The 47,476-nt window shown below is 69.4% G+C and carries 40 protein-coding genes; 24 read left to right on the top strand and 16 right to left on the bottom strand.

What is annotated here, in order from left to right:
• Positions 1 to 57: 57 nt before the first annotated feature.
• Positions 58 to 2,703, bottom strand: a complete 2,646-nt coding sequence (gene valS, locus ACRDPS_RS06680) for a valine--tRNA ligase (protein WP_431500841.1) — start codon at positions 2,701 to 2,703, stop codon at positions 58 to 60.
• A gap of 79 nt (positions 2,704 to 2,782) precedes the next feature.
• Between valS and ACRDPS_RS06675 the strand changes: the two genes are divergently transcribed.
• Entirely contained in the window at positions 2,783 to 3,655 is an 873-nt protein-coding gene (locus tag ACRDPS_RS06675; protein ID WP_431500840.1) for a GNAT family N-acetyltransferase, read from the top strand.
• Between the two features lie 317 nt (positions 3,656 to 3,972).
• On the opposite strand, the gene ACRDPS_RS06670 is transcribed toward ACRDPS_RS06675, so the two are convergent.
• On the bottom strand, positions 3,973 to 5,880 hold the full coding sequence (locus tag ACRDPS_RS06670; protein WP_431500839.1) for a M48 family metallopeptidase: 1,908 nt from the start codon (positions 5,878 to 5,880) through the stop codon (positions 3,973 to 3,975).
• Positions 5,881 to 6,059: 179 nt separating this feature from the next.
• Between ACRDPS_RS06670 and ACRDPS_RS06665 the strand changes: the two genes are divergently transcribed.
• Genes ACRDPS_RS06665 through ACRDPS_RS06655 form a run of 3 tightly spaced genes read left to right on the top strand, consistent with a single transcriptional unit; the run spans position 6,060 to position 8,292 of the window.
• Entirely contained in the window at positions 6,060 to 7,526 is a 1,467-nt protein-coding gene (locus tag ACRDPS_RS06665) for a bifunctional folylpolyglutamate synthase/dihydrofolate synthase (RefSeq protein WP_431500838.1), read from the top strand.
• The gene (locus tag ACRDPS_RS06660) at positions 7,519 to 8,007 is read left to right on the top strand and encodes a DUF4233 domain-containing protein (protein ID WP_431500837.1); all 489 of its coding nucleotides are present in this window, start codon (positions 7,519 to 7,521) and stop codon (positions 8,005 to 8,007) included. Before ACRDPS_RS06665 ends, ACRDPS_RS06660 begins: the two co-directional genes overlap by 8 nt.
• Before the next feature lie 27 nt (positions 8,008 to 8,034).
• Positions 8,035 to 8,292, top strand: a complete 258-nt coding sequence (locus ACRDPS_RS06655) for a competence protein CoiA family protein (protein WP_431500836.1) — start codon at positions 8,035 to 8,037, stop codon at positions 8,290 to 8,292.
• Between the two features lies 1 nt (position 8,293).
• Here ACRDPS_RS06655 and ACRDPS_RS06650 read toward each other — a convergent pair whose 3' ends face one another.
• Positions 8,294 to 9,664 (bottom strand): PLP-dependent aminotransferase family protein, encoded by a 1,371-nt coding sequence (locus tag ACRDPS_RS06650; RefSeq protein WP_431500835.1) that lies wholly within the window; start codon positions 9,662 to 9,664, stop codon positions 8,294 to 8,296.
• Between the two features lie 73 nt (positions 9,665 to 9,737).
• Between ACRDPS_RS06650 and ACRDPS_RS06645 the strand changes: the two genes are divergently transcribed.
• Entirely contained in the window at positions 9,738 to 10,433 is a 696-nt protein-coding gene (locus ACRDPS_RS06645) for a pyridoxamine 5'-phosphate oxidase family protein (protein ID WP_431500834.1), read from the top strand.
• A 31-nt stretch (positions 10,434 to 10,464) separates the two neighbouring features.
• Here ACRDPS_RS06645 and ACRDPS_RS06640 read toward each other — a convergent pair whose 3' ends face one another.
• Positions 10,465 to 12,909 carry a Tex family protein gene (locus ACRDPS_RS06640; protein WP_431500833.1) on the bottom strand — a complete coding sequence of 815 codons (2,445 nt, stop codon included), beginning with the start codon at positions 12,907 to 12,909 and terminating at the stop codon, positions 10,465 to 10,467.
• Positions 12,910 to 13,021: 112 nt separating this feature from the next.
• Here ACRDPS_RS06640 and ndk point away from each other — a divergent pair, with 112 nt between their 5' ends.
• The 8 genes from ndk (at position 13,022) to ACRDPS_RS06600 (ending at position 23,025) form a co-directional block, all read left to right on the top strand.
• Positions 13,022 to 13,426 (top strand): nucleoside-diphosphate kinase, encoded by a 405-nt coding sequence (gene ndk / locus ACRDPS_RS06635; protein WP_431500832.1) that lies wholly within the window; start codon positions 13,022 to 13,024, stop codon positions 13,424 to 13,426.
• Positions 13,427 to 13,682: 256 nt separating this feature from the next.
• Positions 13,683 to 14,708, top strand: a complete 1,026-nt coding sequence (locus ACRDPS_RS06630; RefSeq protein ID WP_431500831.1) for a rod shape-determining protein — start codon at positions 13,683 to 13,685, stop codon at positions 14,706 to 14,708.
• A gap of 1 nt (position 14,709) precedes the next feature.
• Positions 14,710 to 15,732: a rod shape-determining protein MreC gene (gene mreC / locus ACRDPS_RS06625; RefSeq protein WP_431500830.1), complete on the top strand. Its 1,023-nt coding sequence runs from the start codon at positions 14,710 to 14,712 to the stop codon at positions 15,730 to 15,732.
• 88 nt (positions 15,733 to 15,820) lie between these two features.
• Positions 15,821 to 16,354, top strand: a complete 534-nt coding sequence (mreD, locus tag ACRDPS_RS06620) for a rod shape-determining protein MreD (protein WP_431500844.1) — start codon at positions 15,821 to 15,823, stop codon at positions 16,352 to 16,354.
• Positions 16,354 to 18,441, top strand: coding sequence for a penicillin-binding protein 2 (mrdA, locus tag ACRDPS_RS06615; RefSeq protein WP_431500829.1), 2,088 nt, complete (start codon positions 16,354 to 16,356; stop codon positions 18,439 to 18,441). Before mreD ends, mrdA begins: the two co-directional genes overlap by 1 nt.
• 11 nt (positions 18,442 to 18,452) lie before the next feature.
• Positions 18,453 to 19,676, top strand: a complete 1,224-nt coding sequence (gene rodA / locus ACRDPS_RS06610; protein WP_431500828.1) for a rod shape-determining protein RodA — start codon at positions 18,453 to 18,455, stop codon at positions 19,674 to 19,676.
• A 92-nt stretch (positions 19,677 to 19,768) separates the two neighbouring features.
• Positions 19,769 to 21,457, top strand: coding sequence for a S8 family peptidase (locus tag ACRDPS_RS06605; protein WP_431500827.1), 1,689 nt, complete (start codon positions 19,769 to 19,771; stop codon positions 21,455 to 21,457).
• A 347-nt stretch (positions 21,458 to 21,804) separates the two neighbouring features.
• Entirely contained in the window at positions 21,805 to 23,025 is a 1,221-nt protein-coding gene (locus ACRDPS_RS06600; RefSeq protein ID WP_431500826.1) for a S8 family peptidase, read from the top strand.
• A 66-nt stretch (positions 23,026 to 23,091) separates the two neighbouring features.
• On the opposite strand, the gene ACRDPS_RS06595 is transcribed toward ACRDPS_RS06600, so the two are convergent.
• Entirely contained in the window at positions 23,092 to 23,766 is a 675-nt protein-coding gene (locus ACRDPS_RS06595; RefSeq protein WP_431500825.1) for a class I SAM-dependent methyltransferase, read from the bottom strand.
• A 98-nt stretch (positions 23,767 to 23,864) separates the two neighbouring features.
• Here ACRDPS_RS06595 and ACRDPS_RS06590 point away from each other — a divergent pair, with 98 nt between their 5' ends.
• Positions 23,865 to 25,835: a TIGR03960 family B12-binding radical SAM protein gene (locus ACRDPS_RS06590; RefSeq protein WP_431500824.1), complete on the top strand. Its 1,971-nt coding sequence runs from the start codon at positions 23,865 to 23,867 to the stop codon at positions 25,833 to 25,835.
• A gap of 110 nt (positions 25,836 to 25,945) precedes the next feature.
• Here ACRDPS_RS06590 and ACRDPS_RS06585 read toward each other — a convergent pair whose 3' ends face one another.
• Positions 25,946 to 26,332 (bottom strand): RidA family protein, encoded by a 387-nt coding sequence (locus ACRDPS_RS06585; protein WP_431500823.1) that lies wholly within the window; start codon positions 26,330 to 26,332, stop codon positions 25,946 to 25,948.
• 75 nt (positions 26,333 to 26,407) lie between these two features.
• On the opposite strand from ACRDPS_RS06585, the gene ACRDPS_RS06580 reads away from it, so the two are divergent.
• On the top strand, positions 26,408 to 26,872 hold the full coding sequence (locus ACRDPS_RS06580; protein WP_431500822.1) for a GNAT family N-acetyltransferase: 465 nt from the start codon (positions 26,408 to 26,410) through the stop codon (positions 26,870 to 26,872).
• Positions 26,873 to 26,975: 103 nt separating this feature from the next.
• On the opposite strand, the gene ACRDPS_RS06575 is transcribed toward ACRDPS_RS06580, so the two are convergent.
• Complete coding sequence (locus ACRDPS_RS06575; protein ID WP_431500821.1) at positions 26,976 to 27,398, bottom strand: GNAT family N-acetyltransferase; 423 nt, start codon at positions 27,396 to 27,398, stop codon at positions 26,976 to 26,978.
• Between the two features lie 192 nt (positions 27,399 to 27,590).
• Positions 27,591 to 28,580, bottom strand: a complete 990-nt coding sequence (locus ACRDPS_RS06570) for an endonuclease/exonuclease/phosphatase family protein (RefSeq protein WP_431500820.1) — start codon at positions 28,578 to 28,580, stop codon at positions 27,591 to 27,593.
• Between the two features lie 87 nt (positions 28,581 to 28,667).
• On the opposite strand from ACRDPS_RS06570, the gene ACRDPS_RS06565 reads away from it, so the two are divergent.
• From ACRDPS_RS06565 to ACRDPS_RS06555, 3 genes are all read left to right on the top strand, one after another.
• Positions 28,668 to 29,411 (top strand): TIGR03936 family radical SAM-associated protein, encoded by a 744-nt coding sequence (locus ACRDPS_RS06565; RefSeq protein WP_431500843.1) that lies wholly within the window; start codon positions 28,668 to 28,670, stop codon positions 29,409 to 29,411.
• A 10-nt stretch (positions 29,412 to 29,421) separates the two neighbouring features.
• Positions 29,422 to 30,618, top strand: a complete 1,197-nt coding sequence (locus tag ACRDPS_RS06560) for a winged helix DNA-binding domain-containing protein (RefSeq protein WP_431500819.1) — start codon at positions 29,422 to 29,424, stop codon at positions 30,616 to 30,618.
• 433 nt (positions 30,619 to 31,051) lie between these two features.
• Positions 31,052 to 34,582, top strand: a complete 3,531-nt coding sequence (locus ACRDPS_RS06555) for an Rne/Rng family ribonuclease (RefSeq protein ID WP_431500818.1) — start codon at positions 31,052 to 31,054, stop codon at positions 34,580 to 34,582.
• Between the two features lie 97 nt (positions 34,583 to 34,679).
• Here the strand turns inward: ACRDPS_RS06555 and ACRDPS_RS06550 are convergent, their stop codons facing one another.
• From ACRDPS_RS06550 to ACRDPS_RS06530, 5 genes are all read right to left on the bottom strand, one after another.
• A complete protein-coding gene (locus ACRDPS_RS06550) occupies positions 34,680 to 36,173 on the bottom strand; it encodes a mannitol dehydrogenase family protein (protein ID WP_431500817.1) in 1,494 nt (497 codons plus the stop codon).
• Complete coding sequence (locus ACRDPS_RS06545; protein ID WP_431500816.1) at positions 36,170 to 37,006, bottom strand: carbohydrate ABC transporter permease; 837 nt, start codon at positions 37,004 to 37,006, stop codon at positions 36,170 to 36,172. The genes ACRDPS_RS06550 and ACRDPS_RS06545 overlap by 4 nt, the downstream gene beginning before the upstream one ends.
• Entirely contained in the window at positions 37,006 to 37,956 is a 951-nt protein-coding gene (locus tag ACRDPS_RS06540; protein ID WP_431500815.1) for a carbohydrate ABC transporter permease, read from the bottom strand. Before ACRDPS_RS06540 ends, ACRDPS_RS06545 begins: the two co-directional genes overlap by 1 nt.
• Positions 37,956 to 39,200, bottom strand: coding sequence for an ABC transporter substrate-binding protein (locus ACRDPS_RS06535; protein ID WP_431500814.1), 1,245 nt, complete (start codon positions 39,198 to 39,200; stop codon positions 37,956 to 37,958). Before ACRDPS_RS06535 ends, ACRDPS_RS06540 begins: the two co-directional genes overlap by 1 nt.
• Positions 39,201 to 39,486: 286 nt before the next feature.
• Positions 39,487 to 40,311 carry a DeoR/GlpR family DNA-binding transcription regulator gene (locus tag ACRDPS_RS06530; protein ID WP_431500813.1) on the bottom strand — a complete coding sequence of 275 codons (825 nt, stop codon included), beginning with the start codon at positions 40,309 to 40,311 and terminating at the stop codon, positions 39,487 to 39,489.
• 297 nt (positions 40,312 to 40,608) lie between these two features.
• On the opposite strand from ACRDPS_RS06530, the gene rplU reads away from it, so the two are divergent.
• Positions 40,609 to 40,911 carry a 50S ribosomal protein L21 gene (gene rplU, locus ACRDPS_RS06525; protein ID WP_431500842.1) on the top strand — a complete coding sequence of 101 codons (303 nt, stop codon included), beginning with the start codon at positions 40,609 to 40,611 and terminating at the stop codon, positions 40,909 to 40,911.
• Positions 40,912 to 40,944: 33 nt separating this feature from the next.
• A complete protein-coding gene (rpmA, locus tag ACRDPS_RS06520; RefSeq protein ID WP_431500812.1) occupies positions 40,945 to 41,199 on the top strand; it encodes a 50S ribosomal protein L27 in 255 nt (84 codons plus the stop codon).
• Between the two features lie 151 nt (positions 41,200 to 41,350).
• Here rpmA and ACRDPS_RS06515 read toward each other — a convergent pair whose 3' ends face one another.
• Complete coding sequence (locus ACRDPS_RS06515) at positions 41,351 to 42,205, bottom strand: LLM class flavin-dependent oxidoreductase (protein ID WP_431500811.1); 855 nt, start codon at positions 42,203 to 42,205, stop codon at positions 41,351 to 41,353.
• Between the two features lie 89 nt (positions 42,206 to 42,294).
• On the opposite strand from ACRDPS_RS06515, the gene obgE reads away from it, so the two are divergent.
• The 4 genes from obgE to ACRDPS_RS06495 are packed head-to-tail and all read left to right on the top strand — an operon-like array spanning position 42,295 to position 46,517.
• Positions 42,295 to 43,869 (top strand): GTPase ObgE, encoded by a 1,575-nt coding sequence (obgE, locus tag ACRDPS_RS06510; RefSeq protein ID WP_431500810.1) that lies wholly within the window; start codon positions 42,295 to 42,297, stop codon positions 43,867 to 43,869.
• The gene (gene proB, locus ACRDPS_RS06505) at positions 43,866 to 44,978 is read left to right on the top strand and encodes a glutamate 5-kinase (protein WP_431500809.1); all 1,113 of its coding nucleotides are present in this window, start codon (positions 43,866 to 43,868) and stop codon (positions 44,976 to 44,978) included. The genes obgE and proB overlap by 4 nt, the downstream gene beginning before the upstream one ends.
• Positions 44,979 to 44,991: 13 nt before the next feature.
• Complete coding sequence (locus ACRDPS_RS06500) at positions 44,992 to 45,966, top strand: endonuclease/exonuclease/phosphatase family protein (protein ID WP_431500808.1); 975 nt, start codon at positions 44,992 to 44,994, stop codon at positions 45,964 to 45,966.
• Positions 45,967 to 46,010: 44 nt separating this feature from the next.
• Positions 46,011 to 46,517, top strand: a complete 507-nt coding sequence (locus ACRDPS_RS06495) for a hypothetical protein (RefSeq protein ID WP_431500807.1) — start codon at positions 46,011 to 46,013, stop codon at positions 46,515 to 46,517.
• Here the strand turns inward: ACRDPS_RS06495 and ACRDPS_RS06490 are convergent.
• On the bottom strand, positions 46,514 to 46,999 hold the full coding sequence (locus ACRDPS_RS06490) for a GNAT family N-acetyltransferase (protein WP_431500806.1): 486 nt from the start codon (positions 46,997 to 46,999) through the stop codon (positions 46,514 to 46,516). The two genes, ACRDPS_RS06495 and ACRDPS_RS06490, sit on opposite strands and share 4 nt — an antisense overlap.
• Positions 47,000 to 47,101: 102 nt before the next feature.
• Complete coding sequence (locus ACRDPS_RS06485; protein ID WP_431500805.1) at positions 47,102 to 47,248, bottom strand: hypothetical protein; 147 nt, start codon at positions 47,246 to 47,248, stop codon at positions 47,102 to 47,104.
• Positions 47,249 to 47,476: the final 228 nt, after the last annotated feature.

The raw sequence follows: 47,476 nt of genomic DNA, 5'->3' as shown, positions 1-47,476 counted from the left end.
GCCCCGGGCCGCTCAGCGGTCCGGGGCCTGCTTCACATCTTGGGCGGGCCTGCCGGATCAGGCCTCGGCAGGCAGCTCCGCCAGCTCGGCGGTGACGGTGAGCTCGGTCGCGTTCTCGTCGACAGTGAAGAACAGGTCGCCGGTGATGCTGCCGACCCGCTTGAGGTCCGTGGCTGCCGCCTCGGCGTCCTTGACGAGCTTGGCCGGGCCGGTGACCTCGGCCTTGGCCAGCGGATGGCGCATCTTCACCTTCGCGGTCGACTTGGCGCCGCGGATGCCGGTCAGGGTCGCCGCGACGGCGTCGAGCGCACCCGGGTCGGCGGCGGCAGCGGTGCCGAGCTCGAGCTCACGCGGCCACGAGGACGTGTGGATCGAGCCGGTCTGCCACCACGACCAGACCTCCTCGGTGACGTACGGCAGGAACGGCGCCAGCAGCCGCAGCTGGACGTGGAGGGCCGTGGCCAGCGTCGCGCGAGCGGACTCGGTCGGGAGACCGCCGTCCTCGTCGTACGCCCGCTCCTTGACCAGCTCGAGGTAGTCGTCGCAGAACTCCCAGAAGAACTTCTCCGAGGTCTCCAGCGCGGTCGAGTAGTCGTAGGCGGCGAACGCGTCGGTCGACTTGGTGATCGTCTCCTTGAGGCGGGCCATCAGCGAGCAGTCGACCGGCTGGGTGATCGCGACCGGGTTGAGCGTGGTCGCACCGACGTTGCCGAGGACGAACTTGGAGGCGTTGAGGATCTTCATCGCCAGACGTCGACCGACCTTCATCTGGGTCTCGTCGAACGGCGAGTCCATGCCCGGGCGGGTCAGCGCGGCGCGCCAGCGGACCGCGTCGGCGCCGAACTTGTCGAGGATATCGGTCGGGACGACGACGTTGCCCTTCGACTTCGACATCTTCTTGCGGTCGGGGTCGAGGATCCAGCCGGAGAGCATCGCGTGGCTCCACGGGGCGACGCCGTTCTCGAAGTGGGACCTGACGATGCGGCCGAAGAGCCAGGTGCGGATGATGTCGTGGGCCTGGGTGCACAGGTCCATCGGGTAGACCCGCTCGAACAGATCCGGGTCGGACTCCCAGCCTCCGGCGATCTGCGGGGTGAGCGAGGAGGTCGCCCAGGTGTCCATCACGTCAGGGTCGCCCTGGAAGCCGCCGGGCTTGCCGCGCTGCGCCTTGTCGTATCCGGCCGGGACATCGGTGGACGGGTCGATCGGCAGCTGCTCCTCGCTCGGGAGCAGCGGCTTGTCGTAGTCGGGGTTGCCCTCGGCGTCGAGGGCGTACCAGACCGGGAACGGGATGCCGAAGAAGCGCTGGCGAGAGATCAGCCAGTCGCCGTTGAGGCCGCTGACCCAGTTGTCGTAGCGGTGGCGCATGTGCTCCGGCAGCCAGGTCAGCTCGCCACCGCGGGCCAGCAGCTTCTCGCGCAGATCGGGGTTGCGGCCACCGTTTGTGACGTACCACTGCCGGCTGGCGACGATCTCCAGCGGCTTGTCGCCGCGCTCGTAGAAGTTGGCCATCCGCTGGGTCTTCTTCGGCTCGCCGTCGAGGTCGCCGGACTCACGGATCTTGGCGACGACCGCTTCGCGGGCGGAGTGGACGGTCTTGCCCTTGAGGTCTTCGTACGCAGCAGCCCCGGCCTCGGTGGTGATCCACTCCGGGGTCTCACGGGAGAAGCGGCCGTCGCGCCCGATCAGGGCACGAGCGGGCAGGTTGAGCTCGCGCCACCACTGGACGTCGGTGAGGTCACCCCAGGTGCAGCACATCGCGATGCCGGCGCCCTTGTCCATCTCCGCGGCCTCGTGGGCCAGGACCGGGATCTCGACCCCGAAGATCGGCGAGGTGACGGTGGCGCCGAACAGGTCCTTGTAACGGTCGTCGTCGGGGTGAGCGATCAGCGCGACGACGCTCGGGATCAGCTCGGGACGGGTGGTCTCGATGTGGATCGGGGTGCCGGAACCCCCATCAACGGGCACAGTGTGGAAGGCGACGCGGTGGAAGAAACCGGCGTAGTCCTTCGCCTCCAGCTCGGCCTGCGCGACAGCGGTCTGGAAGGTGACGTCCCACAGGGTCGGCGCCTCCTGCAGGTAGGCCTCGCCGCGTGCGAGGTTGCGCAGGAACGCCTTCTGCGAGGCGGTCTGGGAGACCTTGCCGATGGTCGTGTACTGGTGGTCCCAGTCGAAGGAGAGCCCCATGGTGCGCCACATGTCCTCGAAGACCTTCTCGTCCTCGACGACCAGCTCGCTGCACAGCTCGACGAAGTTGGGCCGGCTGATGGAGATCTGACGCTTCGGGTCCGGCTTCTCGGGCGGGGTGAAGTCCGGGTCGTAGGGGAGCGAGGGATCGCAGCGGACGCCGAAGTAGTTCTGGACCCGGCGCTCGGTGGGCAGACCGTTGTCGTCCCAGCCGATCGGGTAGAAGACCGACTTCCCGTTCATCCGCTGGAAACGGGCGATCAGGTCGGGGTGGGTGTAGGAGAAGACGTGGCCGACGTGCAGGCTGCCGGAGACGGTCGGCGGCGGGGTGTCGATCGAGTAGACGTTCTCGCGCGGCTGGGTGCGGTCGAAGGCGTACGTCTTGTCGTTCTTCCACCGCTCGGCCCACTTGGACTCCAGGCCCTCGAGGACCGGCTTGTCCGGTACGGCGACTACGCGCTGCTCAGCGGGCGTAGTCGTCTCCGGTGCGGTCTGCGAGGGCGCGGTCTCAGTCATGGGACCAAATCCTATGGGCGCGCGGTGGCTGGCGCGAAACCGGTTGAGACCGGCGATGCGCGCTCGGCATGCTTCGGTCATGGTCACCGTCGACATCCTCACCGATCCAGCCGAGTTCCTAGCCGTGGCGAAGGACTACCTCGCCGCGGAGCCGGTGATCACCAGCGTGGTCGCCACGAACGCGGAGAGGGAGGCTCGTGGGTCGAGCCTGGGTGGGCCGTATCGATGGTTCGCGGTCGCTCGGGAGGGCGATCGGGTGGTGGGCTCCGCGATGCGGACGGCCAACTTCGAGCCCTACCCCCTCTACGTCTGCCCGATGCCGGAGGCGGCGGCGATCGAGCTGGCGCGACAGCTGCATGTCGGAGGGGAGTACGCCGGTGGGGCCAACGGCGCGCTCCCGGCCGCACGCACGGTCGCCGAGGAGACCGTCCGGCTCGCGGGCGGGCGGGTGAGGGTCGCGATGGCCTCCCGGCTGCACGAGCTCGGGTCGTTGGTGATGCCCACCGGTGTGCCCGGCCGCGCCCGCGCCGCGACGTACGACGACCTGGAGCTGTGCCGGGAGTGGCTGGGCGACTTCGGGCGTGCGGCCCGCGAGCAGTCCTCGAACAAGGCGTACATCCACGAGCACGCGGCCGTCGGAGATGACGAGGTGCGCCGCAGGATCGAGGAGTTCCTGCTGCTGTGGGAGGTCGACGGAGAGGTGGTGTCCATGGCCGGCGCGACCCTGCCGGCGTACGGCGTGGTGCGGGTCGCGATGGTCTACACGCCGACGGAGCAGCGGGGTCACGGCTACGGGACCGCGGTGACCGCCGAAGCCTCGCGTCTCCTGGCCGCCGACGGCACCCGGCTGTGCCTGTTCACCGACGTGGACAACCCGGTCTCCAACCACGTCTACGCCAAGATCGGCTACCGCCCCGTCGTCGACATGGCCAACCACACCATCCTGCCCTGACCTCCCGACCCGGCGCGTCTGCCCCGCTGTAGAGGGTCGAGTCGGCGCGTCTGTCCCAGAATTTCGTGTCGAGTCGGCGCGTCTGTCTCACTGTGAGAGGTCGAGTCGGCGCATCTGACCCAACCGCTGGGACATTAGCGCCGACTTCGGCACGAAATCTTGGGACATTAGCGCCGGCTCGGCGGGGATTCTTGGGACATTAGCGCCGGCTCGGCGGGGATTCTTGGGACATTAGCGCCGGCTCGGCGGGGATTCTTGGGACATTAGCGCCGACTCGGCGGGGAATCTTGGGGCACTAGCGCCGGCTCGGCAGGAAGCTAGTCGACGGTGAAGCGGGGGCCCAGGTAGTGGTGGACGGCGGGCCAGGGGTGGCCTTCGACGTCTGCGCCCTCGCTCCAGCGCAGGGACCAGCCGTGGCCGGTGGCGGTGGTGATGTCCGCGGAGCGGCGGGAGGTGCCCTGCTTGAGGTGGAGCGCGCGGATCTGGTCCCAGGGGACGAAGGCGGCGTTGGTCGCGGCGGCGAGGTCGGCGGGTGGTCTGGCCAGGGCGCGCTGGATCAGCTTCTTGCCGGGTGAGCCCGCGGTCATCGAGGCCAGTCCGGTCGCGACGCGGTCGGATCCGGACGGCTTGAGGAGCATCAGGCCGGTGTCGGTGACCAGCAGCGTACGGATGCCGTCGCCGGAGACCGGGGCCAAGGCGCCGATGTAGCCGTCCGGGGACACGAGGGCCTGCGCGGCGCCGGCGGTCCGGACCGCGGCCTCGTTGTCGACCTTCATGTCGAGCTGGTGCACCCACGCGCGCAGCGCTGCCGCGTAGCCGGGAGAGCCGAGGGCCTCGTGGGCCAGCGCCTCGGGGTCGACCTCCTGACCGGAGATGTCGACCAGGCGCCACGGGCCGGCCCAGCTGAGCTCGTAGCGCGCCTTCTTCTCGCTGACCAGCTCGTGGGCGATGGTGGCGCCGAGGAGGCGCGCGATCACCGTACGCCGGGTATCGGCCTCGTCCTCGGCCGGTGTCTCCCCGACGTCGACCAGCTCCAGGAGGGTGTCGAGGTTGCCCGAGGCGATCAGATCCAGAGCGCCGCGGAGGGTGGCCGGCACGATCTCGTTCTCCCGCATCGCGCACAGCAGGGTCTCGGTGTCCTGCGCTGCGGCCCGGGCACCGGCGACGATGACGATCTCGGCCAACGGCGCAGGGGTCAGGCCGGAGCCGGCGAATATCTGGTCCTCGAGGGCGAGGAAGCTCTGCGACGGATAACGCAGGATGCTGGTCGCGTTGCCCGACCTGTCCTGGCGGTTGGCGTCGTCTGCGTGGTCCGTGCCGTCCGTGCCGTCCGTGCCGTCTGCGCCGTCTGCGCCGTCTGCGCGGTCTGAACCAGCTGCGTCCTCGGACGCGGTCATCGTCTCCAGCCTCTCGATCCGCTCGTGCAGCGGCGGATGCGAGTCGTAGGCCGACACCTTCACCTCGGGCGGCTCCGCGCTGATCCGGGCCAGCTCGCCGAGGCGATCGGAGTCGCTCATCAGGTTGGTGAAGTTGTCGAAGAAGCGGGTCGGGCGCAGCCCGTAGTGCGTTCCGGCGTCGACGTACTGCTCGAGGTAGATCTGCCAGGCAGCGGCGAGCGCTGGGAGGGTGCGCAGCGTGACGGCCGCGGTCCGTGACCCGACGACCTGCGCGCTGACCTGATCGGCGCTGAGCTCATGGGCGTGCGCGAGGGGCCTGGTGAGGGCGAAGAAGATCCGGGCGTACGTCCGGAACGGCCGTTTCAGGAATGGGTTGGAGAGCCCGGCCGCGACCTGGGCGATCGCCAGACGGGCGCGGTGGATGAGGCCACCGAGCCGGGTATGGGCGGAGCTGTGGTGGGCCAGCTCGTGGGCGAGGACCGCGCGGAGCTGGTTGCGGGAGACCCCCTGCAGGAGGGGTACGCCGATGAACATGCGTCGGGTGCCCGAGATCAGTCCGACGAGCTTGGTCTCGTCGCTGACCGCCGCGTTGACATCCGGCACCAGGCGGATCTCGTCGGGTGCGCGCGTCCCGGTGGCGCCGGCCAGCTCACGGACCTCCGCCCACAGAGTGGGCTGGGTCTCCTCGGTGAGCGCGAGCCCGCCGGGATCGTTCGCCGACCGTGTCCGGCGCGGCTTGAACACCTGCCGTCCGACCAGTGCCAAGGCAGCCGGGATGATCACAACGGCCAGGAGCAGGACCGCGAGCGCGGCCCGGAGCGTACGCATGAATGGGGGACCTTGTCGGGGGATCGGCGATCAGTCCGAGATGAGGTGGAGGGTATCGGTTCCGGCGATCGGCTGGGAAGCGGCTCGTGGCAATGACCGGCGGGTGAGCGGCGGGTGAGCGGCGGGTGAGTGGCGGGGATGGGGAGTCGGTGTCGGGTCGGAACTAGACTCTGATGTTGATGAGTGAGACTCCCGCGCCGCGCCTGGCGGCCACGATCGAAGAGGTCTGGGAAGCGCTGCAGTCGCGCTGGCCCGAGACCCGGCTCGAGCCGTCCTTGGACCGGATCCGAGCCCTGCTCGAGATCCTTGGCGACCCGCAGAACGCCTTCCGGGTCATCCAGCTGACCGGCACCAACGGCAAGACGTCCGCGTCGCGGATGATCGATACGCTGCTGCGATCCCTGGACCTGCGCACCGGCCGATTCACCTCGCCGCACGTGGAGCGGATCAACGAGCGGATCTCGATCGACGGTGAGCCCCTCTCGGACGACGACTTCGTGGCCGCGTTCAACGACGTCGCGCACTACCTCGGCATGGTCGATGACGACCAGCCGCACCCGCTGTCGTTCTTCGAGACGACGGTGGGGATGGCGTACGCGAAGTTCGCCGAGGCCCCGGTCGACGTGGCCGTCGTCGAGGTCGGACTTGGCGGCTCCTGGGACGCTACGAACGTCGCCTCGGCCGACGTGGCCGTGGTGACCCCGATCGCCCTCGACCATGCCAAGTACCTCGGCGACACCCCCGTCGCCATCGCACGCGAGAAGGCCGGGATCATCAAGTCCGGTGCCGTGGCCGTGATCGCCGAGCAGACCGTCGAGGTCGCCGCCGTGCTCGACCAGCACGCGGCCGAGGTCGGCGCGCGGCTGCTGTGGGAGGGCACCGACTTCGCGGTGGTCTCTCGCACCCCGGCCGTGGGTGGGCAGATCCTCACGCTGCGTGGCTTGCGGGCGACGTACGAGGATCTCTTCCTGCCTCTCTACGGTGCTCACCAGGCACAGAACGCGGCGGCGGCGCTGGCCGCTGTCGAGGCGTTCCTCGGCGAGACCGTGCTCGCCGACGAGCTCGTGCGAGACGCGTTCGCCAAGGTGGACTCGCCCGCGCGCCTGGAGATCGTGCGCTCCTCGCCGACGGTGCTGCTCGACGCCGCTCACAATCCCGCGGGTGCCGAGGCGACGGTCGAGGCGCTGGAGGACTCGTTCTCGTTCTCCGGTGTCGTCGGAGTCGTCGGTGTGATGGGCGACAAGGACGTCGAGGGCATGCTCGCCGTCCTCGAGCCGCACCTCGAACATCTCGTGGTCACCCAGAACTCCACCGACCGTGCGCTCCCGGCGGTCGAGCTCGGGAAGGTCGCGATCGAGCTGTACGGCGAGGATCGGGTCTCGGTGGTGCCTCGTCTCGCCGACGCGATCGACGCGGCGATCGGCCTCTCGGAGTCCTCCGGTGGTGGGTCGATCTCCGAGGGCGCCGTGCTGGTGACCGGTTCCGTGGTGACCGCCGGCGAGGCACGTACGCTGCTCGTCCGCGGTGAGTCGTCCGGTGCCACGCCGACCGCCCGGGTGGTGCCCACGAGCGATCCGGAGCTGGCCGCCTACCTGGACACCGACGACCTGGACACCGACGACGCGGAGGGCCGCGCCGATGGCTAGCGAGCGGGAGAAGTCGCCCCGGCGCGGGATGTGCGCCGCCATCGTGTCGATGGAGGGGCTCGCGGTCGCGCTGGCCGCACCGGTGATGACCTCGATCGGCGGGGTCTCCGCCGGCTTGGCGCTCCCGCTCGGCCTCGGCTTCTTCGTGGCCGCCATCTTCGTGGCCGGTCTGCTGCGTCGCCCGTGGGCCTATTGGCTCGGCTGGGTGCTGCAGGCCGTCGCGATCGGGATGGGCTTTCTCATCTCCATCATGTTCGTCGTCGGCGTGATCTTCGCGGTCCTGTGGGGGATGGCCGACCTCCTCGGCCGCAAGATCGAGCGCGAGCGCGCCGCCGCCTTCGCCGAGCTCGACCGGATCATCGCCGAGGAAGAGGCCTCGTCGGGCGATGAGACCTCGGACGACTCGGCCGTGGATGAACCAGCCTCGGACGACTCGGCCTCGGGCAACGCCGCCTCGGACGACTCGACCTCACGCTCCTAGGGCACCAGCCCAGGTAGGTTGACAGTCGTGGAGGAGCCCGACGAGCTGCAGATGGCGACGGACGAGACAGCGACCGACTGGGCGTTGTGCCCGGCGTGCGGGAACGCGCTGGTGCTGCGGCGACCGCGGACACGTACGGCGCACTACGCGCACAAGGCCGGGCAGTCGTGCCGTCTCGGGGGCGTGCCGCTGCGGCGTACCGGATCCGGGTGGGCCGTCGGTGGCGGCGAGGACGACCCTGATGGCCTGGAGAACCTGTTCGACCTGATCGACGACGACGCGTAGATCAGGTCCGTACGAGAGCGGCGGTGACCGCGGCGAGGGCGGCATCGAGCTCCGCGTCGCTGACGCCGCCGAAGCCGATCACCAGACCGGTGAGGCCGCTGGCGCGGGCGTAGTCCGAGAGCAGGTTGATCTCGAAGCCCGCGGTGCGCGCGGCGTCGCGAGCCCTGACCGCGGCAGGCTCGGGCAGGAGCCAGGTGGAGTACATGCCGGCGAGCGGTCCGGCGAGCGTGGCGTACGGGCTCATCGCCTCGGCCACCCTCGGGGCGCGCTCGGCGTAGACGCGCCGGGCCGAGCGCACGGCCCTGTCGAGCCAGCCGTCACGGAGCAGGGTGAGCAGGGCGCGCTGCGAAGGCCACGCGGCACCGGAGTGGGTGATGGTGCGACGGCTCAGGACTCGCTCGTGCAGGTCGGGTGGAGCGACCAGCCAGCCCAGGCGAAGGGTCGGGACCACCGACTTCGCCGCGGTGCCGAGGTAGGCCACCCGGTCGCGGTCCAACGTCGCCATCGCCGGCACGGGCGCGACGTCGTAGCGGAACTCGGAGTCGTAGTCGTCCTCGATCACCACCGCCTCCGCACGCCGGGCCGCGTCGATGAGCGCCAGTCGGTCGGCCGCGGGCATGACCCGTCCCAAGGGGTGCTGATGCGCAGGAGTGACGTACGCAGCGACAGCATCGCCCAGGTCGCAGACCGTCTCCACGGCGGGCAGGTCGATGACCTCGCGTCCGAAGATGCGCACCGACTCGGCGGCGGCGCGGTAGCCCGGGTCCTCCACGGCCACCGGCCCGCGGCGCAGCTCGGGCAGGAGCGCCCGGAGCCCGTCGGTGGTTCCCGCGGTCACGATGATCTCGTCGGAGCGGACGTCGAGACCACGGGAGCGCCCGAGCCTGGCAGCCAGGGCCTCGCGGAGCTCCGGCAGGCCGCGCGGGTCGTCGTAGCCGCGTGGGGGAGTGGTCGCCGAGACCTCCCGCCAGGCGCGACGCCACCCGGGTTCGAGCCGCGGATCGAAGAACGGGGTGCCCGTATCCAGCCGAGACGTCACTCGCGCCGAGCGTGGGAGTGACCGCGCGAAGCGCGGAGACGTCACCCGCGTCGACCGAGAGGTCGCCTCCGGCACCGTCGCGCCCGAGGTGTGGGCGGCGGCAACGTATGTACCTGACCCTCGGCGAGCCTCGAGCCAGCCCTCCGCGGTCAGCTGGTCGAAGGCGTGCTCGGTCACCGCGCGCGAGACCCCCAGATCGGCCGCGAGCGCCCGGCTCGAGGGCAGCCGGTCCCCGGTCCCCAGGGTGCCGGCGAGGACCAGGGCGCGGATCTGGGCGGCGAGCTGCGCGGGGAGCGGCTCGCCGCGATTGCGGTCGAGGGTCACGGGGAGCATCGCGGAGGTGTCCTGTTTGAATCCTTGAGAATTGGCCCGTGTGTGCAGGCCACTTTAGCGCGACGATAGCGCCATGAGCACCACGCTGTCGCCCACCCCACGCACCCGGATCAGCCGCGGGAAGAACCGCGCCGTCACAGATCGCGAGCCTCTCCATGCCTTCCTCCGCGAGGCGCTCGTCGCCCACCTGGGCGTCACGGTGGGATCGGGTGAGGATGCGCATCCGATCGTCCTGCCCACCGCGTACGGCTTCGACGTCGACGGCCCCGATGCGGGCGGGTCCCTCTACCTGCACGGGTCGGTCGCCGCCGGATGGCTCGGGCGCGCGCTCGAGCGCGACGTGTGCGTCACCATCACCGAGCTCGATGGCCTGGTCGCGGCGCGCAGCGGGTTCCACCACTCCATGAACTACCGCTCGGCGGTGGTCGTCGGCCGCGCTCGTCGGGTGGAGGACCCGGATGAGCGGGAACGAGCGCTCGCGCTGGTCGTCGACCAGATGATCCCCGGTCGCTGGGCGACGCTGCGCCCGGCAACTCGCAAGGAGCTCGCGGCTACAGCCGTGATCGCGCTCCCCCTCGCCGAGGCGTCGATGAAGGCGCGCGCCGAGGGACCGATCGACGATCCCGCCGACGTCGAGTCCGGCGTCTGGGCCGGTGTCATCCCGGTCAGCCGGGTCGCTGCCGCCCCCGTCACCGCCCAGGATGCGACCGGGCCGGCGCCGGCGGATGTCGTCCGCCGTGCGGCCGACCTCGGGGCCGAGGGATGCTGACCGAGTTGCCTCGGTGAACAGTCCGGGTGTCTCAGTTGAGACCGGCGCGTCGCAGCGCGTCAGCCATGGCGCTGTTGGCCGGGGCGGACGAGCCGCCGCCCTGGCCGCCACGGTTGCCGCCCGAGCGCCCGCCACCCTTGGGGCCGCCCTTGCCCTGACCACTCTTGCCCTGACCGCCCTTGGGGCCGCCCTGGCCACCCCGGCCGCGCGACCCGCCGCCAGCGCGACTCGCACCATCCGACTCGCCCTTGGCAGACCCACCGGCAGGCGCGTCGTCGGTGAGCCGGAGGGTGAGCGAGATCCGCTTGCGGGCCTCGTCGACCTCCAGGACCTTCACGCGCACCACGTCGCCGGAGCGGACGACGTCGCGCGGGTCCTCGACGAACTTGTCAGACATCGCGGAGATGTGGACCAGGCCGTCCTGGTGGACACCGATGTCGATGAAGGCACCGAAGGCGGCCACGTTGGTGACCGTGCCCTCCAAGACCATGCCCGGACGGAGGTCGGCGATCACGTGCACGGACTCGGAGAAGGTGGCCGTACGGAACTCCGGACGCGGGTCGCGGCCGGGCTTCTCGAGCTCGGCGAAGATGTCGGTGACAGTCGGCAGGCCGAACTTCTCGTCGACGAAGTCCGAGGGCTTCAGCGACTTCAAGACGCCCGCGTTGCCGATCAGCGACCCGATGTCCGCCGAGGCCCGATCGAGGATCCGGTTGATCACGGGGTAGGACTCCGGGTGCACCCCGGACACGTCGAGGGGGTCGTCACCGCCACGGATCCGGAGGAACCCGGCCGCCTGCTCGAACGCCTTCGGGCCCAGCCGCGGCACCTTGGCGAGCTCCTTGCGGGTCCGGAACGGCCCGTTGTCGTCACGGTGCGTCACGATCGCCGTGGCGAGCGACTCGGTGATCCCCGAGACCCGGCGCAGCAGGGGAGCCGACGCGGTGTTGAGATCGACCCCGACACCGTTCACGCAGTCCTCGACGACGGCGTCCAAGGACTTGGAGAGCCCGTATTCGGGCAGGTCGTGCTGGTATTGCCCGACGCCGATCGACCGCGGCTCGATCTTGACCAGCTCGGCCAAGGGATCCTGAAGACGACGAGCGATGGACACAGCCCCACGCAACGACACATCGAGATCCGGCAGCTCGGAGGAGGCATAGGCGGACGCCGAGTAGACCGAGGCGCCGGCCTCGGAGACCATCACCTTGGTCATCTTCAGGTCCGGCAGCAGCTTCAGCAGGTCGGCGGCCAGCTTGTCGGTCTCGCGCGACGCGGTGCCGTTGCCGATCGCGATCAGGTCGACCGAGTGCTTCTTCGCCAGCTTGGCCAGGGTCGCCAGGGCGCCGTCCCAGTCACGCCGCGGCTCGTGCGGGTAGACCGTCGAGGTGTCGACGACCTTGCCGGTCGCGTCGACCACGGCGACCTTCACCCCGGTCCGGATGCCCGGATCGAGCCCCATCGTGGCCCGCGTGCCTGCCGGCGCCGCGAGCAGGAGGTCACGCAGGTTGTCGGCGAAGACCGCGATCGCGGCCTCCTCGGCAGCGCCGCGGATCCGGGTCCGCATGTCGAGCTCGAGGCGGAAGAGGATGCGCGTACGCCACGCCCATCGCACCGTCTCGGCGAGCCACCGGTCACCGGGCCGGCCCTGGTCCACGATGCCGAAGCGCGCGGCGATGGACCGCTCGTAGTCGGTCACCTCGCCCGGCTCCGGCTCCTCGGCATGAGGAGAGAGACTGACCTCGATCGCCTCCTCCTTCTCCGCACGGAGCACGGCCAGGGTCCGGTGCGAGGGCAGGGTGGAGTAGGACTCGGAGAAGTCGAAGTAGTCGGAGAACTTCGCCACCGCCGGGTCGTTCTCGCGACCCTCCCGGACGCGGGTGACCAGCCGGCCGGCGGTCCACATCCGCTCTCGCAGCGTCCCGATCAGGTCGGCGTCCTCGCCGAAGCGCTCGACCAGGATCGCGCGAGCGCCGTCGAGCGCGGCCTTGGTGTCCGCGACCTGTTCCCCGAGGAACTTCTCCGCCTCGACGACCGGGTCCAAGGACGGGTCCGCCATCAGCCCGTCGGCCAGTGGCTCCAACCCGTTCTCGCGGGCGATCATCGCCTTCGTACGCCGCTTCGGCTTGAACGGCAGGTAGATGTCCTCGAGCCGGGCCTTGGTGTCGGCGGCGAGGATCGAGGCCTGCAGCTCGGGGGTGAGCTTGTCCTGCTTGGCGATCTCGGAGAGGACCGCGGCCCGCCGCTCCTCCAGCTCGCGCAGGTAGCCGAGCCGTTCCTCCAACGTACGCAGCTGGGCGTCGTCGAGGCCGCCGGTCACCTCCTTGCGGTAGCGCGCGATGAACGGCACGGTCGAGCCCTCGTCGAGCAGGGCGACCGCGGAGGTCACCTGTGCCGTGCGCACGCCGAGGTCTTCGGCGATGCGAGCGGGGATGGCGGCCATGGAGTCTGCGAGCGTCGGTGCTGGTGCGTTCACGGGGTGCCATCCTGCCGTAGGCCACCGACACTCGCGCCAGAGAGGTCGACGGGCGGGCCGGGGGACGGGCCCGAACGTGCCCGGGCATCCCCGTCCCGATACGCTCGGCCACATGACGCAGCGCACGTTCGTGATCCTGAAGCCCGACGCCGTCCGCCGGGGCCTGGTGGGGGAGATCCTGTCCCGCTACGAGGCCAAGGGCCTCTCGATCGTGAAGCTGGAGCACCGCACCATCGACGCGGGCCTGGCCGACGAGCACTACGCCGAGCACGCCGAGCAGCCGTGGTATCCGCCGCTGCGTGACTTCGTCACCTCCGGCCCGCTCGTCGCCGCCGTCCTCGAGGGCGACGAGGCGATCGAGGTCGTCCGCGCGCTCAACGGCGCCACCGACGGCCGCAAGGCCGCCCCGGGAACCATCCGCGGCGACCTGTCCCTCTCCAACCGCGAGAACCTCGTGCACGGCTCTGACTCGACCGAGTCTGCCGACCGCGAGATCAAGCTCTGGTTCGGCGTCTGAGGTCCACCCTTCAGGTCCTGCCCTGAGGCGCTGTTCCGAGACCCTGTTCTGAGGACCTGTCCGCGGTCCGGCGAATTGCGTCGCAACAGCGGTGAAACACGCACTGCCCCCCGTTCCGGGCCGCCGACGTACCCCGTATCCTTGCGGTTTCGGCGAGCCTCACCAGATTGGGGCTCAGACCTTCGTAGCCTCGTCGGCAGGGCCCGCATCCTGCAGCACGGATCCCCGACGCGGCGCCCCGGGAACGCGAGGACGTATGGCGAGCATCATTGGACGCGACATGGCGGTGGACCTCGGCACCGCCAACACACTCGTCTACGTGCGTGGCAAGGGTGTCCTTGTCGACGAACCGAGTGTGGTCGCGCTCAACAAGAACTCCGGTGAGATGCTCGCCGTCGGCCACGAGGCCAAGAAGATGCTGGGGCGTACGCCGGACGACATCATCGCCCTGCGGCCGCTGAAGGACGGCGTGATCGCCGACTTCGAGGCGACCGAGCAGATGCTGCGCTACTTCATCCAGCAGGTCCACCGGCGCCGCTACTTCGCCAAGCCGCGCATGGTCATCTGCGTTCCCTCAGGGATCACGGCGGTCGAGATCCGCGCGGTCAAGGAGGCCGGCTACCAGTCCGGTGCCCGCCAGGTGAACATCATCGAGGAACCGATGGCGGCCGCGATCGGGGCCGGGCTGCCCGTGCACCTGCCGACCGGCAACATGGTCGTCGACATCGGCGGTGGCACCACCGAGGTCGCGGTGATCAGCCTCGGCGGGATCGTGACCAGCTCCAGCATCCGGATCGCCGGCCACAAGATCGACAACGCGATCATGACCTGGCTGAAGAAGGAGTACGCCCTGCTCCTGGGCGAGCGCACCGCCGAGGAGGTCAAGATGACTCTCGGCTCGGTCTGGCCGCTGCCGGGCGAGCCCGAGGCGGAGATCCGCGGCCGCGACATGGTCAGCGGGCTGCCGCGCACCGTGACCGTCTCCGCGGCGGAGGTCCGCAAGGCGATCGAGGAGCCGCTGCACGACATCTTCGACGCGGTGCGCGCCACTCTCGACCAGACACCGCCCGAGCTGGCCGGCGACATCATGGACCGCGGCATCGTGCTCACCGGCGGCGGTGCGCTCCTGCGCGGCCTCGACGAGCGCCTGCGCCACGAGACCGGCATGCCCGTCCACGTCGCCGAGTCCCCGCTGACCTCGGTCGCGATGGGCGCCGGTCGCTGCGTCGAGGACTACGACGTCCTCCGCCCCGTCCTGGTGAACGAGAACAGGAGATGGTGACGTGTCGCTGTTGAGCCCCCGTCCCAGCGAACGACTGCGCAAGGGCCTGGAAGAACGCAAGGGACCCAAACCCGTCATGCGTACGCCTCGGGAGCGGCTCAACCGGCGTGGCAGCCTCGAGACCCGCACCGGTCGCGGCCCGAAGGGCTCCTGGTTGATCGCGCTCGTCCTCGGCTGCGCGACCCTCGCGACCCTCGACCAGACCCCGGTCCTCGAGCCGGCCCGCACGGTGGTCGGTGAGGTGCTCTCCCCGCTGGAGACCGGCGCGGCGACGATGGCCCGCCCGTTCACCGGGATCCCGCAGTGGTTCGAGAGCCGCGACGAGCTCCGCGACCGGATCACGAAGGTCGAGGCGGAGAACAGCACGTTGCGCCGCCAGCTGAAGGTCACCGACTACGGCCGCGAAAAGCTGGCCGAGTACGAGTCGATCACCCGCGCCGCGGATGACCTCGGCTACGCGCTGGTGCCGGCGAGGGTCACCGCCCACGGTCCCGCGCAGACCTTCAACCGCACCGTGACCATCGACGCCGGCAGCGCCGCCGGGATCCGGTCCGACATGTCGGTGGTGACCGGTGACGGCCTGGTCGGCCGCGTGCTGCGGGTCACCAGGACCTCGGCCACCGTCCTGCTGATCGTCGACGCGGCCTCGGTCGTCGGCGGCCGGGTCGGCGGCAGCGACGACAGCGGGAAGAAGTCCGGCCAGGTCGGGATGGTCCGGGGCTCCGGCGTGGTCGCCGGCCGCTCCGACGCCGGACTCCTCGCCCTCGACCTCGTCGACCGGACCGTCGCCCCGCTCAAGGGCGAGACCGTCATCACCTGGGGTGACGGGCGCGCCGCGCCGTACGTCTCCGGTCTGCCGATCGGCGAGGTGACCGACACGTTCGCGAGTGTGCGTGACTCCTCGCGGACGGTGCGGATCAAGCCGTACGTCGACTTCGGCTCCCTCGACGTCGTCGGCGTGGTGGTGCCGAGCGGGACCCAGAGCGACCGCGCCGTCCTCACCCCGCAAGGAGAGCTGCGATGAGCGAGCGTCAGCGAGCGAACCCGACAACCAGCACGCCACCGCGTCCGTATCCTCGCGCTTGCGCTACGGGGGTGGTGGTGTGAGCGAGATGGACGCACGTGCCCCCGGCGCCGCGCCGGTGCTGCGCTACCTCCTGGTGGGTCTGCTGGTGGTGATCGCCGTCGTTCTCCAGCTGAGCGTCGCGCCGGCCTTCGCCATCCGCGGCATCACCCCCGACCTGGCTCTCCTGGTCGTCCTCGCGGTCGCGCTGACTCGCGGTGGGCAGGCCGCCCTCGTGACCGGGTTCGCCGCCGGCGTACTCCTCGATCTCGCCCCTCCCGCGGACCACACCGCGGGCCGATGGGCGCTCGCGCTGCTGATCGTGGGCTATGTCGCGGGGCGCGTACGTGAGGGCAGCGTCGGCCAGAGCCGGCACAGCCGTCCCAACGCGATGATCGTGATGGCGACGGTTGCCGGGTGCGCGTTCATCGGGGTCAGCATCTTCGCGGTCAGCGGCCTGATCCTCGGCGAGGCGCCGCTGACGCTGCTGCCGACCGTGGCGATCAGCGTCGGCTACGACCTCCTGCTGGCGCCCCTGCTGGTGCCGGCGCTGCTGTGGCTGTTGGGCAAGGGGGATCTGTGATGGCCAGGAGTCGTCCGTCCACCGCGCAGGTCAGCCGGCTTCGGCTGATCGTGATCCAGGCGCTGGTCCTCTCGCTCCTGCTCACCCTCGGGGTCAGGCTCTTCTACCTGCAGGTGCGCCACGGCGACGCCTACCAGGCGGCGGCCGCGTCGCAGTCCAAGCGCGAGGTCGTACGCCAGCCGGTGCGCGGCATCATCGTCGATGCCCAGGGGCGGCCGATGGTGACCAACCGCTCCGCCTGGGTGGTCAGCCTCGACCAGGGGGTCCTCGACGGTCTCGACGACGAGGACCGTACGACCTTGGTCGAGCGTGTCGCGAAGGCGGTCGACGTCTCGCCGAAGAAGCAGGCCGAGGCGATCGCAAACTGGTCCGGGACCCGCTACCAGCCGGTGCCGATCGCGACCGACGTCTCCGAGTCCACCGCGCTGCGCATCCTCGAGCAGCCCGAGGACTTCCCCGGGGTGGTCGCCGAGAAGCAGACGCTGCGCTCCTACCCGAGCCCCCACGGCATCAACGCCGCCGGCGTGCTCGGCTATCTCTCCCCGATCACCGAGGACGAGGACAAGAACGCCAAGGAGCGTGGCGACGAGTCCCTCAACAACACCTCGATGGTCGGGCGGGCCGGTGTCGAGAAGGAGTACGACCAGTGGCTGCGCGGGATGCCCGGCTACGACACGGTCACCGTCGACTCCCTCGGCCGCGAGATCGGCCGCGGCGACTCGGTCCCCTCCCAGCCCGGCGACACGCTGGTGACCAGCATCGACGCCAAGGTCCAGGGCCGCGCCGAGAAGCTGCTCTCCGAGTCGATCGAGACCGCCCGCAACACCTTCGACGAGATCACCGGCCGCAACTATGAGGCCGACTCCGGCTCGGTGGTGGTCATGGAGGCGCAGACCGGCCGCTTGGTCGCGATGGCCAGCCAGCCGACGTACGACCCGGAGGAATGGGTTGGCGGGATCTCCCAGAAACAGCTGGACCGGCTCTACTCGGAGAAGGCCGGCTATCCGCTGCTGCCGCGGGCGACCCAGGGCCAGTTCGCGCCCGGCTCGACGTGGAAGCCGTTCATGACGGTCGGGGCGCTCAACAACGGCTACACCAGGGACACGCGGCTGGAATGTTCGAGCGGGCTGCAGGTGGGCAACCGCTTCTTCAAGAACTACGAGTCGGGCGCCTACGGTTCCATCGACTTCGCTCAAGCGCTCGAGGTCTCCTGCAACACGTTCTTCTACCGGATCGGGGTCCACTACTGGCAGAAGTACGGGTCCAACCCCGCCAACGTCGACGCCAAGGACCCGCTGGTGGAGACCGCCAAGGCGTTCGGCTTCGGCAAGCGCACCGGCATCGACCTGCCGGGGGAGTCGACGGGGCGGATCGCGGACCGGAAGTGGAAGGCCGAGTACTACGAGGCCATGAAGGGCTACTACTGCCGGATGGACGAGAAGAAGAACGCGCCCACCGACTTCCTGCGGCTCTTCGCCCACGAGTTCTGCATCGAGGGCAACTACTACCGCACCGGCGACGCGGTGAACTTCTCGGTCGGCCAGGGCGACACCATGGTCACTCCCGTCCAGCTGGCCCGTGCCTACGCCTCCCTCGCCAACGGCGGAACCCTCTACGAGCCCCGGATCGGGAAGGCGGTCGTCAGCGGCGACGGCACCGTGGTCGAGAAGATCGACCCGAAGGTAGCCGGCAAGGTCAAGATGTCGGCCAAGAGCATCGACTACGTCAACGAGGCGCTCCTCGGCGTCCCGCGTACAGGCACCCTGGACTGGAAGTTCGGCGGGTTCCCCCTCGACGAGGTCAAGGTGCGCGGCAAGACGGGCACCGCCGAGGTCACCGGCAAGCAGACGACCGGATGGGTCGCGACGTACAACAAGAAGTACGTCGTCATCATGACGATCTCCCAGGGCGGCACCGGCTCGGGGTCGGTGGGCGATGCCGTACGCAAGCTGTGGGAGTCGCTCTACGGCGTCGAGGAGGGTGGCGGCGAGGTGCGCCCAAAGAAGGCCGCCATCAAGGGCATCGACCCGCCGAGGAACCTGCCCGGATTCAACACCGACGGCTCGATCGTCGCGCCCAGGGACTGAGGCATGCCCGCATGAAGAACGACGTGATGACGTTCGTACGCCGCATCGACCTGGTACTCCTCGGCGCGGTGTTGGTGCTGGTGGGGCTGTCGGTGCTGCTGGTCTGGTCCGCGACCGTCCACCGCGACGCCATCACCGGTGGCGACTCGACCGTCTACCTGCGCAAGCAGGTGATCAACGTGGCCGCCGGGCTGGTGCTGATGGTCGGCGTCGTGGCCACCAACCATCGCTGGGTGCGGCTCCTGACGCCGGTGGTCTACGTGGCCGCGGTGATCGGGCTGGTGCTGGTGCTGGTGATGGGCTCCACGGTCAACGGGTCGAAGTCGTGGGTGACGTTCGGGCCCGTGCAGGTCCAGCCCTCGGAGCTGGCCAAGCTGGCCGTCGTCATCGCGATGGCGCTGGTCCTCGCCGAGCGCAGCGAAGGGCGCTGGCGGGCGCGGGTGTCGTTGGGCGACGTGGTCGCGATGATCCTGGTCGCCGCGGTGCCGATCGCCCTGGTCATCCTGCAGCCCGACCTCGGCACCACGCTGGTGCTGGGGGTGACGGTCTTCTGCGTGCTGGCGGCCGCCGGGACACCACGGCGATGGTTGACGCTGCTGGCGCTGATCGGTGTGGCGGGTGCCGCGACCGTGGTCGCGACCGGCGTCCTGAAGCAGTATCAGATCAACCGGTTCATGGCCTTCACCGATCCTTCGCTGGATCCTCGCGGCGCCGGTTACAACGTTCAGCAGGCCCGCATCGCCATCGGTGACGGCGGCATCTTCGGACAGGGGCTGTTCCAGGGCTCCCAGGCCCGCGCCGGGTTCGTTCCCGAGCAGCACACCGACTTCATCTTCACGGTCGTGGGGGAGGAGCTCGGTCTGATCGGTTCGCTGCTGGTGATCGGGCTGATCGGCATCGTGCTGTGGCGCGGACTGCGGATCGCGGCACGCACCGACGACCTCTTCGGACGGGTCGCCGCCGCCGGGATCGTGTGCTGGCTCGGCATCCAGAGCTTCCAGAACATCGGCATGTGCCTGGGCATCATGCCGGTCACCGGGGTGCCGCTGCCGTTGATCTCCTACGGCGGCTCGTCGATGATCGCGGCACTGTTGGCGGTAGGTCTGCTGCTCAGCATCTCGGGCCGTTCGCGGCGGACCGGTCTGGACAGGTCCGGACCACTTCTTGACCTTCGCTCGCGTGATCGGCTGCAGGTTGCTGCAGTGCGAAAAGATGCTGCGTTGCATCGAAATTAAACTCGATTACGTTCCGTCCCGGTTGCCCTACAGGGCATCTGTTACCCCTTGCAGACCTCGTTCGAGGCTGCTTGACGACGGGAGCAGTAATCGTGAACCGACCCAACAGAGCACGCAGTCTCGGCGTGCTGGCAGCAGTGACGACCACAGCCGTCGCTGCCACCTCCATCCTGGCCATGTCCGGCCCAGCCGGCGCAGCAGACAGCCCGGCACCGCTGATCGGTGCCGAGAAGTCGACGGCCATCGACGGCTCGTACATCGTTGTCATGAAGGGCAAGGGCTCAGCGGCCAAGTCCAACGCCGCTGAGGCTCGCGCACTCGCGAAGAAGAAGGGCGGCTCGGTGAAGTACGCCTACGACAAGGCGATCACCGGATTCTCCGCCAAGCTCGACGCCAAGGCCCTCGACGCCCTCCGCGCCGACCCCGATGTCGACTACATCGAGGCCAACCAGGTCGTGAAGGCCAGCGGTGACCAGGCGAACCCGACCTGGGGCCTCAACCGGATCGACCAGCGCAACCTGCCGCTGAACTCGAACTACCACTACGACTACACGGGCTCGGGTGTCCGGGCCTACATCATCGACACCGGCATCCGCTCGGCGCACTCGGACTTCGGCGGCCGGGTGACCTCCGGCTACACCGCGATCGGTTCCAGCACCGAGGACGAGAACGGCCACGGCACCCACGTGGCCGGCACCGTCGGCGGGTCGACGTACGGCGTGGCCAAGAGCGTCACGCTGGTGCCGGTCCGGGTGCTCGACGCCTCCGGGTCCGGCACGACCGCCGGTGTCATCGCGGGGGTGAACTGGGTGACCTCCAACCACACCTCCGGACCCGCGGTCGCCAACATGTCGCTCGGGGGTGGGGTCTCCTCGACCCTCGACTCCGCGGTGTCGAACTCCATCGCCGACGGGGTCAGCTACTCCGTGGCGGCGGGCAACGACTCCGGGGCCAACGCGTGCAACGGCTCACCTGCCCGCGTAGGCGCCGCCCTGACCGTCGGATCGACGACCAACACCGATGCCCGTTCGAGCTTCTCCAACATCGGCTCGTGCGTCGACCTGTTCGCCCCGGGCTCGTCGATCACGTCGGCGTGGCACACCTCCAACACCGCGACCAACACGATCTCCGGTACGTCGATGGCGACGCCGCACGTCGCCGGTGTGGCCGCGCTCTACCTGCAGGCTCACCCGACCGCCTCGGCCTCGGCCGTCGCCTCGGCGATCGTCTCCAACGCCACCACCGGTGTGGTCGGCTCGCCGGGCTCCGGTTCGCCCAACCGCCTCCTCTACTCCCTGTGGAGCGGTGGCACCGACCCGACGGACCCGCCGACCGACCCGCCGTCGGGCAACCTGCTGGTCAACCCGGGCTTCGAGTCGGGATCGACCGGGTGGAGCGCCTCCTCGGGGGTCATCGACAACTCGACGAGCGCGGCGGCGCGTTCGGGCTCCTACAAGGCGTGGCTGAACGGCTATGGCTCGACCCACACCGACACGCTGTCGCAGACGGTCACGCTGCCCGCGGCGGGCAAGACCCTGTCGTTCTACCTGCGAGTGGCGTCGAACGAGACGACCACCTCGACGGCGTACGACAAGCTGACCGTCAAGGTCGGGTCGACGACCCTGGCGACCTACTCCAACCTGAACGAGAACTCGTCGTACTCGTTGAAGTCGTTCTCGCTCGGATCCTTCGCCGGCAGCACGGTCACGGTGACGTTCACCGGCACCGAGGACTCCTCGCTCGGGACCAGCTTCTTGATCGACGACACCTCGATCGCCTGATCCACCAGGCCTGAATGGGCCGACTATTCTCACCCGACCACCGGGCCGTTCGCCACCCCGCGAGCGGTCCGGTGGGTCGTTTGTTGGGAGTCGTTCCCATTCTGTTAACGGTTGTTAACCTCGGCCGCTGCACGTTGCTGCAGTGCGAAGAGTTGGGTCGTTACCGGTTTTGCGTAACGTGATTACGTGGTGGACCGAACGCTCCGGGTTGCGGCCGCAGGGAGGGCGCAGGGCGTTCAGCCGGCATCTGCGACGTTTGCTCGTCGGCCCGCCTACCGGCGGGTTCTGGGCGTCGGCGAAGTGAGGGATGTGGCCCGACCGGGCCGCACGATGACGGGAGTCAGTTCGTGAACCGAACCAGGAAGAACAGGGCCTTCAAGGCACCGGCAGTCATCTCTGCCGTCGCCGTTGGCGCAGCCGCCTCGGCGATCGCAATCGCAGTCCCCGCGGGTGCCGCGGACAGCCAGGCACCGCTCCGTGGTGCAGATGCCTCGACCGCGATCGACGGTCAGTACATCGTCGTGATGAAGAAGCAGGGCGCCAGCGATGTCGCCAAGTCCGAGGCCAAGTCGGTCCGCGGCGACGCCCGCTCCGCCGGTGGCGACGTACGCAGCGTCTTCGACAAGACGCTCAACGGCTTCTCGGCCACGCTCGACAAGGACGCGCTCGCCGAGGTCCGGTCCAACCCGGACGTCGCCTACGTGCAGGCCAACCACCGCTACACCACCCAGGGTGACCAGGCCGACCCGACCTGGGGTCTCGACCGAATCGACCAGGCCGCTCTGCCGCTCGACAAGAACTACCACTACGAGCAGACCGGTAAGGGCGTGACCGCCTACATCATCGACACCGGCGTCGCGACCGACCACTCGGAGTTCACCGGCCGCATCGGTGAGGGCTTCGACGCGGTCGACGGCGACACCGACCCGGCCGACGGCAACGGCCACGGCACCCACGTCGCCGGCACCGTCGCGGGCACCACCTACGGTGTGGCCAAGGAGGCCACGATCGTTCCGGTCCGCGTCCTCGACGACCAGGGCTCCGGCACCACCGAGGGCGTCGTCGCGGGCATCGAGTGGGTCACCGAGAACCACACCGACGGTCCGGCTGTCGCCAACATGTCGCTCGGTGGTGGCGCCGACACCGCGCTCGACGCTGCCGTCCAGGCCTCGATCGCCGACGGCGTGACCTACGCCGTCGCGGCCGGCAACGACTACGCCGCCGACGCCTGCGACTCCTCGCCGGCTGCGGTTCCGGAGGCGATCACCGTCGGTGCGACCGACAACACCGACGCTGCCGCGGACTTCTCCAACATCGGAGAGTGCCTCGACATCTTCGCCCCGGGCGTCGACATCACCTCGTCCTGGAACGATGGTGCCACCAACACCATCTCCGGTACGTCGATGGCGACCCCGCACGTCGCCGGTGCCGCCGCGCTCTTCCTCGAGGCGAACCCCTCGGCCACCCCGGCCGACGTCGCCTCGGGCCTGACCGGCGCCGCCACCCCCGACGTGGTCACCAACCCGGGCACCGGCTCGCCCAACCTGCTGCTCAGCAACCTGTTCTGAGCTGAGCTCTGAGCAAGGCGTTGGGGCCGTCCGGGAGGGGCGGCCCCAACGCCCATTTGTGCTTCTTCACGAGGGCTTGGTCCAGGCGATTGTGTGTCGGAACCCGAGGCGATGCCGGATCGAGGCACCGGGCATGACGTCCAGGACGATCCCTCGCAGCTCACCGAAGGGCATGCTCGGGTCCTTGATGGGAACCGGGGTGGCGGGTGCGCCGTAGTCGGCCGGCCAGGGATGCTTGACGTAGCCGATCATCGGGTTGGTCACCGCCGAGGCGAGGTCCCAGAGGTGGTCCCTCGCGCTCCGCGGGGGAGCGAGGCCGACGGCCAGGAAGCGCCCGCCTGGTTCGAGGCTGCGGCGCACCTTCTCGAGGGCGTCGGTGACGTCGAGGTGGTGCAGCACGGCGACCATGGTCACCAGGTCGAACGGGCCGGGAACCTCGGACCAGGTGCCGCCATGGATGGTCACGTTGGGGAGACCGGCGCAGCGGGCGCTGGAGTGCTGCCGCATGTCCGCGTCACGGTCGTTGCCACACACGGCGACGAACCTCGGCGACAACGCGGCCACGAGACCGCCTCGGCCGCAGCCGATGTCCAGCGCCGCGCGGCGTCGATCCGGCAGGTTCGCCAGGATCCAGCTGTGAAAGTGGTCGTTGTGGTTCCACGGATGCCGCGCATTGAGCCTCGCGACGGCCGACGACACGGTTCCCCCGGCGAACTCTTCAGCCCACGTACGCAGTGCCATGTCCGGCATTCTGCCCGGGCGGCGCGAGGTTTGGTGGGGGATCCCGGCGGCGGCGTACGCTTGGTGGCGATCGTTTCCCGAGCTTTGAGGTGCCCATCGTGACCGTCGCCCAGAGCGACCTCGTTCCTGAGTCAGTCTTCCCCCGGCTGGAGCCGCGCCTGGCGCTGGTGTCCAAGCCGATCCAGTACGTCGGCGGGGAGCTCAACTCGACCGTCAAGGAGTGGAACGACGTCGAGGTGCGGTGGGCGCTGATGTATCCCGACGCCTACGAGGTCGGGTTGCCCAACCAGGGCGTCCAGATCCTCTACGAGGTGCTCAACGAGCGTGACTGGATCGCCGCGGAGCGCACCTACGCGGTATGGCCGGACCTCGAGAAGATCATGCGCGAGGGCGACGAGCAGGGCCCGATCCCGCAGTTCACCGTCGACGCCCACCGCCCGGTGAAGGCGTTCGACCTGTTCGGGATCTCGTTCTCGACCGAGCTCGGCTACACCAACATGCTCAACGCACTCAGCCTCGCCGGGATCCCGCTGCACGCGGTCGACCGCGGCGACGACGACCCGGTGGTGCTCGCCGGTGGCCACGCCGCGTTCAACCCCGAGCCGATCGCCGACTTCCTCGACGCCGCGGTGCTCGGCGACGGCGAGGAGGTCGTCCTGAAGATCTCCGAGGTCGTGCGCGAGTGGAAGCAGGAGGGGTGCCCGAGCGGGCGCGACGAGCTGCTGCGTCGGCTCGCGGTCTCCGGTGCGGTCTACGTGCCGAAGTTCTACGACGTCACCTATGCCGCCGACGGCCAGATCGACGCCGTGGTGCCCAACCGCCCCGACATCCCGTGGCGGGTGCGCAAGCACACCCTGATGGACCTCGACGCCTGGCCCTACCCGCGCAACCCGCTGGTGCCGCTGGCCGAGACCGTCCACGAGCGGTTCTCGGTGGAGATCTTCCGCGGCTGCACGCGCGGCTGCCGCTTCTGCCAGGCCGGCATGATCACCCGCCCCGTCCGCGAGCGGTCGATCACCACCATCGGCGACATGGTCGAGAACGGCATCCGGAAGTCCGGTTTCGAGGAGGTCGGTCTGCTCTCGCTGAGCTCGGCCGACCACACCGAGATCGGTGATGTCGCGAAGGGCCTGGCCGACCGTTACGAGGGGTCGAACGTCTCGCTGTCGCTGCCTTCGACCCGTGTCGACGCCTTCAACATCACGCTGGCCAACGAGCTATCCCGCAACGGTCGTCGCTCCGGTCTGACCTTCGCGCCCGAGGGTGGCTCCGAGCGGATGCGGAAGGTCATCAACAAGATGGTGGACGAGGAAGACCTGATCCGAACCGTCGGCGCGGCCTTCAGCCACGGCTGGCGCCAGGTGAAGCTCTACTTCATGTGCGGGCTGCCCACCGAGACCGACGAGGACGTGCTCGAGATCGCCGAGCTCGCCAAGAAGGTCATTGCCACAGGTCGCGAGGTGAGCGGCCGCAACGACATCCGCTGCACCGTCTCGATCGGTGGCTTCGTACCCAAGCCGCACACCCCCTTCCAGTGGGCATCTCAGCTCGACCACGAGACCACCGACGTACGCCTGCAGAAGCTGCGCGACCTGGTCCGCGCCGACAAGAAGTTCGGCCGCGCGATCGGGTTCCGCTACCACGACGGCAAGCCCGGAACCATCGAGGGACTCCTCTCCCGCGGCGACCGCCGTGTCGGCGCGGTCATCGAGCAGGTCTGGCGCGACGGCGGCCGTTTCGACGGTTGGAGCGAGCACTTCTCCTACGACCGCTGGCTGAGCGCCGCGGAGACCGCCCTCGCGGAGACCAGCGTCGACCTGGACTGGTTCACCACGCGTGAGCGCGAGTACGACGAGATCCTTCCCTGGGACCACCTCGACTCCGGCCTCGACAAGGACTGGCTCTGGGCCGACTGGGAGGACGCCCTCGCCGTCGCCGACGGCGCGGACATCGAGGTCGAGGACTGCCGCTGGACCCCCTGCTACGACTGCGGCGTGTGCCCCGAGATGAACACCGACATCCAGATCGGCCCCACGGGCCAGAAGCTGCTGCCGCTCTCGGTCGTCTGACTCTCCGCCTGACCCGGGAGTCCCGGTGTCACCCTGCTGGTGACGTCCGGGACTCCCGTGTCGTTTATAGGCGGCGGGTACCAACACGTGGGCGCCATGACTGGGCCGTATCAGCCTTGGATCGCGGCGGTCGCTTCGATCTCGATGAGTACGTCGGGGCGGAAGAGGCCGGCGACCTGCACCAACGAGCTGGCCGGCGGGCCGTCGGTGTCGACGAACTCGTCGCGCACCGACCGGATCAGTGGCAGCTCGTCGGTCGCGATGACGAAGTAGGTCAGCTTGACCACGTCGGCCCAGGTCGCGCCTGCCGCGGCGAGGGCGATGCCGAGGTTGACGAAGGTCTGCCGAGTCTGCGCCTCCCAACCGTCGGCGACGGTGCCGTCGGCCGAGATGCCGACCTGGCCGGACGTCACCACCAGGCGAGCGCCGGGGTCGGTTATCACCAGGTGGCTGTAGCCCGCCGGGGCAGGAAGGTCTTCGGGAGTCAGGAAGTCCACCCACCCGAAGGTAGACCCGACCGTGCGGCCACGCGATTCATTTCGTCTGCCACTGGTCCGACTAGGTTCACGGTCGTGGGCGACAGATTCGACGTACGGTTGGCCGGGCCAGAGGATGTGCAGGCGCTCGCGGCGCTGAGGCGGGCGTGGGGTGAGGAGCGAGCGCGGGCGAAGATCGACGAAACGGGGTTCTCGGGGCGCTTCGAGGAGTGGTTCGACCGCGAGCAGGAGCAGCGGGTCCTCTGGCTCGGGCTGGTCGACGACGAACCTGCCGGCATGGTCAACATGCTGACCTTCACCCGGATGCCCTGGCCCGGCGAGGCGGCGGCCCGGTGGGGATACCTCGCCAACTTCTATGTGCGCCGCGAGCACCGCAACAGTGGGCTTGGTACCGAGATGCTGAGGGCGCTCACCGACCATGCCGACAACGAAGGTTTCGTACGCATCGTGCTGAGCCCCAGCGACAGGTCGCTCCCGTTCTACGAGCGGGGCGGGTTCCGGCCTGCGTACGACCTGATGATCCGCCCGCGACCCCGATGACGGTCTCAGCATTTTCCCGCCATAGCGGGAATCTGCTCGGGTTACCGACGAGTTGGTCCGGCACTTTCCCGCCATGGCGGGAAAATGCTCGCCGACCCGCGGCTCAGCCGACCGGGCGGACCCAGCGGCGCCAGTCTGGCTGGGACTCGTAGCCCGAGTCTTTCCACAGCGCCTGGCCGAGGTCGTTGCCTTCCAGGACCATCGCGTCGATCCGGTCGGCACCCAGCCCAACCAGGCGGGTCTCGGCGTGGGTCAGGAGGCGACGGGCGAGTCCGTGGCGGCGTACGTCGGGGTGGACGGCCAGGCGGTAGAGGTGCGCGCGCCATCCGTCCCAGCCGGAGATCAGAGAGCCGACGACACGGCCTTCCGGGGTGACCGCGACCGTGCAGGCCGCCGGGTCGCGCGCGATCAACGCCTCGACCTTCGCGGAGGAGTCGGCCGGTCGTGAGTCGTTCTCCGCCGCCAACTCCCACAGCTCCATCAGTGCGGGGATGTCAGCGACGGCGGCGGGCCGGAGTTCGATCACGGCCGGAGTGTCTCACGCGACCGTCGTACCCAGCCGTGAGCCGGTAGGTTGCCGACCGTGAGCGACCACCGTGCGCTGGGATGCTGTGTCTGGAACCCGGCGGCTGCGGATACGACGGGACATCTCTGTCCGTTACTGACCAGTAGAGCGACGAGAACGTCCCGTCGTACCCGGACCCGCGACCGGACCGACTCAGCAGTCCGCGGCGCCGCGGATGGCGAAGTCGATGCTGACGGCGTGGTGGTCGGAGAGGCCGGTGGGGGAGACGTTGCCGTCGCCGGCGGCGAGCCAGGAGTTGGGCAGCAGGTAGTCGACGCGTCCGCCGCCGTCGTGGCTGGAGCCCAGGGACGCGCCGGCATCCGACAGCGAGCCGAGGACTGTGCCCAGAACCCCGGAGCCGGATCCGGCGTTGAGGTCGCCGCCGAGGAGCTTGGCGCCGTCGTAGGCGTTCACCTTGCCCATCACCGCTCCGATCTGCGACTGCCGCAGCGAGTCGGAGGTGTGGTCGAGGTGGGTGTTGAAGACGACCAGCCGCTGGCCCTCGACGATGATGTTGGCCCGCAGCACCCCGCGCTGCTCCTTGCCGTCACGGTTGGGCAGGTGGGTGTTGTCGTAGCCGTCGATCGGGAACCGGGACAGGATCGCGGTGCCGTACCCGCCGCGGTCGGTGATCCAGTCGTTGGCGCCGAAGACCGACTGCATGCCCAGGTGCGAGGCGATGATCGCGGGCTGGTCGACGTTGCCCGAGCGACGCCGGTTCTGGTCGACCTCCTGGAGGAGTACGACGTCGGCGCCGGACGCGCGGATCACGTCCGCGATGCCGCCGAGCTCGCCGGGCGAGACCCGGCCACCCTTGATGTTGAAGGTCATCACGGTGAGGTTGCGCGGGACCGCGCAAGGGTCGATCTTCGGCTTCTTCGGGATCTTGGCGATCTTTGGCGGCGCGGTGACCTTCTTGTACCTCGGCAGCGGCTCCGGCGGCTCGGACGACGCTGACGCCGTGGTCTCGACCGGGTCGGCCTTCGGGGACGACGAGGCGTCGGCCGACGCCTGCTTCGCGTCGTTCAGCCGAGGTGCGAGGACGGTCAGGGCGGCGATCGCGCCGACAGTGAGGACCACCGCAAAGATCGGCAGCAGCTCCTTGAGGCGTACCGAGAAATCCCTGTCCCTGTGTCGGCTCACCGCGCGAGTCTCCCATTTTTCGTATGCAAACCGTTACAAGCCGTTGGCTTGCCGTTCGTCAGATGGGTAATCGCACCCAGGACCGACATAATCGACTCCGTGCGTCAGCAGCCCGAACAGCAGGCCCCACCGGTCCAGCGTCTCCGCATCCGTTATGCCAAGCGCGGCCGGCTCCGGTTCACCAGCCACCGCGACTTCAGCCGCGCCTTCGAGCGCGCCGTCGCCCGGGCCCGGATCCCGGTGGCCTACTCCTCGGGATTCAACCCGCACCCGCGGATCTCCTACGCCGGCGCGGCACCGACGGGAGCGGCGAGCGAGGCGGAGTACGTCGAGCTGGGGCTGCGCGAGGTCATCGACCCGGCCGCCACCAAGATCGCCCTCGACCAGGTCATGCCCGACGGCCTCGACCTCATCGACGTCGTCGACACCGCCACCTCTCCGAAGGGCGCGCTGGCCGACCTGCTCACCGGCAGCGAGTGGATCATCGACCTTCCGGTCCCGCCGGAGCAGGCCGCCGCCGCGGTCGAGGCGTTCCTCGGCGCCGACGAGGTGATCGTGTCCCGGATGACCAAGAAGGGGCTGCGCGAGTTCGACGCCAGAAGCGCGGTCGTCCGCCTCGCCACCGCGCGAAGCGCGAAGGGCGGCTCGCGTCTGGAGCTGCTGCTCAAGCACGGCACCCCGACCGTACGCCCCGACGACGTCGTCACCGGGCTCGAGCGCATCGGCGGGCTCGAGATCGGCCCCGAACATGGCGGGCTGCCGCTGCTCACCCGGTTGACCCAGGGCGTCTTCGACGAGGAATCCGGCACGATCGGCGACCCGCTCCACTAATCTCGCATCGATGAGAACCGTCACCGACCGCGAGCGGCGAGCGAGGCTGGCCCGCAGGCACGGGCTCGCCCCCGACCACAGGTACGCCGACGTGGCCAGTGCCACCCAGGCCATGACCGTCTGGCACGCGACCGAGGCGGCGACGGTCCATCTCGCACTTCACGCCCGGGTCGCCGGACTTCGTGTCGAGGACGTCGAGCGGGCCCTCTATGAGGAGAAGAGCCTGGTCAAACAGCTCGCGATGCGGCGCACGCTCTTCGCCTTCCCGCGGGACCTGGTGGCGGCGACCTTGGGGAGCGCCTCGGCCCGGGTGGCGACGCAGGAGGGAAAGAACCTCCACAAGTGGCTGACCTCGGGCGGCATCGACGAGGACCAGGATGCCTGGCTCGAGAAGGCGTTCGCGGCCACGCTGGCGGCGCTCGCGGACGGCGTTCCGCGCACGACCACACAGCTGCGCGAGCTGGTGCCGGAGCTGGATACCCGCTTCCAGATGGGCGCGCCGGGCAAGAAGTGGGGTGGGGAGTTCCCGATCGGGCGCTGGGTGATCGGCACCCTGGCCGCGCAGGGGAAGCTGATGCGGGCGACCAACCTCGGGCACTGGCGCCTGAACAAGCCGGCCTGGACGCTGACCGGCTCGTGGCTGGACGCGGTCCCGGAGCCCCTCGACCCGGCCGCCGGCTACGCCGAGCTCGTCCGCCGCTGGTTGGGGACCTTCGGCCCGGGCACCGAGACCGACCTGGTCTGGTGGCTCGGGTCCACGAAGTCGGCGGTGCGGGCCGCGCTCGCCGCGGTCGGCGCGGTCCAGGTCGGCCTCGAGAGCGGCGGCATCGGCTTCGTGCTGCCGGACGACCCGATCGCCACCTCGCCGGAACCCGAGATCGAGCCCTGGGCGGCGCTGGTGCCCACCCTCGACCCCACTGTCATGGGCTGGAAGGAGCGCGGGTTCTACCTGGACGGCGAGGATGTGGCGTACCTCTTCGACTCCAACGGCAACGCCGGGAACACTGTCTGGTGGGACGGCCGGATCGTCGGGGCGTGGGCGCAGGACGACGACGGTCGGGTGCACCCGATCGTGCGCCACGACATCGGTGAGACCGGGATGCGGGCGCTGGAGACCGAGGCCGCTCGGCTCACCGAGTGGCTCGACGGCGTCGTGATCGTCAATGTCTACAAGTCACGCCAGATGAAAGAAGCAAGGCTTCCCTGATCGTGCCGCCGACCGATATGTCCGCTACTTGGAGTCCGGATATCGGTCTGTTGACAGGGTGTATGCGATACTCCGAGACGACTGCTCAAACATTCGGGCCCGCCCCGAGGAATGAGAAGTCCGACGACGCCTCGCCGGCGTGGGTCCTGCGGGACCGCACATCGGCACGCAGGAGGTAGGTCGTCGCCAGACCGCGACGCAGGCCAAGCAGGTCAGTGAGAGCGACTCGCCCGGGATGGTCCCGGACGGCCGAGCGACCGCGGCAGGTGACGAACCGCTGCCTGTGACGTACCACTGCGGAGGATGTCGCCGCCCAGACAAGCTTTGCGCCGCGATGCGGCTGCTACGTAGAGAACAGCTAGATACTGCGCAGCGCCCGTTTCCGGCACCTGACTATCCGGCACCTGTGAAGGTCCTGGATGAGGAGTACGGCATGGCCGACAAGCCCACTGTCGAGAGCACCGAGACGCCCGCGGAAGCGGCGCAGACCCCGGTGACCGAGACGACCGAAGCGACCGATTCGACCGGCGCGGAAGCGACCGTCGAGACCCCCGCCAAGAAGACCACGGCGAAGAAGACCACCCGCAAGCGCACGACCAAGAAGACGGCCGCTCCGGCGCCCGATACCCAGACCGCTGCCGGCGAGAGCGGCGACGCCGTCGCTGAGGCCGCGCAGGTCGCGGAGGCCGCTGAGGCGCCCGCCAAGAAGGCACCCGCCAAGAAGGCACCTGCCAAGAAGGCCGCCGCGAAGAAGACCACCGCGAAGAAGACCACCGCCAAGAAGACCACGGCGAAGAAGACGGCCGCGAAGAAGACCGCTGCTCCGACGGAGACGACTCCCGAGCCCGCCGCCGAGGCGCCCGCTCCGGCCCAGACCCCGGCCGTCGAGACCTCCACGGAGACTGACGAGACCGAGCAGTCCGGTCCGGCCGCACCCGCGGTGCTGTTCCAGGCACCCACCAAGACCACCACTCGGCGGCGTACGCGCAAGACGGCGGAGCTCAAGCCCGTCGCGGAGCCCGCCGTCGAGGAGCCTGCTGCCGCTGAGCCGGCCGCCGAGAAGCCCGCCGAGGCCGAGCCTGCCGGCGAGGCCGCCGCGGAGACCACGCCCGTGGAGGCTCCGGCCAAGAACAAGAGGAAGCGGGACGTACGTCGCGCCGCGCCGGCCGCGACCGAGACCGCCGAGGTGGGTGTCGACCAGCCTGCCGCCGAGTCCGAGGACGTGGACGGTTCCGACGACACCGGTTCCGACGATGGTTCTGACGATGGGGAGGGCGGCGGCAACGGCCGCCGTCGCCGCCGTCGCGGGGGCCGTCGCCGCCGCAAGGGTTCGAACGGTGAGTCCAACGGCGACACCGATGAGGCGTCGGAGTCCGACGACAAGTCGGATGAGTCCGATACCGAGCGCAACGAGGCCGGCGAGTCCGGCAAGGACGCCGACGGCGATCAGCAGGGCGAGGGCGGCACCTCCTCGCGCCGCCGCCGCCGTCGCCGCCGTGCCGGCGAGGCGTCGGGTGACGGCGGGGACGACCCGGAGAACACCGTCACCAGGGTCCGCCAGAGCCGCACCGGCGATGACCAGATCACCGCGCTGTCGGGCTCGACCCGTCTGGAGGCGAAGAAGCAGCGCCGCCGCGAGGGCCGCGAGGCCGGCCGTCGTCGTGCCCCGATCGTGAGCGAGGCCGAGTTCCTGGCCCGCCGCGAGTCGGTCGAGCGGGTCATGGTGATCCGCGAGCGCGAGGACCTCACCCAGATCGCGGTGCTCGAGGACAAGGTGCTCGTGGAGCACTATGTCGCCCGCGAGTCGCAGACCAGCCTGATCGGCAACGTCTACCTGGGCCGCGTCCAGAACGTGCTGCCGAGCATGGAGGCCGCCTTCATCGACATCGGCAAGGGCCGCAACGCGGTCCTCTACGCCGGTGAGGTCAACTGGGCCTCGCTCGGCTGGAAGGAGGGCCAGCCCCGCAAGATCGAGTCGGTGCTGACCTCCGGCCAGAAGGTGCTCGTCCAGGTGACGAAGGACCCGATCGGCCACAAGGGCGCCCGGCTGACCTCGCAGATCTCGCTGGCCGGCCGCTTCCTGGTCTACGTGCCCGACGGCACCACCTCGGGCATCTCCCGCAAGCTGCCCGACACCGAGCGCAACCGCCTCAAGACCCTCCTGAAGGAGATCGTTCCCGACACGGCCGGCGTGATCGTACGCACCGCCGCCGAGGGCGCTGCCGAGGACGAGCTCACCCACGACGTCGAGCGGCTCAAGGCGCGCTGGGAGGACATCGAGAAGAAGTCGAACGGCAACGCTCCGCAGCTGCTCTACGGCGAGCCCGACCTGACCCTGAAGGTCGTCCGTGACCTGTTCACCGAGGACTTCGCCAAGCTGGTCATCTCCGGTGAGTCGTCGTGGGAGACCGTCAAGGACTACGTCCAGTCGGTGGCCCCCGATCTCGAGGAGCGCGTCGAGAAGTACGACGACGCGACCGACGCCTTCGCCGCCTACCGCATCGACGAGCAGATCGCGAAGGGCCTGGACCGCAAGGTCTGGCTGCCCTCGGGCGGTTCGCTGATCATCGACCGCACCGAGGCGATGACCGTCGTCGACGTCAACACCGGCAAGTTCACTGGCTCCGGCGGCAACCTGGAGGAGACGGTCACCAAGAACAACCTCGAGGCGGCCGAGGAGATGGTGCGTCAGCTCCGGCTGCGCGACATCGGCGGCATCATCGTCGTCGACTTCATCGACATGGTGCTCGAGTCCAACCGCGACCTGGTCCTGCGTCGCCTGGTCGAATGCCTGGGTCGCGACCGGACCCGTCACCAGGTCGCCGAGGTCACCTCGCTGGGTCTGGTGCAGATGACGCGCAAGCGGATCGGCACCGGGCTGGTCGAGGCCTTCTCCGAGAACTGTGAGGCCTGCTCGGGCCGTGGACTCGTGATCCACGACCACCCCGTCGAGGCCGGCAAGTCCTCCGGTGTGGCTCCCGACGAGCCGCGCTCGCGCCGCCGCGGCGGTCGCGGTGGCAAGGGCAAGGGCAAGGACGAGGCCGCTTCCGAGCAGCGCGCCGAGCCCGCGGAGACGACCGGAGCGCGAAACGCGGAGGATTCCGCGAAGACTCCTTCGCCCGCAGAGTTCGCGGCCATGGCCGGACAGAACGAGACGACCGATGAGAGGCCGAGCGAGGGAGCGACCACGCGAAGCGCGGAGAAGGACGAGGCGACCGAGACGACCGCGGTGGTCGAGCCTGTCGAGACCCCCGCCGAGCCGGCTACCCCCAAGGTCAGCACTCGTTCACGCTCTCGTCGGTCGAGGAAGGCCGCGGCTCCTGTCGAGTCGACCGAGCCTGCTGCGACCGTCGAGCCCACCGAGCCCGCTGCTGCGGACGCGGCCGGGACTCAGCCCGTGGCAGAGACCCCGGTGAGCGAGCCCGCCGCACCGAAGGTCACCACCCGCACCCGCACTCGTCGCACCGCCACGACGGGCCGCCCGGTCCTCGCCGCGGTCGTCGGTAGCACCGCCGACGAGGCGAAGAAGCCGAGCGCCGAGCCCGTAGCCGAGCCGGTTGCGGAGAAGCAGCCCGCGTCCGCCCCTGAGGTGCCGGTCGCTGAGGCGTCCGAGCCGGTGGCAACCGAGCCCGAGCAGCCGAAGCAGCCCGAGCAGACTGCGGTCGAGCCGAAGCAGCCCGAGCCCGAGCAGGCTGAGCCCGAGCAGGCCGAGCCGGTTGCGCCCGAGCCGGTTGCGACCGAGCCGGTTGCGACCGAGCCGGTCGACTCCAAGCCGAAGGTCGTCACCCGGCAGCGCCGTGGTGCCCGTCGCGAGGTCGTGAGCACCGGTGAGGGCGCGGTGATGACCGCGGCCAAGGCCGAGGCCCCGACCGCCCCCAACGGCACTGCGTCCACCCCGGCGCCGAAGGTCGTGACCCGCACCCGTGGCGGCGCCAGCCGCTCGTCCACGGACTCAGAGGACTGATCCACGGCGCTTCGCCTGACAAGGACGCCTCGGTCCCGCTCACGCGGGACCGAGGCGTCGGTCATCTCATGCGCCGAGGAACGCGCTCAGGATCTGGTCACCGGTCCCAGGCCTCGAGGGTCTTCCGTGCACCGACCGCGTGCAGCGAGGCCAGCGCCTCGGCGTACGGCTCGGTGAACTCAGGGGAGTCGACCAGATCACCGAAGAGGTCGCGATCGCGCAGGAAGGCGAGCGGGTCCTCGCGCTGCGCGATCGCCCGGCCCATCACCTCGGCCCGGCGACGGTCGACGATGTCGATCGGCGCACCCTGCTCGTCCACGCCCTCGGCATAGCGTGCCCAGGCGGCGACCACGAGCGCCGAGCGGCGCACCGATCCACCCGCCGCGATCTGCGAGGTGATGACGGGCACCAGCCACTTGGGGATCCGGTCCGAGCTCTCCGCGCACAGGCGCGCCAGGGTGTCGCGGATGTAGGGGTTGGCGAAGCGCTCGACCAGCTCGCGGCGGTAACCGGGCAGATCCACCCCCGGCACCTGCGGAAGGGTCGGGGTGCCCTCCTGCGACATGTAGCCCAGCAGGAAGTCGACGAAGAGCGGATCGGCGCAGACCTCGTGGGCATAGCGGTAGCCCGAGAGATACCCGAGGTAGCACAGCGCCTGATGGCTGGCATTGAGCAGGCGGAGCTTCATCAGCTCGTACGGCTCCACGTCGGAGACCATCTGCACCCCGGCCCGCTCGAACGGCGGCCGGCCCTGAGGGAACCGGTCTTCGAGCACCCACTGGGTGAAGGGCTCGCACACCACCGGCCAGGCGTCCTCGAACCCGAACCGCCAGCCGATCTCCTCGAGATCGTCGTCCGTGGTCGCGGGAGTGATCCGGTCGACCATCGAGCTCGGGAAGGCGACCTCGGACTCGATCCAGGCACCGAGCTCGGGATCGCGCAGGTTGGCGAAGGCGACGATCATCTGGCGGGCGACCTCCCCGTTGCCGGCGATGTTGTCGCACGACATCACCGTGAAGGGCGCGGCCCCGGCGGCGCGCCGTCGCGCCAGCGCCTCCACCACGTAGCCGAACGCGGTCGACGGAGCAGCTCCCGGCTGCAGGTCAGCCTGGATGGCGGGGTCGGAGGCATCGAAACCTCCGGTCGCCTGGTTGACGTGATAGCCACCCTCGGTGATGGTCAGCGACACGATCCGGATCTGTGGGTCGGTGAGCAGGCTCAGCACCTCGGACGGGGCGTCGGGGGCGAAGAGGTAGTCGAGGATCGAGCCGATCACCCGACCGCTCACGCCGCCGTCCGGCGCCCGCTCGACGAGCGTGTAGAGATGGTCCTGGGCGGCAAGAGCGTCCCGCATGCGTACGTCCTGGGGCAGCAGTCCCACCCCGACGATGCCCCAGTCGCGCACGCCGGAGGCCAGCAGGTCGTCGACGTAGCGCGCCTGGTGGGCGCGGTGGAAGCCCCCGACCCCGAGATGCACGATCCCGGGGGTCACCGCGGACCGGTCGTAGGTGGGGACGGCGACGGCCTTCGACAGGTCGCCGAGCCGGGCGGTCGTGAGTCGCGCGTCGGTTACGCGCTTGCGCTCCCTCACTTGACCGCCCCGAGGGAGAGGCCCTGCACGAGCTTGTCCTGAGCGGCGAAGCCGGCGATGAGCACAGGCAGCGAGATCAGGGTGGCTCCGGCGGCGAGCTCGGCCAGGTAGGCCTGCTGGGACTGGATCAGGGTGTTCACGAAGACTGGGCCGGTCTGCGCGGACACGCTGGTGAGCACCTTGGCGTAGAGCTGCTCGTTCCACGCGAAGATGAAGCAGATCAGCGAGGTGGCCGCGACCCCCGGCATGGCGATCGGTGCCACGATGCGGGTCAGGATCCGCAGCGTGCTGGCGCCGTCGATCGAGGCTGCCTCGATGATCGCCGGCGGCACCTCGGCCAGGAACGAGCGCATCATCCAGACGGCGATAGGCAGGTTCATCGCCGTGTAGATCAGGATCAGGATGATCACGTTGTCAGGCATGTTGATCACCTTCGTCGTGAACAGGTAGATCGGCAGGATCCCCGCGACCATCGGCAGCATCTTGGTGGACAGGAAGAAGAACATCGCGTCCGACCACTTCTTGACCGGCTTGATCGCCAGGGCGTACGCCGCGGGGATGGCCAGGGCGAGCACGAGCAGCGTCGAGATCACGCTGGTGATCACCGAGTTGATCAGCGCCGGGGTGATCGGGTTCGCGGAGGTGAACAGGCCGCCGTAGTTGTCCAGAGTCAGCGGAGCACCCCAGCTGGGTGGGTAGGTCTGCGCGTCCTGGGGCGCGTGCAGCGAGGTCAGGACCATGTAGAGGATCGGGATCACGAAGATGATGCCGATCAGCCAGGCTGCTATCGGGATGGCGATCTTCGCCATCCGCTGCCGGTTCCACGTCTTCATCAGCTCTCCTCCTCGAGCAGGGACGACACCACGCGCAGCGCGAAGGTGGCGATGATGAGTGATCCGATGACCACGACGACGCCGAGTGCTGAGGCGACCCCGTAGTCCTTGGCGGAGTAGAACGTCTCGTACACCGCGTACGGGATGTTGGTCGAGTTCAGTCCGCCGGTCATGCCCAGGACCGAGTCGAAGTTCTGGACGATGAAGATCGTGCCGAGCACGATCGAGAGCTCGAGATAGCGACGTACGTGGGGCAACGTCATGTGCACGAACGTCTGCCACCCGTTGCAGCCGTCGATGCTGGCAGCCTCCAGCACCTCGGGATCCTGGGACTGGAGCCCGGCGAGCAGGATCAGCATCATGAACGGTGTCCATTGCCAGATCAGCTCGATCTCGATGGCCAGCTTCGGATGGTCGGTCAGGAACGCGATGTCCTGAGCGCCCGGCACGCCGAGCTGGCCGAGCACACCGTCGACCAGACCGAACCCGGTCATCAGGATGCCGTTGCCCCAGAAGACCGCGGCCGCGATCGGCACGATCAGGAACGGCGCGATCATCATGGTGCGCACCACGCCGCGTCCGATGAACGCGTGGTTGAGCAGCATCGCGATCCCGAGGGCGAGGATGGCGCTGACCCCGACGACGACCACGGTCATCTCGATCGTGTTCAGCACCGCCGTGCGGTAGACCGGGGTGGTGAACACCGTCTTGAAGTTGTCGAGACCTGCGAACGACCTACCGGCGGCGTCGGGCTGGGCGCTCCAGTTCATGAACGACATCACCAGCGTGGCCACGAACGGCAGCTGCGTCACCACGATGAGGAAGATCAGCGCGGGCAGCAGCGGCGCGCGCAGCCTCCACGACTCGCGACCCCATTTCTTGTACGGCTCGGGTGGCCGTGTCGCCGGCTCCTCCGCCGTTGCGGGGAGTGGTGCGGTCATGGAGGCCATCACTGCTTCTCCTTCTGGATGTCGCCGTACTCCTGGGCGAGCGACTGACATCGCTCGAGGGCAGCGTCCGTGGTCTTCGAGCCCGAGATCGCGCTGCTGAGCTGCTTGGCGCACTCCGTACCGAAGTCGGTGAAGCTTGGGACCCCGACGAACTGGATGCCGTTGTACGGCCGCTTCTGGACGCCCGGGTTGTCTGCCTGAGCGTTCTTGATCGCGTTCATGGTCGGGGTGGCGAAGGAGCCGGCGACCTCGAGATACTCCGGATCCTCATAGGTCGACGCCCGCTTGCCCGCGGGGACGTTGGTGGGGCCACCGGTGTCGTTCTCGGTGTCGGCCATCACCAGCTGCTCGTACTCCTTGCTCGAGGCCCAGGCGACGAACTCCTTGGCCTCCTCCTGATGCCGGGACGCCTTCTGGATCGCCCACGCCCAGGTGTAGAGCCATCCGGCGTTCTCGGTCTGGTCGTGCGGGGCGGCGACGTAACCGACCTTGCCCTTGACCGGCGAGTCCTCGGCCTCCAGCGGCCCGGCGCCCGAGGTCGCGTCGTACCACATCGCGACCTTGCCCTGCTGCATCGCGTTGAGGCACTGCGGGAACGAGAAGGTGGCGGCGCCGGCCTCGCCGTGCTTGCGCACCAGGTCGACGTAGAAGTTGGCAGCCTCCTTGAACCCGCCGGTGTTGACCTGGGCGTTCCAGTCCTCATCGAACCAGGTGCCGCCCATCGTGTTGACCACGGTCGTGATCGAGGCGAGGTTGTCGCCCCAGCCGGCCAGGCCGCGCAGGCAGATGCCGCGCATGTCCGGTTCGGCCTCGTTGATCTGGCCCGCCCAGCCGGCGACCTGCTCCCAGGTCGGGTTGGCGGGCATGTCGATGCCGTGCTTCTCGAAGAGGTCCTTGCGATACATCAGGAACGAGGACTCGCCGTAGAACGGTTGGCCGTAGACCTTGCCGTTGGCCGAGAGGGCCTCTGTCATCGGCGGAAGGATGTCGTCCTGGTCGAACTCCGGGTCGTTCGCGATGCTCTCCATGTCCGAGATCCATCCCGCCTCCGCGTAGTAGGGGATCTCGAAGTTGGACAGCGTCGCCACGTCGTAGATGCCGGACTGGTTGGCGAACTCGGTGCTCGCGGTGTCGCGCATGTCCTGCTCGACCTTGACCACGAAGTTCACCTCGATCCCGGTCTCCTTGGTGAAGTGCTCCGCGGTGAGCTCCTGGAGCTCCAGCATCTGTGTGTTGTTGACCATCAGCACGGTGATGCTGCGTTCACCCGCACTCGTCCCGCCCGCCCCGAGCCCACCCGTTCCGCATGCCGTCAACAACACCGTGGCCATCGATAGCGCCGTCAGCGCTGCGGAGGTCCGTCTCCGTACCCGCATCTGATCTGCCTCCTCGCAGTGTGACTGTCGTCACGAACCACGATGGCGTAATCAGGGCCCGACCCCCTAGCCCGGTCAAGGTCTCGAGGATGCCCGGTTGGTGCCCGGTCTCAGGCTGGTCTCAGGTGGGCGCTCGGGTGGCTCTCGACTGGGCTCAGGCCCGGACGACCTTGGGCCCGAGAGCCGCGAACCGGCGTGCCTCGGTGGCAGTGAGCTCGGTGCCGGTGATGAGCACCTCGAAGTCGCGTACGCCCGCGAAGCGGCACAGGCTGGAGGCACCGAACTTGGTGTGGGCCCCGAAGAAGATCCGGCGCCGGGAGCGCTCGATCGCGGTCCGTTTCACGGCGGCGACCGACGGGTCCTGGGTAGTCAGCCCCTGCTCGCGGGAGATTCCGTTGGCGCCGATGTAGGCCAGGTCGATCACCAGGTCGCCCAGCATCCGGGTCGCCCACTGGTCCACGACGCCGCGGGTGATGGTGCGCACGCGTCCGCCCAGGACGATCACGGTGAGCTGTGGGTCGGCGGAGAGGCGGGTGGCCACGGGAAGCGAGGGGGTGATGATCGTCGCCGGACCCTCACCGAAGAGCTCCTCGGCGAGGAACTGCGGCATCGTGCCCTCGTCGATGTAGATCGTCTCCGCCCCGTGCCGGTACTGCATGGCGGCCCGTGCGATCCGGTGCTTCTCATCGACGTCGCGGCCGGCCCGGAACTCGAGCGTCGTCTCGAAGCTGCCGCTCTCCAGTGCGACCGCGCCGCCGTAGACCCGCTCCACGACTCCGCGGTCCGCGAGCACCTTGAGGTCGCGCCGGATCGTCTCGACGCTGACTCCGAGGTCGGGTGCGAGGTCGGTGACCGCGACCCGCCCGGTCGTGCGGGCGCGCTCCAGGATCTCCTCCTGGCGGGCCTCCGCGCTTCCCGTGATTGCGCCCTCGGGGGGAGGGGGTGAGGTGGCCTTGGTGGACAGGCCGGTCGACGTCATGAGGGACATCATGCCCGGAATCGTGCCCGGTTCGTAGGTGCCACCATCGAACCGGACGCCCGATGACCGTGTTGGCGGCTCGTCGGGGCACAATGTCCTGACGGAGTCGTGGCGAACTGTGTCGCGGCGTTTTGCGGCTACCTGGCCGCGTACGTAATATTGAACCTCGGCGTGCGCAGTGCGCCATTCCTGCAGGCAGCCGCCGGCACCTATCGCTTCGGGGTCCGGCGCTCACCTACGTGTGCAGCTGCCGTGGGACACATGAGACTTTGAGTTCGGAGCATGAAGGAGACCGCGGTGTACGCGATCGTGAAGGCTGGCAGCAAGCAGCAGAAGGTCGTTGTCGGCGACGTCATCGAGATCGACCGCCTCGACGGCGAGGCCGGTGCTGCGGTCACGTTGCCCGTGGTCATGCTCGTCGACGGTCAGACTGTCACTACGACCGGCCTCGACAAGGCTTCGGTCGCTGCTGAGATCGTCGGTGCCTCCAAGGGCCCGAAGATCATCATCCAGAAGTACAAGAACAAGACCGGTTACAAGAAGCGCCAGGGTCACCGTCAGAAGTACACCCAGGTCAAGGTCACCGCGATCAACGCCTGATTCCGGCGTCGAGACTCACAAAGGACTGAACAGATGGCACACAAGAAGGGTGCGGCAAGCACCAAGAACGGTCGCGACTCCAACTCCCAGCGCCTCGGTGTGAAGCGCTTCGGTGGAGAGGTCGTCAACGCCGGAGAGATCATCGTCCGCCAGCGTGGCACCCACTTCCACCCCGGCACCAACGTCGGTCGTGGCGGCGACGACACCCTGTTCGCCCTCCAGCAGGGCGCGGTCGAGTTCGGCAAGCGCCGCGGCCGCCGGGTGATCAACATCGTCGCTGGCGCCTGAGCTCGTCCGGCGCTTGCGCCGGACGAACGCGAAGGGGTCGAGCGAGCGCATGGCTGAGCTTGCGAAGCCGTGACTGCGGGTCGAGACCACAGTCGCCTGTGTATGACATTCCGAAGGGCTCCCTCCGTCAGGAGGGAGCCCTTCGGGCCATCTAGACGTACGCCGCGCGCGCCGCGATCTCCTCGAAGACCTGCTGCGAGAGCTCCCAGCGGGTCCCGGCACGGGGCCAGTGGATCGCGAGGTCGGTGATCCCGATCTCGGCGTAGGCGCCGGCCAGGTCCTCGAACGCGTCGGCCGACTCGGTCCATGGCTCGTCGGTGAAGCCGGTCATGAAGAGCTTCGGCATCGCGTCGTAGTCCCGGCCGGCCTTCTCGCAGGCCGAGCGGAGCATCTCGAGCCGCTTGGCGACGTACGCCTTCGGGTCGTCGCCCGGCGGGTTGGCGATCCACCCGTCGCCGACCTCGGCGGTGAGCCGGATCCCGCGGGGGCCGTTGCCGGCCAGCCAGAGCGGGGTACGAGGCTGCTGCACCTGACCGGCCGAGACGGTGACCTCGCGGGTCTGCCAGTGCTCGCCGTCGATCGTGACCGGCGAGTCGCGCAGCAGCCGGTCGACGGTGCGGGTCCACTCGGCGAACCGGTCGGCGCGCTCGCGGGGCGTGAACTCCCGCCCGAGCACGTCGCCGTCTGAGGTGTGGTCGTCGCCGCCCGCGCCGATGCCGATCGTCATGCGCCCACCGGAGATCCGGTCGAGGCTGCGGATCGCCGCGGCCGTCGGGATCGGCGTACGGAAGTTGGGGGTGGTCACCAGCGTGCCGAGCCGGATCGTGGAGGTGAGGGCGGCCGCGGCGGCCATCGAGGTGAACGCCTCCTCCCACGGGCTGTGCCCGCGCCAGGCCAGGTGGTCATAGACCCACGCCGTCTCGAACCCGAGCTGCTCGGCCTGCGCCCAACGCTCGCCCATCGCCGGCCAGTCCTCGATCGGCCACATCACTGTTCCTATACGCATGGGACTCAACTTAGTGCCGACTCGGCAGGCCCTGGGGCTGGCCGATCGCGGATAGGGACTGTGGGGCGTGCCGTCGGTAGGCTGGAGGCATGGCTGTACCCACGTTTGTCGACCGCGTAACCCTCCACGTCGAGGCCGGTCGCGGCGGGCACGGTGTGGCGTCGGTGCACCGCGAGAAGTTCAAGCCGTTGGGCGGTCCCGACGGTGGCAACGGTGGCACCGGTGGGTCGATCATCCTGCGTGTCGACCCCGACGTGACCACGCTGATCGACTACCACCACAGCCCCAAGCGCAAGGCCGCCAACGGCGGCCAGGCTGCGGGCGACCACAAGAACGGCGCCCGCGGCGAGGACCTGGTGCTTGCCGTTCCGGATGGCACCGTCGTGACCGATGCGCAGGGCAACGTGCTCGCCGACCTGGTGGGTCCGGGGTCCGAGCTCGTCGTCGCCGAAGGCGGCCGTGGCGGTCTCGGCAACGCGGCGCTGGCCTCCTCCAAGCGGAAGGCTCCCGGCTTCGCGCTCCTTGGCGAGCCCGGCGGCGAGCGGGAGATCGGGCTGGAGCTCAAGGTCGTCGCCGACATCGGCCTGGTCGGCTTCCCGAGCGCCGGCAAGTCGTCGCTGATCGCCGCGGTCTCGCGCGCCCGCCCGAAGATCGCCGACTACCCGTTCACCACCCTGGTGCCGAACCTCGGCGTGGTGAAGGGCGGCGAGATCACCTTCACGGTCGCCGATGTGCCCGGCCTGATCGAGGGCGCGAGCGAGGGCCGCGGACTCGGGCACGAGTTCCTGCGCCACATCGAGCGCTGTGCCGCGCTCGTGCACGTCATCGACACCGCGAGCATCGAGCCGGGCCGCAACCCCGTCGACGACCTCGACGTGATCGAGAACGAGCTCAGCCGCCACGGCGGCCTCGAGGACCGGCCGCGGCTGGTCGCGCTCAACAAGGTCGACGTACCCGACGGTCGTGAGATCGCCCAGATGACCATCGACGAGTTCGAGAAGCGCGGCCTGAAGGTCTTCGAGATCTCCGCCGCCTCGGGCGAGGGCACTCAGCAGCTGATCTACGCGATGGCCGACATCGTCGCCGCTTCGCGCAAGGACACGCCCGCGGTGGAGGCGACTCGGGTCGTGCTCCGCCCGGCCGGTGTGGAGGGCAAGAACGGCTTCACGGTCAAGGTGTCGAAGAACGGTGAATACCTCGTACGCGGCCCGCAGCCCGAGCGCTGGGTGCGCCAGACCGACTTCGAGAACGAGGAGGCCGTCGGCTATCTCGCCGACCGCCTCAACCGGCTCGGCGTCGAGATGCGCCTGGTCGAGCTCGGTGCCCAGGAGGGCGACACCGTCATCATCGGCGACCCGGCCAACTCCGTCGTCTTCGACTTCCGTCCTTCCATCGAGACCGGCGCCGAGATGCTCGGCCGCCGCGGCGAGGACCAGCGCTTCTACGAGGAGCGACCCGCCGCCTCCCGGCGACGTGAGATCGATGCCGGGATGGAGACCAAGGAGGAGTATGAAGCCCGGGCCGACATCGCCCGACGGCTCCGTGACGGGGCCGGCCCGGTGGCGTACGAGATCGGCGGCGAGGACGACCCCGACGCCGATTGGGCCGAGGACGACCCTTCGACAGGCTCAGCACACCGCCCTGGGGCCAAGGAGGCCGAGTGAGTCGAGCCCAGGTGACGGGGGCGTCTCGGATCGTCGTCAAGGTCGGCTCTTCGTCGTTGACGACCGCGGCCGGAGGCATCGACCCGGTGCGGGTGAGCGAGCTGGTCGACGTGCTCGCCAAGACCCGGGCCGCCGGCCACGAGGTCGTGCTGGTCTCCTCGGGGGCGATCGCGGCCGGTCTGTCGCCGTTGGGGCTGGCCAAGCGTCCCAGGGCGCTGGCCAAGCAGCAGGCGGCGGCGAGTGTGGGGCAGGGACTGCTGGTGCACCGTTACACCGGCGAGCTCGCCAAGCACGGCATCATCGCAGGTCAGGTGCTGCTCACCGTCGATGACCTGAATCGGCGCGCGCACTATCGCAACGCCGACGCCACGCTGTCGAAGCTGCTCGACCTCGGGGTGCTCCCGATCGTCAACGAGAACGACACCGTGGCCACCTCCGAGATCCGGTTCGGTGACAACGACCGGCTCGCGGCGCTGGTGGCCCACCTGGTCAAGGCCGACCTGCTGGTGCTGCTCAGCGATGTCGACGGGCTCTACGACGCGCCGCCCTCCCAGCCGGGCTCCCGGCGGATCGACGAGGTGGCCTCGCTCGACGACATCACCGACGTGACCATCGGCAAGGCCGGTGCCGCCGGCGTGGGCACCGGCGGGATGGTGACCAAGCTCGAGGCCGCCCGGATCGCGGTCGAGGACGGCGTACCGGTCGTGCTGACCTCGGCTGCTCAGGCCGGGCCCGCGCTGGCCGGTGAACCGGTCGGCACCTTGTTCCAGGCCGTCGGCAAGCGGCGCCCGGCGCGGCTGCTGTGGCTCCAGCACGCCACCGACGCGGTCGGGTCGATCACCATCGACGCCGGCGCGGTCACCGCGATCACCCGGCGTGGTGCCTCCCTGCTGGCGGCGGGGGTCACCGGCTCGGCCGGTGCCTTTCACGCCGGCGACCCGGTCGACGTCGTCGATCCCTCCGGCACGGCCGTAGCGCGTGGGCTGGTGAACTACGACGCCGAGGAGATCCCGCGACTGGCCGGGCGCTCCTCCGGCTATCTCGAGGCCAACCTGGGCGCTGCGTACGCTCGGGAGGTCATCCACCGCGACGACCTGGTGGTGCTGTGAGCCAGGGGTCATCGTGAGTCGAGCGAGGTGGGTGCCGCTGGCGCTGTCCTGGGGAGTGCTGCTCGTCTGTGGCCTGCCCGCGTTGGCGATCACGCTGTCGCGGGCCCTGGAGAGCACCGATCTGCGGGCTGTCCGGCTGGCCGCGTTCGCACCCTTCGCCATCGTCTTGTACGCCCTGTGCCTGGTCGCGATCCTCGTGCTGGTGTGGATGGCGGCCGGTCGCGGGCGAGTCCGGCTCGCGGTGGTCGCAGGGGTCGTCGCGCTGCTGCTCGCGGTGCACGTCGCCTGGCAGGCGCCGTTGTACGCCGGATCCCGGTCGACGAGTGCCGGTGAGCCGCTGACGGTGATGACGACCAACCTCTTCGAGGGCAACGGCGACACCGATGCGGTGGTCGAGGCTGTGCGCGCGCACAAGGTGAACGTGCTCGCCGTCCAGGAGATCACTCCGGAGGCGTTCGCGCGGCTGTCGGTGGCGGTGCGGGCTGAGCTGCCCTACCGGATCGGCAGGGCAGCGACGGGCACCCGCGGGACGATGCTCTTCGCCGACCGTCCGATCACCAAGTCGCTCCGGATCGAGACCGGCATGGGGTCGTGGGTAGCGGACGTGGGGGAGTGGCGGGTCATCGTCGCCCATCCTGCACCCCCGACGGTCGCGGAGTGGCCGGCCGAGCAGGAGCTGATCGTCAAGACGGCCTCCGAGGAGAAGCCGGATCTCGTCCTGGGTGACCTCAACGCCTCGCTCGACCACCACACGGTCCGGCGGCTGCTCGACGGGGCCGAGGTGCAGGACGCGGCCCGGGCCAGCAACGCGGGATGGCAGCCGACCTGGCCGACCGAGGGGTTCGCGGGCATACCTCTCCCGCCTTCGGCAGCCATCGACCACGTCCTCATCGGGGACTCCCTGACCGCACTGGCCACGGAGACCGTCGAGGTCCCCGGTTCCGACCACCTGGCGCTGGTCGCCTACCTGGGCTCGCCCGAGGACTGACCCGCGGCTGCGTCTGGGGTGCTCGGGCGGCATAACCTGAGCCGGTGACGGACAACTCGGACGGTCTGATTCGCTCCGCGCTTCGCGGGAATGACGAGAACGCATCGCGGTTGCGGCGTACGCAGCTCATCGGCGTACTCATCCTCGCCGTCGCCACCCTCGCCTCTCCCGTGGTTCGGGTCGTGGACGACGACTCGGACGTCGACCTCCCGCTCACCATGTGGGCCGCGATCCGGTGGGTCGCCGAGGTGCGGGACAACTCAGGGGAGGTGCCCGGGTCCTTCGGCTGGCTCACCGTCGTGCTGTACCTGGGGCTGTTCTTCGTGCTCGCTGCTCCGGTGCTCGCCGTCGTCCTCGCCGTGCACCGGGCAGGCGCGGCACGTGTCGCTGCCGGGATCGCGGTCGCTCTCGGGGTGATCGTGACGCTGCTGTCCTGGCTGGCCCTCATCGGTGAGTCGCCCGACGGCTTCGCCGAGCTTCATCCGACCTGGGGCATCCTGCTCCCGCTCGGGCTCGGTCTGTGGACCGCCAACATGCTCGAGACCGACTAGCTCGGTGTGCTGAGGTGGCCGAACCACTGCTCCGCGCCGTAGCCGACGAACCGCTCCACCTCGACGAACCCGAGCCTGCGGGCCAGGCGTAGCGAGCGCTCGTTGGCCACTTGGGTGGTCAGGACGACCGGCTCGCCGGGGAGCGTCGCGCTGATCCAACCGAGCGCTGCCTGGGTTGCTTCGGTCGCCAGTCCGCGGCCCCAGGAGGTGGGCAGGAACTCATAGCCGAGCTCCACCTCATCGCCCTCGTCGCGTACGTGGTGGGCCCACGCCGCGTCCCGCCGCTGGACCGTGATCCTGCCGATCAGGTGGCCGGCGTGCTCGACGGCGAAGATCCCTGGTCGTGTGTTCGGATCGGCTGGGATCAGCTGCTCGAGCTCTTCTCGGGTGTGCTGCGGGCCGCCGAGGTACGCCTGCACGATCTCGGACGAGAGCAGCTCGGCCAATGCTCGTCTGTCTTTCTGTCTGGTCTCTCTGAGCATCGTCCGGTCTGTCCGCATCGGTTCCGGGGGCCAGGGGACGTTGCCTAGCGGTTTCATGGGGTTGCACCGTAGCTGACCTGGGTGCTCCGGAGGTCGGGGCGGTCACTCGACCTCCCGGGCTTCGGTGGTCGGGCTTGTCGAGACCTGCGTTGCTTCGGTGGTCGAGCTTGTCGAGACCACGTCGACTCCGGTGGTCGAGCTTGTCGAGACCACGTCGACTCCGGTGGTCGAGCTTGTCGAGACCCCCACGCCCCGGTGGTCGAGCTTGTCGAGACCATCTCCCTGCCGGAACGTTCCCTCCGACGGGTTGGTGTGGGCCGCCGACCCTTTTCTGGAGGGTGTTCTCGATGGGCCCCGGAGTCAAGGACGGGCCTACGGCCCGCCGGCTGCGCCGGCCGCTGCGCGGTCCTGGACACCGGGACCCATCGAGAAAAGACCTGGCTGATTATCGGGGCGGCGGCCCGGGTGTGGCGCGGA

The organism is Nocardioides sp. (assembly GCF_050699375.1).
Classification (GTDB): domain Bacteria; phylum Actinomycetota; class Actinomycetes; order Propionibacteriales; family Nocardioidaceae; genus Nocardioides.
Note: the sequence above shows the minus strand (reverse complement) of the source record. Positions and strands in the feature narration are given on the sequence as shown.

What these genes read in the sequence shown, in the direction of transcription:
- valS (WP_431500841.1), bottom strand. Translation starts at nt 2,703, where the DNA reads ATGACTGAGACCGCGCCCTCGCAGACCGCACCGGAGACGACTACGCCC.
- ACRDPS_RS06675 (WP_431500840.1), top strand. Translation starts at nt 2,783, where the DNA reads ATGGTCACCGTCGACATCCTCACCGATCCAGCCGAGTTCCTAGCCGTG.
- ACRDPS_RS06670 (WP_431500839.1), bottom strand. Translation starts at nt 5,880, where the DNA reads ATGCGTACGCTCCGGGCCGCGCTCGCGGTCCTGCTCCTGGCCGTTGTG.
- ACRDPS_RS06665 (WP_431500838.1), top strand. Translation starts at nt 6,060, where the DNA reads ATGAGTGAGACTCCCGCGCCGCGCCTGGCGGCCACGATCGAAGAGGTC.
- ACRDPS_RS06660 (WP_431500837.1), top strand. Translation starts at nt 7,519, where the DNA reads ATGGCTAGCGAGCGGGAGAAGTCGCCCCGGCGCGGGATGTGCGCCGCC.
- ACRDPS_RS06650 (WP_431500835.1), bottom strand. Translation starts at nt 9,664, where the DNA reads ATGCTCCCCGTGACCCTCGACCGCAATCGCGGCGAGCCGCTCCCCGCG.
- ACRDPS_RS06645 (WP_431500834.1), top strand. Translation starts at nt 9,738, where the DNA reads ATGAGCACCACGCTGTCGCCCACCCCACGCACCCGGATCAGCCGCGGG.
- ndk (WP_431500832.1), top strand. Translation starts at nt 13,022, where the DNA reads ATGACGCAGCGCACGTTCGTGATCCTGAAGCCCGACGCCGTCCGCCGG.
- ACRDPS_RS06630 (WP_431500831.1), top strand. Translation starts at nt 13,683, where the DNA reads ATGGCGAGCATCATTGGACGCGACATGGCGGTGGACCTCGGCACCGCC.
- mreD (WP_431500844.1), top strand. Translation starts at nt 15,821, where the DNA reads ATGGACGCACGTGCCCCCGGCGCCGCGCCGGTGCTGCGCTACCTCCTG.
- mrdA (WP_431500829.1), top strand. Translation starts at nt 16,354, where the DNA reads ATGGCCAGGAGTCGTCCGTCCACCGCGCAGGTCAGCCGGCTTCGGCTG.
- rodA (WP_431500828.1), top strand. Translation starts at nt 18,453, where the DNA reads ATGAAGAACGACGTGATGACGTTCGTACGCCGCATCGACCTGGTACTC.
- ACRDPS_RS06595 (WP_431500825.1), bottom strand. Translation starts at nt 23,766, where the DNA reads ATGGCACTGCGTACGTGGGCTGAAGAGTTCGCCGGGGGAACCGTGTCG.
- ACRDPS_RS06560 (WP_431500819.1), top strand. Translation starts at nt 29,422, where the DNA reads ATGAGAACCGTCACCGACCGCGAGCGGCGAGCGAGGCTGGCCCGCAGG.
- ACRDPS_RS06555 (WP_431500818.1), top strand. Translation starts at nt 31,052, where the DNA reads ATGGCCGACAAGCCCACTGTCGAGAGCACCGAGACGCCCGCGGAAGCG.
- ACRDPS_RS06545 (WP_431500816.1), bottom strand. Translation starts at nt 37,006, where the DNA reads ATGAAGACGTGGAACCGGCAGCGGATGGCGAAGATCGCCATCCCGATA.
- ACRDPS_RS06540 (WP_431500815.1), bottom strand. Translation starts at nt 37,956, where the DNA reads ATGGCCTCCATGACCGCACCACTCCCCGCAACGGCGGAGGAGCCGGCG.
- ACRDPS_RS06535 (WP_431500814.1), bottom strand. Translation starts at nt 39,200, where the DNA reads ATGGTCAACAACACACAGATGCTGGAGCTCCAGGAGCTCACCGCGGAG.
- ACRDPS_RS06530 (WP_431500813.1), bottom strand. Translation starts at nt 40,311, where the DNA reads ATGACGTCGACCGGCCTGTCCACCAAGGCCACCTCACCCCCTCCCCCC.
- rpmA (WP_431500812.1), top strand. Translation starts at nt 40,945, where the DNA reads ATGGCACACAAGAAGGGTGCGGCAAGCACCAAGAACGGTCGCGACTCC.
- ACRDPS_RS06515 (WP_431500811.1), bottom strand. Translation starts at nt 42,205, where the DNA reads ATGCGTATAGGAACAGTGATGTGGCCGATCGAGGACTGGCCGGCGATG.
- obgE (WP_431500810.1), top strand. Translation starts at nt 42,295, where the DNA reads ATGGCTGTACCCACGTTTGTCGACCGCGTAACCCTCCACGTCGAGGCC.
- ACRDPS_RS06490 (WP_431500806.1), bottom strand. Translation starts at nt 46,999, where the DNA reads ATGCTCAGAGAGACCAGACAGAAAGACAGACGAGCATTGGCCGAGCTG.